47 protein-coding genes and 1 pseudogene are annotated in these 47472 nt (G+C 71.0%); 31 read left to right on the top strand and 17 right to left on the bottom strand.

All coding sequences use genetic code 11. From position 1 onward, the window contains the following. The 3 genes from FV233_RS11010 to FV233_RS11020 all read left to right on the top strand — a co-directional run. Positions 1-1112 (top strand): hypothetical protein (locus FV233_RS11010; protein ID WP_147897513.1); only part of this gene is annotated, 1112 nt, incomplete at its 5' end. Positions 1113-1241: 129 nt separating this feature from the next. Beyond that, positions 1242-1598 (top strand): hypothetical protein, encoded by a 357-nt coding sequence (locus FV233_RS11015; RefSeq protein WP_187278089.1) that lies wholly within the window; start codon positions 1242-1244, stop codon positions 1596-1598. A 107-nt stretch (positions 1599-1705) separates the two neighbouring features. Next, a complete protein-coding gene (locus FV233_RS11020) occupies positions 1706-1966 on the top strand; it encodes a hypothetical protein (protein WP_147854980.1) in 261 nt (86 codons plus the stop codon). A 21-nt stretch (positions 1967-1987) separates the two neighbouring features. On the opposite strand, the gene FV233_RS11025 is transcribed toward FV233_RS11020, so the two are convergent. From FV233_RS11025 to FV233_RS11040, 4 genes are all read right to left on the bottom strand, one after another. Continuing rightward, positions 1988-2662, bottom strand: coding sequence for an SOS response-associated peptidase (locus FV233_RS11025; protein WP_147854979.1), 675 nt, complete (start codon positions 2660-2662; stop codon positions 1988-1990). 57 nt (positions 2663-2719) lie between these two features. Continuing rightward, positions 2720-4198, bottom strand: coding sequence for a PAS domain-containing methyl-accepting chemotaxis protein (locus FV233_RS11030; protein ID WP_147854978.1), 1479 nt, complete (start codon positions 4196-4198; stop codon positions 2720-2722). Positions 4199-4617: 419 nt separating this feature from the next. Next, a complete protein-coding gene (locus FV233_RS11035; protein ID WP_147854977.1) occupies positions 4618-5799 on the bottom strand; it encodes an L-dopachrome tautomerase-related protein in 1182 nt (393 codons plus the stop codon). A 92-nt stretch (positions 5800-5891) separates the two neighbouring features. Beyond that, positions 5892-7067, bottom strand: a complete 1176-nt coding sequence (locus FV233_RS11040) for a zinc-dependent alcohol dehydrogenase (RefSeq protein ID WP_147897514.1) — start codon at positions 7065-7067, stop codon at positions 5892-5894. Positions 7068-7386: 319 nt separating this feature from the next. Between FV233_RS11040 and FV233_RS11045 the strand changes: the two genes are divergently transcribed. Further along, entirely contained in the window at positions 7387-8499 is a 1113-nt protein-coding gene (locus tag FV233_RS11045) for an alkene reductase (RefSeq protein WP_147897515.1), read from the top strand. 128 nt (positions 8500-8627) lie between these two features. Here FV233_RS11045 and FV233_RS11050 read toward each other — a convergent pair whose 3' ends face one another. Genes FV233_RS11050 through FV233_RS11065 form a run of 4 tightly spaced genes read right to left on the bottom strand, consistent with a single transcriptional unit; the run spans position 8628 to position 12736 of the window. Next, complete coding sequence (locus FV233_RS11050) at positions 8628-9869, bottom strand: cytochrome P450 (protein WP_147897536.1); 1242 nt, start codon at positions 9867-9869, stop codon at positions 8628-8630. A gap of 4 nt (positions 9870-9873) precedes the next feature. Continuing rightward, entirely contained in the window at positions 9874-11181 is a 1308-nt protein-coding gene (locus FV233_RS11055) for an FAD/NAD(P)-binding oxidoreductase (protein WP_147897516.1), read from the bottom strand. Further along, complete coding sequence (locus FV233_RS11060) at positions 11178-11390, bottom strand: ferredoxin (RefSeq protein WP_147857393.1); 213 nt, start codon at positions 11388-11390, stop codon at positions 11178-11180. The genes FV233_RS11055 and FV233_RS11060 overlap by 4 nt, the downstream gene beginning before the upstream one ends. A 23-nt stretch (positions 11391-11413) precedes the next feature. Further along, complete coding sequence (locus FV233_RS11065) at positions 11414-12736, bottom strand: nucleotide disphospho-sugar-binding domain-containing protein (RefSeq protein ID WP_147897517.1); 1323 nt, start codon at positions 12734-12736, stop codon at positions 11414-11416. Positions 12737-13252: 516 nt separating this feature from the next. On the opposite strand from FV233_RS11065, the gene FV233_RS11070 reads away from it, so the two are divergent. The 3 genes from FV233_RS11070 to FV233_RS11080 are packed head-to-tail and all read left to right on the top strand — an operon-like array spanning position 13253 to position 15193. After that, complete coding sequence (locus FV233_RS11070; protein ID WP_147897518.1) at positions 13253-13801, top strand: hypothetical protein; 549 nt, start codon at positions 13253-13255, stop codon at positions 13799-13801. Positions 13802-13811: 10 nt separating this feature from the next. Then, the gene (locus FV233_RS11075; RefSeq protein WP_147897519.1) at positions 13812-14702 is read left to right on the top strand and encodes a hypothetical protein; all 891 of its coding nucleotides are present in this window, start codon (positions 13812-13814) and stop codon (positions 14700-14702) included. Beyond that, entirely contained in the window at positions 14699-15193 is a 495-nt protein-coding gene (locus FV233_RS11080; protein WP_147897520.1) for a hypothetical protein, read from the top strand. The genes FV233_RS11075 and FV233_RS11080 overlap by 4 nt, the downstream gene beginning before the upstream one ends. A gap of 229 nt (positions 15194-15422) precedes the next feature. On the opposite strand, the gene FV233_RS11085 is transcribed toward FV233_RS11080, so the two are convergent. From FV233_RS11085 to FV233_RS11095, 3 genes are read right to left on the bottom strand one after another with little or no spacing between them, the layout of a single operon-like run. Further along, positions 15423-16055: a TPM domain-containing protein gene (locus FV233_RS11085; RefSeq protein WP_147853987.1), complete on the bottom strand. Its 633-nt coding sequence runs from the start codon at positions 16053-16055 to the stop codon at positions 15423-15425. Next, positions 16045-16848 carry a TPM domain-containing protein gene (locus FV233_RS11090; protein WP_147853988.1) on the bottom strand — a complete coding sequence of 268 codons (804 nt, stop codon included), beginning with the start codon at positions 16846-16848 and terminating at the stop codon, positions 16045-16047. Before FV233_RS11090 ends, FV233_RS11085 begins: the two co-directional genes overlap by 11 nt. 19 nt (positions 16849-16867) lie before the next feature. Further along, positions 16868-17503, bottom strand: a complete 636-nt coding sequence (locus tag FV233_RS11095; RefSeq protein WP_147853989.1) for a LemA family protein — start codon at positions 17501-17503, stop codon at positions 16868-16870. Positions 17504-17698: 195 nt separating this feature from the next. On the opposite strand from FV233_RS11095, the gene FV233_RS11100 reads away from it, so the two are divergent. The 5 genes from FV233_RS11100 to FV233_RS11120 all read left to right on the top strand — a co-directional run bounded on the left by FV233_RS11100 (position 17699) and on the right by FV233_RS11120 (position 22750). Beyond that, positions 17699-18109 (top strand): hypothetical protein, encoded by a 411-nt coding sequence (locus tag FV233_RS11100; RefSeq protein WP_147854001.1) that lies wholly within the window; start codon positions 17699-17701, stop codon positions 18107-18109. Positions 18110-18141: 32 nt separating this feature from the next. Beyond that, positions 18142-19032, top strand: a complete 891-nt coding sequence (locus tag FV233_RS11105; RefSeq protein WP_238261313.1) for a LysR family transcriptional regulator — start codon at positions 18142-18144, stop codon at positions 19030-19032. Positions 19033-19137: 105 nt separating this feature from the next. Then, positions 19138-20331 (top strand): CaiB/BaiF CoA-transferase family protein, encoded by a 1194-nt coding sequence (locus tag FV233_RS11110; RefSeq protein ID WP_147853991.1) that lies wholly within the window; start codon positions 19138-19140, stop codon positions 20329-20331. Next, positions 20328-21251 (top strand): hydroxymethylglutaryl-CoA lyase, encoded by a 924-nt coding sequence (locus tag FV233_RS11115; RefSeq protein WP_147853992.1) that lies wholly within the window; start codon positions 20328-20330, stop codon positions 21249-21251. Before FV233_RS11110 ends, FV233_RS11115 begins: the two co-directional genes overlap by 4 nt. 176 nt (positions 21252-21427) lie before the next feature. Next, positions 21428-22750, top strand: a complete 1323-nt coding sequence (locus FV233_RS11120) for an MFS transporter (RefSeq protein ID WP_147853993.1) — start codon at positions 21428-21430, stop codon at positions 22748-22750. Between the two features lie 16 nt (positions 22751-22766). Here the strand turns inward: FV233_RS11120 and FV233_RS11125 are convergent, their stop codons facing one another. The 3 genes from FV233_RS11125 to FV233_RS11135 all read right to left on the bottom strand — a co-directional run bounded on the left by FV233_RS11125 (position 22767) and on the right by FV233_RS11135 (position 26023). Further along, positions 22767-23726 (bottom strand): helix-turn-helix domain-containing protein, encoded by a 960-nt coding sequence (locus FV233_RS11125; protein ID WP_147853994.1) that lies wholly within the window; start codon positions 23724-23726, stop codon positions 22767-22769. 310 nt (positions 23727-24036) lie between these two features. Beyond that, positions 24037-25026 carry a helix-turn-helix domain-containing protein gene (locus FV233_RS11130; protein WP_147853995.1) on the bottom strand — a complete coding sequence of 330 codons (990 nt, stop codon included), beginning with the start codon at positions 25024-25026 and terminating at the stop codon, positions 24037-24039. A 37-nt stretch (positions 25027-25063) separates the two neighbouring features. Then, a complete protein-coding gene (locus tag FV233_RS11135) occupies positions 25064-26023 on the bottom strand; it encodes a helix-turn-helix domain-containing protein (protein WP_147897521.1) in 960 nt (319 codons plus the stop codon). 252 nt (positions 26024-26275) lie between these two features. Between FV233_RS11135 and FV233_RS11140 the strand changes: the two genes are divergently transcribed. Together FV233_RS11140 and FV233_RS11145 are read left to right on the top strand one after the other, a co-directional pair. Next, entirely contained in the window at positions 26276-26689 is a 414-nt protein-coding gene (locus FV233_RS11140; protein WP_147853997.1) for a MucR family transcriptional regulator, read from the top strand. Positions 26690-26704: 15 nt separating this feature from the next. Then, the gene (locus FV233_RS11145; protein WP_238261308.1) at positions 26705-26932 is read left to right on the top strand and encodes a hypothetical protein; all 228 of its coding nucleotides are present in this window, start codon (positions 26705-26707) and stop codon (positions 26930-26932) included. Between the two features lie 120 nt (positions 26933-27052). On the opposite strand, the gene FV233_RS11150 is transcribed toward FV233_RS11145, so the two are convergent. Next, a complete protein-coding gene (locus tag FV233_RS11150) occupies positions 27053-28681 on the bottom strand; it encodes an inorganic phosphate transporter (protein ID WP_147897522.1) in 1629 nt (542 codons plus the stop codon). A gap of 494 nt (positions 28682-29175) precedes the next feature. Between FV233_RS11150 and FV233_RS11155 the strand changes: the two genes are divergently transcribed. From FV233_RS11155 to phnE (FV233_RS11190), 8 genes are all read left to right on the top strand, one after another. Beyond that, positions 29176-32361 carry an autotransporter domain-containing protein gene (locus FV233_RS11155; RefSeq protein ID WP_147897523.1) on the top strand — a complete coding sequence of 1062 codons (3186 nt, stop codon included), beginning with the start codon at positions 29176-29178 and terminating at the stop codon, positions 32359-32361. Positions 32362-32503: 142 nt separating this feature from the next. Beyond that, entirely contained in the window at positions 32504-33652 is a 1149-nt protein-coding gene (locus tag FV233_RS11160; protein WP_147897524.1) for a ceramide glucosyltransferase, read from the top strand. 26 nt (positions 33653-33678) lie between these two features. Then, entirely contained in the window at positions 33679-34365 is a 687-nt protein-coding gene (locus FV233_RS11165) for a DUF1045 domain-containing protein (protein ID WP_147897525.1), read from the top strand. Beyond that, the gene (locus tag FV233_RS11170; RefSeq protein WP_147897526.1) at positions 34358-34990 is read left to right on the top strand and encodes a chloramphenicol acetyltransferase; all 633 of its coding nucleotides are present in this window, start codon (positions 34358-34360) and stop codon (positions 34988-34990) included. The genes FV233_RS11165 and FV233_RS11170 overlap by 8 nt, the downstream gene beginning before the upstream one ends. A 123-nt stretch (positions 34991-35113) precedes the next feature. Continuing rightward, positions 35114-35962, top strand: coding sequence for a phosphonate ABC transporter ATP-binding protein (gene phnC / locus FV233_RS11175; RefSeq protein WP_147897527.1), 849 nt, complete (start codon positions 35114-35116; stop codon positions 35960-35962). A gap of 126 nt (positions 35963-36088) precedes the next feature. Next, positions 36089-37018: a phosphonate ABC transporter substrate-binding protein gene (gene phnD / locus FV233_RS11180; protein ID WP_147857800.1), complete on the top strand. Its 930-nt coding sequence runs from the start codon at positions 36089-36091 to the stop codon at positions 37016-37018. A 25-nt stretch (positions 37019-37043) separates the two neighbouring features. Further along, positions 37044-37925, top strand: a complete 882-nt coding sequence (phnE, locus tag FV233_RS11185; RefSeq protein WP_147897528.1) for a phosphonate ABC transporter, permease protein PhnE — start codon at positions 37044-37046, stop codon at positions 37923-37925. Continuing rightward, complete coding sequence (gene phnE / locus FV233_RS11190) at positions 37922-38791, top strand: phosphonate ABC transporter, permease protein PhnE (RefSeq protein ID WP_147897529.1); 870 nt, start codon at positions 37922-37924, stop codon at positions 38789-38791. The genes phnE (FV233_RS11185) and phnE (FV233_RS11190) overlap by 4 nt, the downstream gene beginning before the upstream one ends. Before the next feature lie 26 nt (positions 38792-38817). Here the strand turns inward: phnE (FV233_RS11190) and phnF are convergent, their stop codons facing one another. Beyond that, complete coding sequence (gene phnF / locus FV233_RS11195; protein ID WP_147897530.1) at positions 38818-39561, bottom strand: phosphonate metabolism transcriptional regulator PhnF; 744 nt, start codon at positions 39559-39561, stop codon at positions 38818-38820. Positions 39562-39640: 79 nt separating this feature from the next. Between phnF and phnG the strand changes: the two genes are divergently transcribed. The 8 genes and pseudogenes from phnG to FV233_RS11235 all read left to right on the top strand — a co-directional run bounded on the left by phnG (position 39641) and on the right by FV233_RS11235 (position 45956). After that, the gene (gene phnG, locus FV233_RS11200) at positions 39641-40108 is read left to right on the top strand and encodes a phosphonate C-P lyase system protein PhnG (RefSeq protein ID WP_147897531.1); all 468 of its coding nucleotides are present in this window, start codon (positions 39641-39643) and stop codon (positions 40106-40108) included. Between the two features lie 2 nt (positions 40109-40110). Beyond that, positions 40111-40698 carry a phosphonate C-P lyase system protein PhnH gene (gene phnH, locus FV233_RS11205; protein ID WP_147897532.1) on the top strand — a complete coding sequence of 196 codons (588 nt, stop codon included), beginning with the start codon at positions 40111-40113 and terminating at the stop codon, positions 40696-40698. Between the two features lie 3 nt (positions 40699-40701). Beyond that, complete coding sequence (locus FV233_RS11210; protein WP_147857188.1) at positions 40702-41802, top strand: carbon-phosphorus lyase complex subunit PhnI; 1101 nt, start codon at positions 40702-40704, stop codon at positions 41800-41802. A 176-nt stretch (positions 41803-41978) separates the two neighbouring features. Then, positions 41979-42809, top strand: a pseudogene (locus FV233_RS11215) (alpha-D-ribose 1-methylphosphonate 5-phosphate C-P-lyase PhnJ); the annotation flags it as partial. Beyond that, complete coding sequence (gene phnK / locus FV233_RS11220; protein WP_147897533.1) at positions 42806-43579, top strand: phosphonate C-P lyase system protein PhnK; 774 nt, start codon at positions 42806-42808, stop codon at positions 43577-43579. The pseudogene FV233_RS11215 and the gene phnK, both read left to right, overlap by 4 nt. Next, a complete protein-coding gene (gene phnL, locus FV233_RS11225; protein WP_147856638.1) occupies positions 43576-44280 on the top strand; it encodes a phosphonate C-P lyase system protein PhnL in 705 nt (234 codons plus the stop codon). The genes phnK and phnL overlap by 4 nt, the downstream gene beginning before the upstream one ends. 9 nt (positions 44281-44289) lie before the next feature. Next, positions 44290-45426 carry an alpha-D-ribose 1-methylphosphonate 5-triphosphate diphosphatase gene (locus FV233_RS11230; protein WP_147856637.1) on the top strand — a complete coding sequence of 379 codons (1137 nt, stop codon included), beginning with the start codon at positions 44290-44292 and terminating at the stop codon, positions 45424-45426. Continuing rightward, positions 45426-45956 carry an AAA family ATPase gene (locus FV233_RS11235; RefSeq protein ID WP_147856636.1) on the top strand — a complete coding sequence of 177 codons (531 nt, stop codon included), beginning with the start codon at positions 45426-45428 and terminating at the stop codon, positions 45954-45956. The genes FV233_RS11230 and FV233_RS11235 overlap by 1 nt, the downstream gene beginning before the upstream one ends. Before the next feature lie 215 nt (positions 45957-46171). Here FV233_RS11235 and FV233_RS11240 read toward each other — a convergent pair whose 3' ends face one another. After that, positions 46172-47035 (bottom strand): porin family protein, encoded by an 864-nt coding sequence (locus FV233_RS11240; RefSeq protein WP_147897534.1) that lies wholly within the window; start codon positions 47033-47035, stop codon positions 46172-46174. Positions 47036-47345: 310 nt separating this feature from the next. On the opposite strand from FV233_RS11240, the gene FV233_RS11245 reads away from it, so the two are divergent. Next, positions 47346-47472: GTP-binding protein (locus tag FV233_RS11245; protein WP_246689960.1), on the top strand; the 127-nt coding region annotated here is incomplete at its 3' end.

Here is a 47472-nt window from a genome sequence, read left to right on the forward strand (position 1 = left end):
CCGCCGAGCCGCCCCTCTCGGCCCTGACCCTGGTCGGGCCGCCCGCCGTGGTGTTCAAGGCCGGCCGCGATGCCTGCGACGGCGCCGACGTCCCGGACGCGCCGGCCCGGGCGTTCCGCGACGCCGCCGGGGCTGTGGCGGTGTTCGGGATGCATTACCGCAACCGCGCCCTGCGCGGGCCGGACCTCGACCACCTCAAGCTCGACTGCGCCGTCGTGCTCGATTCGGGCGAGAAGGCCGACCCGGCGGCCTATGACGACCGGTCCTGGATCACCGCCACCTGGACCGAGGACGGCAGCCGCGTCGCCGCACTGCTGCACCACGAGTACCAGGCCAACGAGCATCCCGGCCGCTGCCCGGCGGGGTCCTACATGGCGTGCTGGTACAACACGATCACGGCGGCCGCCTCGACGGATGGCGGGCGCAGCGTCCTGCGGCGGAGCCCGCCCGTCGTGGTGGCCAGCGCGCCGTTCCGGCAGGAGGTCGACCAGGGCCGGCACCGGGGCTTCTTCAACCCGTCGAACATCGTGGCGGACGGGCGCTGGCGCTACTTTCTGGCCTCGACCACGGGCTGGGATCGCCCCGGCAGCGACCAGGCGGCCGGCGTCTGCCTGTTCCGCAGCGACGATCCGGCGGATCCGACCCGCTGGCGCGCCTGGACCGGCGCCGGCTTCACCGCCGCCTTCCCGGATCCGTACCGCGCCGCCGTCGCGCTGCCGGCCACCTGCCGGCCCGTGGGGCCGTTCCCGGGGCCGGTCGGCGCGGTCGTCCGCCACCGGGCCACGGGCGCCTGGATCGCTGTGTTCATGGCCAAGGTCGGCGGCACCTTCGCACGCTCCGGCTTCTACTGGACCACCTCGCGCGACCTGCTCGCCTGGGACACGCCGCGCCTGCTCCTCGAAGGCGCGACCCTGTACGACGATCCCTGCATGGCGACCGCGCCGCTGATCGCCTACCCGTCGCTCCTCGATCCGGGCGCGCGGGGCCGCAACTTCGACGATGTCGGCGACGGAGCGCTGCTGACCTACGCGACCCTGCGCGTCGAGGGCTGCACGATCACCTCCGACCGGGACCTGGTGCGCCGCCCGGTGGCGATCCGGGTCTGGCCTTGAGGGGCGCGTCCCGAAATACGCGGCTCTACTGACCGGTCCGCCCCACCTGGGGGCCGCCGCGCGCGCTCCGGCCTTGCCGTGCTCCGGAGGGAGGGCGATACCCGAGGATCCGCCGCCAGAGGATCCCGGATGCCCGAGGAGATGACGCGCCGCCCGGTCGGGGCCGGAGCCGCCCGGTCCCGCGACCCGGCCGCGCTCGGGGCAAGGGCCATCGGGGCAGGGGCCATCGGAGCCGGAGCCGTTGGAGCCGGGGCGGTCGGCGCCTCCGCGGTGGGGGCGTTGGCGATCGGGGCCTTGGCCTTCGGCGCGGTGGCGCTGGGCGCCTTCGCGATCGGCCGGTTGTCGGTCGGCCGCGCCCGGGTCGGGGCCTTGCAGGTGGACTCCCTGCAGGTGGACTCTCTGGAGGTGGGATCCCTGAAGGTCCGATCCCTGGAGATCGACACGCTGACGGTCCGGACGCGGCGCCTCCCGGACGGGGAGCGCTGACGCATCATCCTCCGAGGTAATCGCCCGCGCCCGAGGCTGGCCCGCGGGCTCCCGATCGCGTAGCGTTTCATCCGTCATACCGGACATGCCCGCGAGGTCAGGCCGCGATGAACGACAAGACCAAGCCCTTTCGACCTGGCGACGCCATCGACGTCCTCGGCGAGACGGAGGGCGACTTCGTCCTGCCGCTCTGCCTGCCGAAGCCAAGCCTGCTCGTCGGCGAGGACCTCGCCATGGTCGTCCTCGATACGATCCTCGGTCAGCGGGTCGGGCTTCCCCTCAGCCTGCAGGGCGCGGCCGACCTGCACGCGGTGCTGGGCGAGGCCCTGCGGCTTCTTCAGACGCCCGACGGCGGCTCGATCCAGTGACCGGAACGCCGCAGCCCGCGGTCACGCCTCGGGCTCGGCATCCGGCGCGGCGCCGTCCGAGCGCTCGCCCCGGGCCACCTCGCGCAGGGCCGAATCCGGCAACGGGCGCTGCAGCTTGAGCGCCTCGGCGGTCGGAGCCTCCAGCCAGGCCGCCCATTCCTCCGGCTCGGTGAGGACGACCGGCATCGCCTTGGGGTGGACCGGGCCGACGACCCCGTTCGCCTCCGTGGTCAGGAACGAGAACAGCCGGTGCTCCTCGGGGACGCGGTCCGGGTTCTCCCGCTTGGTCCCGCGCACGCCGGTCCAGGGCCGCCAGATCCCCGCGAAGGCGAAGAGCGGACGGTCCTCGTCGCAGGCGAACCAGACCGGGATCTTGCGCGGCTTCGCGTCGGCGTACTCGCTGAACGCGTTGGCCGGCACCAGGCAGCGGTGGGCCGGGCCCAGCCAGGGGCGCCAGTGCGGGCTCGCGGCGTTGCGGACGTTGGTGACGGGGTGCTCGCCGAAGGCCTTCGGGCCGGGAATGCCCCAGCGCATCAGGGCGAGTTCCCGGCCCTCCGGCCCGTTCCAGACCACCGGGGCCATCTGGTCGGGGAAGATCGCGGGCAGCGGCGGCAGGTTGCCGGTGCGGTCGCCGACGGTTCCGAAGGCGCGGCGCAGCCCGGCGGGGCCGGTGCGCAGGCTGTAGAGGTTGCACATGGGGGTCTCGGATCGTCCTCCGGGTCGTCGGGAACCGGGTCGCGGTCCCGCAGGCGGTCAAGTGGCGTCCTGTGCGGCGGCGCGCAATTGCTGCGTGGCGCCGTCCGCCTGCCGGGCGGATCGGGCGATCAGATCGAGGCTGCCGGTGATCGAGCCGACGCCCTGCGCGGCCGCCTGCATGCTCGCCGACATCTCGCGGGTGACGGCGGATTGCTCCTCGACCGCGGTCGAGATCGCGGTGGCGACCTCGTTGAGCCGCACGATCGTGCCCTGGATCGCGTCGATCGCCGCCACGGCGCCCCGGGTGGCCTCCTGGCTCCCGGAGATGTGCGCGCCGATCTGCTCGGTGGCCCGGGCGGTCTGGTTGGCCAGCTCCTTGACTTCGGCGGCGACCACCACGAAGCCCCGGCCCGCCTCGCCGGCCCGGGCCGCCTCGATGGTGGCGTTGAGCGCCAGCAGGTTGGTCTGCGCCGCGATGCTCTGGATCAGCGCGACGACCTCGCCGATCTGGGCGGCCGACGCGCTGAGGCCGGCGATGATCCGCTGCGTCTCCCGGGCCTGGCTCACGGCCTGCCCGGAGATCTCGGATGCTTGCACGACCTGCGCGCTGATCTCGGAGACCGAGGCGGCCAGTTCCTCGGCGCCCGAGGCCACCATCTGGATGTCGCCGGAGACGTGCGTCGATGATTGGGCGGCCTGTCCGGCCTGCTGCGAGACGCCGGAGGCGGCCTCCGCGATCGCGGTGAGGTCGCGCGCGAGGGCGCTCTGAAGGTCGGCCCGGCGCCGGCGCTCCAGCACCGCGGCGGTGACGTCGGTGGCGAACTTGACGATCGTGATGACGCGCCCGTCACGGTCGAAGATCGGGTTGTAGCTGCCCAGGATGAAGACCTCGCGCCCACCCTTCGCGAGGCGCTTGTACTCGGCCATCCGGCTCTCGCCGCGGCCCAGATCCTCCCAGAAGCGCCGGTATGCGGCGCTGTCGCGCTCGGTCTGGTCGATGAACAGGCCGTGGTGGCGGCCTTGGATCTCGTCCAGCCGATATCCCAGGGTGGTGAGGAAGTTCTCGTTCGCGGTCAGGATCGTGCCGTCCAGGGCGAACGCGATCACCGCCTGCGACCGGTTGATCGCCGCGATCTGCCCCTCGTACGCGATGGTGCGCATCACCTGCGCGGTGACGTCGGCGGCGAACTTGACGACTTTGATCGGCTTGCCGCGGCGGTCGAGGATCGGATTGTAGGTCGCCTGCAGCCAGATCTCGCGGCCGTCCTTGCCGATGCGCTTGAACTCGCCCGCCTGGAACTCGCCGCGCCGGAGCGCCGCCCAGAACGCGCGGTAGGCGTCCGTCTCCCGGATGGCCGGGGCGACCAGCATCGGGTGGGACTGGCCGCGGATCTCGTCGAGGCTGTAGCCGACCGCGTCGAGGAAGTTCTTGTTGGCCGTCAGGATCGTGCCGTCGAGGGCGAATTCGATGACGGCCTGAGACCGGTCCAGGGCCTCCACTTTCGAGCGGAGATCCTTATCGAACAGCAAGTTCATCGCTCATATAATCCCTGTTACGAAATCTCGAATCTTATAAAATTGATTTTGATGGTGTCGATCGGGAAGCTGCCGGACCATGTGCCTCCCCATCATGAATAGGTGGCCGATATCGTAATTTGTGTTGGAGATGGAATTGTTTCTGTTTGTATTTTTCGACTGACAGATCTGACTTCATGTCACGACCGGACCGGTATTCAATTTTAAATGGTCGAAGAGCGGTCTTTAAAATATCGGACGTTCTATGACCCAAGATTATGAATGATAAACAGGGGGATTTGTATTTATGGTGACGTAAAGTGAATTTATCTGTTGCGACGCCATTCGCGATGTACAAGCAATCTCGTTGCGTGGTCCTGCCCCATATTGGGTGATGAGCTTCCGGCCCGGCGCCGACAGACGTCGGGCGTGTGACGGGCTCAGCGCGGAGCCGCAACCGGCTTGAAGCTCCACAGCTCGGTCGGGAGCGCGACCGGGGCGCCCTCCTTGTAGAAGGCGGAATCCTGGATGTGCGAGGTCGTGACGTAGACGGTCCCGTCCGGCCCCTGGCTGAACGTGTCCGGCCAGCGCAGGCGCGGATCCTGAATCAGCGTGGTCACCCCAGAATCCTTGGACGCGAGATCGCGGACCTTGATCGAATCGTCCTGCGGCGACGTCACGTATAGGCGGCTGCCGTCGCGATCGATGAGCAGACCGTCGGCTGGCCCATTCTCGCCCACGGTGACGACCTTGCCGGTGAGGGTCTTGTCGGCCAGCATCTCCGGCACCAGCGATGCCGTGACCCAGCCGGTCAGCGCGTCGGTCGGCAGGCTGTACAGAACCTTACCCTTGATCGCCTGCCAGTACAGCGTCTTGCCGTCCGGTGAGAGGGCGATGCCGTCGGCCGAGAACGCGACGCCGCGCCCGTCCGGCCGCCGCAGGGGCTTGCCGTCATACGTCACCGTCACGGCCGGATCGGGCATGGTCGCAGGCACGCCCGCGAGCAGCCGCTTGGCCGTCCCGGACTCGATGTCGACCACCACCAGGGCGCCCTCCGCGCCGGAATCCGTGAGGTAGGCGGTCTTGCCGTCGGGCGAGATCCGCACGTCGTTCAGGTAGGAGCCCTGCGGGGCCACCGTCGGGTCGAACGCGATCGTCTTGGCGACCGTGTTGGTCTTCAGGTCGATCGCCACGAGCTTCGGGCCATCCTTGACCACGGCCGCCATCGCGGGGGCGGCGGCATCGACGACCCAGAGCCGGCCCTGCCGGTCGGCGACCACGCTCTGTACACAGACGAAGTGGGTTTTTGGGTCGACCTCGTCCTTGCGGGCGTTGCGCCAGGCATTCCACTCGGCATCGGGGTAGGGGACCGGCTTGCCGTCCTTCAGCTCCGCCACCGACACCGGCGAATCCTCGGTCCAGCGCGGGAAGTTCACGAAGATCCGGCCGTCCTGCGCCACTGTCACGCCGGTGACCTGATGTTGGAAGTGCGCAACCTGCGTCAGCGCGGTCGAGCCGGCCGGCGGCGGCGAGGTGGCGGCCACGGGCTCCTGCGCCAGGGCCGATCCGGCGAGGGTGCAGAGGAGGAGGGGCAGCAGGGTGCGGGCGGCCGGCATCGTCATACGGGATTGGTCCTGGGATAAAGCGACGGTCGAAGCCCCGGTCTCTGGCGACCGGGGCCGTCTCGGCGGCGGCGGGCGCGCCGCAATCGGGCTCAGTTCGGGTGGAACACCACCTTCACGCAGCCGTCCTTTTTGTCGCGGAAGGTCTTGTACAGGTCCGGGCCGTCGGCGAGGTTCGTGGACCGGTGGGTGATCATCGACGTCATGTCGAACTTGCCCTCCTGGATCAGCTTGGTCAGCGTCTCCAGGTAGCGCTTCACGTGGGTCTGGCCGCTCTTGAGGGTCAGGCCCTTCTGCACGATCGAGCCCATGTTGACCGGTACCGGGCCGCCATAGACGCCCGGCACCGAGACGATGCCGCAGGGGCGCACCGCCTTGATCGCCTCGGCCAGCGCGTAGGGCCGCTCGGTGGAGGTCAGCTTCTCCTGGAGGGTCGAGAGCACGCCGGTGAGGCCGCCATGGCCCGCGCTCGCCTCCATGCCGACGCAGTCGATGACGCCGTCGGCGCCCTGGCCCTTGCTGATCTCACGGATCCGCTCGAACACGTCCTCGTTCATGAAGTCGATGACGTCGGTGGCGCCGGATTTCTTCGCGAGGGCGAGGCGCTCGGGCACGGTGTCGATGGCGATGATTCGCCCGGCCCCCATGATCTTGGCCGACTGGATCGCGAACAGGCCGACCGGGCCCGCACCCCAGATCGCGATGATCTCGCCGCCCTGGATCTCGCAATGCTCGGCGCCCTGCCAGCCGGTGGGCAGGATGTCGGTGAGGAACAGGACCGACTCGTCGTCCATGCCGTCCGGCACCTTCATGGGCGCCACGTCCGCCATGGGCACGCGCACGTACTCGGCCTGCCCGCCGGCATAACCGCCGGTGAGGTGCGAGTATCCGAACAGGCCCGCGGTCGGGTAACCGAACTGCGCGGCCGCCATCTCGCCGTTGCGGTTCGAGCGCTCGCAGACCGACCAGTTGCCGAGCTTGCACTGCCGACAGGCGCCGCAATTGATGTTGAACGGCACGACGATGCGGTCGCCCTTCCTGAACTTGGTGAAGCCCTGGCCGACCTCGACGACCTCGCCCATGAACTCGTGGCCGAGCACGTCGCCGGATTTCATGGTCGGCATCTGGCCGTCCATCAGGTGGAGATCGGAGCCGCAGATCGCGCAGCTCGTCACCTTGATGATGACGTCGCGGGCATCCTCGATCACCGGGTCCGGCACCGTGTCGCAGCGGATATCGTTCTTGCCGTGCCAGCAGAGTGCCTTCATCGGGTCGGTTCTCCAGATCGGGGAAGCACAGCCGCGCGGTGCGGCCTCGCCAGGGCAAGCGCCCGGCCCTACGGTCAAGTTCCGCTGCGGCGACGCCCAAGGCCGCGCCGCTCGCAAGCGACCGACAGGGCAAGGCGGGCCCTGGAGGCCGGTTCCCGCGGCATTCCGCGCCGCCGGCCTGCGATGGCAGACGATTCGGCCGATCCAGGCGCGACCGTGGAACCCCGGATGGGCCTCGACGGGTTATCGGCCATCCCTTCCGAGCTTGGGCGAGGCGTTTTCGGCCATCGTCCTTCCGCGATGCCGTGTGCGAGGCCCCATGCCGAACAGCCCGATCCTTCAACCCGTCACCATCGGCGACCTGACGCTCAAGAACCGGGTGGTGATGGCACCCCTGACCCGCAGCCGCTCGAACGACGAAGGCGTGCCGCCGGACTTCGCCGCCGACTATTATGGGCAGCGCGCGAATGCCGGGCTGATCATCTCCGAGGCGACCAACATCTCACCGCAGGGCGTCGGCTACGCCTACACCCCGGGGATCTGGTCCGACGCGCAGGTGGAGAGCTGGTCGCGGATCGTGAGGACGATCCACGCCAATGACGGGCGGATCTTCCTGCAGCTCTGGCACACCGGCCGGATCTCCCATCCCGATCTTCAGCCGGGCGGCGCATTGCCGGTCTCGGCCTCCGCGATCAAGCCCGAGGGGACCGCGTTCACCCAGGACGGCATGAAGCCCCACGAGACGCCGCGGGCGCTGGAGACCGACGAGATCCCCGGGATCGTCGCCGACTACCGGCGGGCCGCGGAGAACGCCAAGCGGGCCGGCTTCGACGGCGTCGAGATCCACTCGGCCAACAACTACCTGCTGGAGCAGTTCGTCCGCGATTCCACCAACAAGCGAACCGACCGGTACGGCGGGTCGATCGAGAACCGCCTGCGCTTTCCCCTGGAGGTGGTCCGGGCGGTCACCGAGGTCTGGGGCGGCGGCGCCCGCGTCGGCATCCGGCTCTCGCCCGCCACCACGCAGCCCGGCGAGACGCCGCTCGATTCCGATCCGCACGCCACCTACGGCGCCTATGTCGATGCGCTGAACGGCTACGGCCTGCTCTACGTCCACACGATCGAAGGCGTGACCCAGCAGACCCGCGACGTTCCGGACGGGATCGACTTCCTCGACCTGCGCCGCCGATTCAAGGGCGCGTATATCGGCAACAACCAGCTGACCCTCGACCTCGCGGAGACCGAGCTGGCCGAAGGCCGGGCCGACCTGTTCAGCTTCGGCCGCCCCTACATCGCGAACCCCGACCTCGTCGATCGCCTCGCCAGCGGCGCACCCCTGGCCGAGGCGCCCAAGGCCTACTGGTACGGCGGTGGCGCCAACGGCTACTCCGACTGGCCCGGCATGAACGGTCCGGTCCCGGTGCGGCGCTGATCGCACGGGATCGACGGCTCCTGCGTCCCAGCAGGGACGGGGGCCGGAACCTGTGAATGTTTCACGGGAAACATTCCGGCGTTTCACGTTTCGTAACCCATCCGGAATCCGGCCGGGGCGACGGGCTCTCAGACGATCCCGTCGATCCCGATCCCGAGCTGCTCGGGCCCACGCAGCGACGCGCCAGGCCGGTAGGGCGGCGGGTCGCGCAGCAGGCGCGGCGCTACGAGGCGGCGGCTCAACGCCACCAGGGCGATCTCGGCCTCGATCCGGGCGAGCGGTGCGCCGATGCAGTAGTGCAGGCCGCCGCCGAAGCCGAAATGCTGAATGTCCGCTCGGTCCGGATCGAACCGGTCGGGATCGGAGAACCGTTCCGGGTCGCGGTTCCCCGCGGCGAACAGCAGGATCACCGGGGCGCCTTTCGGGATCGTCTCGCCGGCCATGGTGATCGAACCCAGCGCCTTGCGGGTCCGAAAATGCACCGGCGGTTCGTAGCGCAGCACCTCCTCGATCACCTGCGGCGCCCGCTCCGGGTCGGCGCGCAGGCGCTCGAGTTCGCCCGGGTGGCGCAGCAGGGTCAGCATCGCGTTGGTGATGAGGTTCACGGTGGTCTCGTGGCCCGCGACCAGGAGCAGGACCGCGGTGGCGATCAGGTCGAAGTCGCTCAGCTGCTTCCGGCCATCCGGACCGGGCGCGGCCAGCCCGCTGAGCATGTCGTCGGCCGGGCGCCGGCGCTTCTCGCGGATGAGGTCGCGCATATAGGCGGCGATCGCGTCGAAGGCCCCGACGATCTGACGGCGGGTTTCGGCGTCGTGGTGGGCATCCGGTTCCACCGCGGTGGCGAGCTGCGTCGCCCAGACCTGGAAGCGCGGCTCGTCCGCCTCGGGGACGCCGAGCAGTTCGCAGATCACCGTGACGGGCAACGGGTACGACAGGTCGCTCACCAGGCAGATCTCGGAGCGCCCCCGGCAGGCGTCGATGAGCTGATCGACCTCGCGGGCGATCCGGTCGCACAGGCCGAGCACCCGGGTGATGGAGAATTCGCGCATGACCAGGCTGCGCAGGCGGTCGTGGTCCGGCGGGTCGCGGAAGATCAGCGGCCGGTGGGTCGCGGTGATGCGGTTCTTGATCGGGTTGAGGATGAGGTCCTTGAGCGGGTTGCCGGTGCGCGGCCGGCGGGGCGGCGGCAGATCCTCCGAGCTGAGGCGCGGATCGAAGATCAGGCCGCGGATCGCCGCGTGGCCGCTCACCACGTAGCTGCCGTCCGGTTGGCGCCAGACCGGGCGTTGCCGCAGCCGGGCGTAGAGCGGGTAGGGGTCGGCCCGGTTGGCCGGGTCCGTCACGGCGGCGAACAGGGCCTCGTCGGACATCGGGTCAGCCATGGGCGGCCTCGGCGGAAGGGCGCGCCGGCGGGAAGCCCGGCGCTGCGGTCTCGATCCGGGGCTGGTCCGTGGCGTCGAGGATCGGCGGGAAGGCCGCGCCCGCCTCGATCGCCTCGGCATAGGCGGGCAGCCACCGGGCCTGGTCGAACGAGACCGCCGCGATGCTGCGTCCGGCCCGGCCGTAGACCGCGAGGAAGCGCCGGGACGCGCGCGTACCCTGCACCACCGCGACGGCGTCGGCACCCTCGGTGAGACCCACGGCCTTGATGTTGATCCCGAACTGGCTGGACCAGTAGGCCGGAAGATGCACGTAGGCGCGCTGGTCCTCGGGGGCCGCCAGCATGTTGCGGGCGGCGTGGGCCGCCTGCTCGACGGCGTTGCCCCAATGCTCCACCGAGACCAGCCGGTCGCCGTAGAGCCGGATCGGCCAGCGGGCCACGTCTCCGGCCGCGTAGATGTCGGGGCAGGGCGCTCCGTCCGCGTCCAGGACCCGGCAGGCCGCGTCGCAGGTGACGCCGCCGGGATCCGCCGTCAGGCCGGCGCCCCGGAGCCAGCCGGTGGCCCGGGTCGCGCCCAGAGCGGCGATCACGAGGTCGGCCTCCACGGTGCCGCCGTCCGCGAGGCGGGCCCGGGCGCCCCGGCCGGCCGCGTCGCCCTCGAACCGCAGCACCTGGGTGCCGGGGCGGAACACCGCGCCGGACGCGCGCAGGCGCGCGGCGCTCACGCCGCCGACCCAGGTCCCGAGAGCCCGCGCCAACGGGGTCGGGTTGGGATCGACCAGGGTCACCGGCAGGCCGAGGTCGCGCAGGCAGGACGCCGCCTCGCAGCCGATCAGCCCGCCCCCGACGATGAGGACCCGCCGGGGCCCGGCCAGGAGGTCCGCCCGGAGGGACGCGGCGTCGTCACGGCCGCGCAGGGTGTGAATGCCGGCGAGCCCGCCGCCGGTCTCGACCGGCCAGGGACGGGAATCGGCCCCGGTGGCGATCAGCAGTTTTTGATAAGCCAGCTCCGTACCGTCCGCGAGGCGGAGCGTGCGGGCTTTCCGGTCGAGGGACACGGCCGCGTTCCCCAGCCGCCAGCGGGCGCGCAGGCGCGTACGCTCCGGCAGCCGGGTCGCCTCCGGCCTCAGCTCTCCGGCGAGCACGTGCTTCGACAGGGGCGGGCGATCGTAGGGGCGATACGGCTCGGCTCCCACCAGGGTCAGCGGCCCGTCATACAAGCCGTGCCGCAGGGCCTCGGCGGCGCGCAGGCCCGCCAGCGAGGCGCCGATCACCACGATGCCGGCGGGCTCGGCGGTCACGGCAGATCTCCGTCGTCCGGGCCGGCCTGCAGGCTGATGGCGCGAACCGGGCAGGCCTGGACGGCGCGCTCGATCGCGCCGCGCCGCTCGGCCGGCGGGGCCGGATCGTAGAACAGGATCTCGTGGCCCCGGATCGCGAAGGCGTCCGGGGCCGCGTAGCAGCATTGGGCGTAGCCCTGGCAGCGGTTGAGGTCGACCACGACCCGCAGCGCCGGATGATCGGTAGCCGGCTTCACGCCGACCTCGCCATCGGAACCGCCGTGCCGCTGTTGTGGGCCGGGCCGGTGCGGACCAGCGCGTCGATCGCCCCCAGGATGCCGGCCATGGCGCCCCGCGCCGCGAAGGCCTCCTGCAGGGCCATGGCCCGCTGCCGGAAGCCCGGCTCGCCGAGCACCCGCGCCACCGCTTCCCGCAGGGCGTCGACCCCCGGCGCGTTGGTGGCGAGGTTGAGGCCGACCCCGGACCAGCCGATCCGGGCGTTCACCTCCGCCTTGTCCTCGGTCAGGCCCGCCGAGACGATCGGCACGCCGTTCGACAGCGCCTGCGAGACGCTGCCGTAGCCGCCATTCGTGACGAGCACGCTCACCCGCGGCAGCAACTCCCGGAACGGCAGGAACCGCGCGACCCGCGTGTTGGCCGGGATCGGCCCGCGCAGCGCCTCGACCGGGCGGCCGCCCGTGGTGGCGAGGACGAGAAGCTCGTCCCGGTCGGCGAGGGCGGCTAGGGTCGGCTCGACCAGCGCGCCGAAATCGGCGTTGGCGAGGGTGCCCTGGGTGACCAGCACCACGGGCTTGCCGTCGGCGTTGGCCCGTTCCAGCTCCGGCCACCAGTCCGGCAGGGGCGCCAGCGGGGCCGGGGGCTGGAGCAGGCCGATGAAGCGGACGCCCGGCGGCAGCGTGCCGTAATCGTACTCGAAGCCCGGCACGGTCGGCTGGAGGAACAGGTCGGGCAGGACCACCACCGCGTGCGGCAGCGACGCCGGCAGCGGGGCCGCGCCCAGCCGCGCGAGCTGCGCGTCCGCGTAGGCCCGGACCGGGTTGGCGAAGGCGGCATCCATGCCCGCCTTCAGGGCGGCGTAGCGGGCGAGTTCGGACGGGTCGCGGGCGGGCGGCAGGCCCAGGCCGATCGGAGCGTGGTCGGGCCGTTCGAGGAACAGGAAACTGATGTTGGCGGTGACGATCGGCGGGCGCGGCGCCCTGTCGAGGAGCAGCGGCAGAACGCCGAGGAACATGCTGCCGGCCACGATCACGTCCGGCGCATCCGCGGCGATCAGGGCCCGCAGGGCGGCGGCCTGGACCGGCATGGGATCGATGAAGCGCCGCTGGAATTCGCTCCGGAACCGCTCCGGGCCGGCGGGCAGCGCCGTCTCCAGGAAGCCGGCGGAATCGTTGTCCGCGTAGGGCGCGAAGCCCAAGCCCGCCGCCTCGACCTTGGCCTGGAAGGCCGGGTCGGTCAGCACCTGCACGGTGTCGCCCCGGGCGGCGGCGGCGCGGCCGATGGCGAGCAGCGGGTTCACGTGGCCGGTGAGCGGCGTGGCGGCAATCAGGATCTTCATCACGGCCTCCTCGGGCGATCCCGGCCTAACCGACCGCGCGCCCTCTCGATCTCGGCGTCCCGCGTGCGGATGCCGAAGGCGCGGCTCGGCCCGCGCCTGTCGTGAGGGAGAATCGCCGGCGGACTTGCGGAGTTACCGGTACAGATTCGGGTTCGTGCGGCAACGCACAAATCCTGCCACCGTGAACTTTCACGAAGACTGTCACTGCCTCCGGGTGTGGCTTGCGAAGGCCGTATTCACGCGATCGACTGCTTCGATTCAAGCCTCGCGCCGGCCGACACTGTTCGCAGGCACGCCATCGAAAGTAGTAGGCGCTATAGCGGGCTTAATAAGTAGATAGCCACGCTTGACCGCGCTCGTTGGTGCCAGTCATATCGTCAAATACTGATATAACAGAATATTGGTTAACGTCCTAAGGTTCGTTATTCATTTCGATGGCGGGGCGATGGGGCTGATGCGGTCGAAGGGGAGCGGCAGATGAGTAAGAGCCTATCGCGTGTCGTCGCGGTCATGGCCATGGCCATGGTGGCGCAGGCCTTGCCGGCGCGGGCGCAAACGATCGATCTCGCCCTCGGCGCGGGGTACCGATCTTTCGATTTCGGCGGTCCGGGCTCGGTGCTGCCGACGTTCTCCTTCAGCCTTGCCGGGCCGGGAACGCTCTCGATCGTGGATTCCTATCTCAGCGGTGATCAGTTCCGGATCAACGTGACATCATCGACGGGCGTGACGATCTTCTCAGGGCTCACATCCACGCCCGCGCTCGGGAGTTACGCGACCTCGGCTTTAGACGCGTTGCAGAATCCCGCCTTCAGCTCGGCGCAGATCCACCTGAGCGCCGGCACCTACACGGCGGGTGGGTTTGCCGAAGCGAGCCCCTACGGAACCGGCGGGGCGTTTGCCGGCCTGTTCGAATCCAGCGCCGCTGCCGGTGCCGGTGCCGGTGGCGGTTCCGGTGGCGCGCCCTCGCCCGAGATCAACGCGATCCTGGGTCTCGCGCTCGCCGGCGGCACCGTGACCTTCCTGCGCCGCAGGCGCCGCGAGCAGTCCGGGCCGGCTGCCGCCTGAGAGCGCCGGCGTGGCCGAGATCCTGGCCGGACGGGGGACGGCGATCGTGGGCGGCACGGCCCACGCGCGCCCGTCGAGCCCGCCGGTCCACGCCGCGCGCTGGAGCCTGCTGGTCTTCGGCTGCGGCACCTCCCTGTCGGCCGCCCTGCAGCGCCTGCTGCTCGAGCCCGATCCGGGCCTTCAGCGCCTCGTCGAACTTAAGTTCGGCGAGGTGTTCGCCGCGCTGGCGACGGCGGTCCTCCTGTTCACCGCCCGTGAGGTCCGCCCGGCGCTGACGCGGTCCGACCCCGGTATCCTGGTCGCCGGTGCGCTCACGTGGTTCCTGCCCGAGCCCCACGCGGTCTACGCCGGCATGACGCTCGTCGCGGCGTGGTTCCTCGTCCGGCGCTCGGAAGACCGTCTGCTCGCCGATATCGGTCAGATCTGGCTGGCCCTGTCGGTGTGCGAGCTGTGGAGCAAGCTCGTCTTCAAGCTGTTCTACCACGCCATCGAGCCGTTCGAGGTGGCCGTGATGGCCTGGGTCGGGCGCCTCGCGTTTCCCGGCCTGCACGCCACCGGCGTCTATCTCAGCACCCGCCCGGACTGGTCGATCGTGATGCTGGAGGGCTGCTCGGCGTTCCACAACCTGTCGCTGGCGGCCCTGATCTGGCTGTGCGTGCTCAAGATCGCCGGGCGACCGATCGGCCGCGGGGCGCTGGGAGCCCTGGCGGCGAGCGCGATCCTGGTCGTCGCGATCAACATCGCCCGGATCCTGGCGATGCTGCCGTCGGCAGAGGCCTATCATCACTGGCACGACGGGGCCGGCTCGGTGACCGTGGCGCTGGTCTCGGTGGCGGCCTCGCTGCTGCCCATCGTCATCCATGTCGAGAGGTCGCCGTGCCCGGTCGCGCGTCCCGTTTGACCAGAGCCGACCGCGCGGGCCTGGGCGCCCTGTGCCTGCTGCTCGCCCTGTCGGTCTCGATGCGGGTCCAGGCCTACGGGACCGGCCCGGCCGCCCCGGAGCCGGCCGCCGCCGTCGCGGCGGTCGATCTCGGCGCGGGCGTGGTCCTGACCCGGGCCGAGGCCGTGCGCCGGGTGGTCTGGACCGCCGCGTGCCCGCGCCCGGTGGTGGCCGACTTCGTCGAGCCCTCGCCCCACGGCACGGACACGTCCCTCGCGGCGCCGCGCGACCCGAACGACCGCGTCGTCTACGTCTACCGGGGCTGGACCCTCGACGGCCCCCGGGCCGCGATGGCGCTGGGCGTCCTGCATGTCGTGCGCCGGGCCGGCGCGGTTCTGGGAGCGAACGGGGCCGCGACGCGGCACGAGCTGGCCGTGAAGCTGGTCGTGCCGGCGGGATGCGACGCCTCGCCCGAGGCCGTGATGGCCGCGCTGCGGCGGACCCGAGATTAGGCTCAGGTCTCGATGGAAACGTGCGTCGCCGGGCGTTTCCTGTCTCGCGGTGCCGTTTCCCGGATGCATGCAGCGGCGGCGCTGTCCGCGCCGGGCCCCGGATCATCGTCCCCTGACGTGCCGGATGTCCGGGAAAGGGCCGCGCTTCATACGCCAGGCACGATGCGCCAGGTCTTTGCTTCGCATCGTCCCTTTCCGAAAGCCGGCGCCCGCCTTCCGGAATGACGCTTCAATCCGCGACGATCACCCGGTTCGGCAATTCGTCCGGATCGTGGGGCCCGGCCGGGAGGTGCTGCGCCAGGCAGGCGCCGATGCGCTCCACCGCCACGGTCAGGCCGCCCTCGATCTCGCCGCGCGCCAGCGCCCCGCCGAGTTCGGCCAGGATGCCGTCCCAGGCTTGCGCCGGGATTCGCCCGAGCACGCCGAGATCCGTGACGATCTCGGCGTGGCGCTCGGCCAGGGACAGGTAGAGCAGCACGCCGGTGCGGGACCGGGTCCGGCTCAGGCCCCTGGACCAGAACGCCCGCTGCCCGGCCTCCCGGGCCCGGGCGCTGCGCAGGCTGCGCGGCACCAGGGCGAGGCTCAGCCGCTCGATCTGGCTCAGGCCCAGGATCGCGGCGACCAGGGCCGCCTGCGCGAGCAGGATCGTGACCGCACTCCAGCCGGTCAGCGCGATCAGCGGCCAGGGCAGGATCAGCCCGGCGATCAGGGCGGCGTGCAGCACCACGGAGCGGTAGGCGCCCGCGCGGCGGCCGACCATCACGACGATCTCGCCGGACGTGCCGGATTCGGCCCGGGATACCGCCTGGGCGAGGCGTTCGCGCGCCTCCGGGGGGAGAACGTCCGCGATCCTACCAGTCACCCGAGGCTCCCCCGCCGCCGGAGGAGCCGCCCCCGCCGGAAAATCCGCCGCCGAAGCCGCCGGACGAACCGCCATCCGAGTAGCCGCCGCTCCATCCGCCCGAGCCTGGGCCGGGCAGGAACACGATGCCGCCGCCCCGCCCGGCCCGTCCGCCCCGGTTCATGCGCCAGGCCACGAACAGGACGATCAGGAACAGGGCGATGAAGATCGCGACCTGCCCGGGATCGACCTCGTCGCTGCGGACCTGCGGCTTGCGTTGCCACTCCTGCGCATCCCCCGACAGGATCCCCAGGATCCCGTCGACGCCGGCATCGATCCCGCCGTAATAGTCGCCGGTCTTGAAGCGCGGCGTGATCGCGCTGGCGATGATCACCCGGGACAGCGCGTCCGTCAGCGCGCCCTCGAGCCCGTACCCGACCTCGATCCGAACCTTGCGCTCGCTCGGCGCCACCAGCAGCAGGGCGCCGTTGTTGGTCTTGGCCTGCCCGAGCTTCCAGTCCCGGAACAGGCGGTTGGCGTAATCCTCGACGGTCGTGCCCTGCAGGTTGGGCACGGTCGCCACCACGACCTGGTCCGAGGTCTTGTCCTCGTGCGCCTTCAGCTTGGCCTCGAGCGTCCCGCGCTGGTCCGGCGTGAGGATGCCGGCCGCGTCGACCACGCGGCCGGTCAGCGGCGGGAAGGTCAGGTCGGCTGCCAGCGCGCCGACCGCGTAGACGGCCAGGCACCCGAACAGCACGACCAGCGCGAGGAGGAGCCGCACCACCGTGGTGAGGCTCAAGCCCATGAGCCGCATCGATCTATCCGCGCCGTCTCTAGAACTTCACGTTCGGCGGACGGTCGGAGTTGGGCGTCGCCGAGAACGTCTCCATCGGCTTGGACTCCGGATACATGATCGCTGCGATCCAGCGGCCCGGGATGGTGCGCAGCTCGGTGTTGTAGGCCTGGACCGCGCCGATATAGTCGCGCCGCGCCACGGCGATGCGGTTCTCTGTGCCTTCGAGCTGCGATTGCAGGGCCAGGAAGTTCTGGTTCGACTTCAGGTCGGGGTACTTTTCCACCGTGACCAGCAGGCGCCCGAGGGCCCCCGACAGCTGGTTCTGCGCGTCCTGGAATTCCTTGAACTTCTGCGGGTCGCTCACCGTCGAGGCGTCGACCTTCACGCTCGACGCCTTGGCGCGGGCCTCGGTCACGCCGATCAGCACGTCCTTCTCCTGCTGGGCGTAGCCCTTCACGGTCTCGACCAGGTTGGGGATCAGGTCGGCCCGGCGCTGGTACTGATTCTGCACCTCGCTCCAGGACGACTTCGCCTGCTCCTCCAGGGTCGGCACGCGGTTGATCGCGCCGCAGCCCGAGAGGCCGGTGGCGACCAGCAGGACCGTGAGCGCGCTCAGCAGGCGCGCCGCCGCGGAGGAGGGGCGCAGGGCGCCGGCATTCAGCATCGAAACCATTCCGGGGAACTCCCTTCCGGGCGAGGCCCGGTACACCGATCACAGTTCCGAGAGATAAGGCCGCGCCTTGTCAAGGTAAGGGCCCCGCCGGATTCACGCTTGAGGGCAGGCGGTGCGACCCGGTAAGGGCCTCGGCAACGGCCGGGACCGGCGCGCGTTCGAAACAGCATGGGCGAGACCGCACGGGGACCCGGGATGGATGCAGAACTCGCCGACCACGTCAGGGCCGCGGCGGCGGCGGCAAGGCGCCACGCGCTGGCCTTCCGGGCGCCTGTGGACAAGGACGCGCTGCCCTGGTCGGTGATCGAGGCGTTCGACGCCCGGGTCCGCGGCCATGTCGAGCGCGACCGGCGGATCGAGGAGGAGCGCGACCGGGTGCTGATCGCCGCCGTGAACCTCGCCGAGACCCCGGGCGAGGAAGGCGAGGGCGCGGTCGCGGCCGCCCGCGCCGACCTCGTGGACGCCATCGACTACCTGGAGCAGGCTGTCCTGCGCTTCGGCGTGGTCAACCGGCAGGGCGCGAAGCTCGGTCACGGCGCGTACGGCCAGCCGGTCGGCGCGCGGGACTGGCGCGGCCCCCCGGGGGCCGCCAAGACGAGGCCGTAGGCATTCGCGAGACGCGTCCGACCGCGGCGACCGTGAGCCGCCTCGACCTGAAGACGCTGCGCCTGTTCGCGGCGATCTGCGAGGCCGGGACGCTCAACGGCGCGGCAAGGCGGGCGGCGATCGCCCCCTCGGCGGTGAGCAAGCGCCTGGCCGAGCTGGAGCGCGCGCTGGGCTGCGCGCTCCTCACCCGCGAGCCCCGGGGGATGCGCCCGACGCCGGCCGGCGAGACGCTGCTGCACCATACCCGTCGGATGCTGGCGAGCGCCGAGCAGATGGCGCTCGAACTCGCCGAGCACGCGCACGGCGTGCGCGGCTTCGTCCGGATGCTCGCCAACCTGTCGGCGATCGTGCAGTTCCTGCCCGAGGACCTCCAGGCCTTCCTGGCCGCGCAGGAGCAGATCCGCGTCGACCTGGCGGAACGGCCGAGCGGCGGCGTGGTGCTGGGCGTCGAGGAGGGCGCGGCCGATCTCGGGATCTGCGCCGGCGGCACCGATACCCGCTCGCTCACCGCCTACCCGTATCGCGGCGACCGCCTGGTCCTGGTGATGCCGGCCGACCATCCGCTGAGCGGGCACGCCGCAATCGCCCTCGCCGACACCCTCGAATACGACCATGTCGGCCTGCACGTGGAGAGCTCGATCTACGCCGCCCTGCGGGACGAGGCCCGGCGCCTCGGGCGGCCCCTGCGCCTGCGGATCCACGTGCCGAGCTTCGACGGGATCTGCCGGATGGCGCAGGCCGGGATGGGCCTCGGCACGATCCCCGAGGGGGTCTTCGCCCTGCTCGGGCCGCAGCTGAACCTCGCCGCGGTGCCGTTGACCGACCCCTGGGCGACGCGGACGCTCACCCTGGTGGTCCGCCCCGGCGCGCTGCCCCCTGCCGCCGCCCTGTTGCTGGATCACCTGCGCACGGCCGGGGGATAGGAGGGGCTTCCGTTCGCGCGCGGAGAACGCAGCCTCGCGCATAGCGTTTGGACATCGCCCGGAAGCCGGTCGTATCCTCCGGGCAAAGACAGGGAGAGAACGACGGTGTCAGGTCCGCTCAGCGGGATCCGTGTGCTGGAACTCGGCCAGCTCATCGCCGCGCCCTTCGCCACCAAGCTCCTGGCCGAGTTCGGTGCCGAGGTGATCAAGGTGGAGGCGCCCGAGGGCGGCGACCCCTTGCGCACCTGGCGCAAGATGCACGGCGACACCTCGCTGTGGTGGTATCTCCAGTCGCGCAACAAGAAGTCGATCGCGGTCAACCTCAAGACGCCGGAGGGGCTCGACATCGTCAAGCGCCTCGCCGCGAGCGCCGACGTTGTGGTCGAGAACTTTAGGCCCGGCGGCCTGGAGAAGCTGGGTCTCGGCTGGGACGTGCTCTCGGCCCTCAACCCGTCGCTCACGATGGTGCGCATCTCCGGCTACGGCCAGACCGGGCCGTATCGCGACCGGCCGGGCTTCGGCGCCATCGGCGAGGCCATGGGCGGGCTGCGCTACACCACGGGCTCCCCCGACAGCCCCCCGGCCCGGGTCGGCGTCAGCATCGGCGACACCCTGGCCTCGCTCCACGGCGTGATCGGCGCGCTGATGTCGATCCTCAACGTCAAGGTCAACGGCGGCGCCGGGCAGGTGGTGGACGTCTCACTGGTCGAGAGCGTCTTCAACGTCATGGAGAGCCTGGTCCCCGAATACGATCTGCTCGGCGAGATCCGGACCCGCACCGGCGGCGCGCTGCCCGGCATCACCCCGTCCAACACCTACCCGACCCAGGATGGCGGCTACGTCGTGATCGCCGGCAACAGCGACCCGATCTTCCGCCGACTGATGACGGCCATCGGCCGCCCCGACCTCGCCGAGGACCCGCGAATGCGCTCGAACGAGGGCCGCTCGCAGCACGCCGCCATGCTCGACGGCGTGATCGGCGACTGGTCGAAGGCCAGGAGCGTCGCGGACGCGCTGGCTGCCCTCGACGCCGCGGACGTGCCGGCGGGCCGGATCTACTCGGTGGCCGACATCGTCGCCGACCCGCACTACCAGGCCCGCGACATGATCCTCCAGGCCGAGTTGCCCGGCGGCACGCAGGTCAAGATGCCCGGCATCGTGCCGAAATTGTCCGGCACCCCCGGGGCGGTGCGCTGGCAGGGGCCGGCGCTCGGCGCCCACACCGACGCGGTCCTGGCCGATCTCGGCCTCGACGCGACCGCGATCCAGACGCTGCGCGACGCGGGAGCCGTGAAATGAGCGACGCCACGATGCTGGTCCAGGAGGTCGCCCCCCGCGACGGCCTTCAGATCGAGTCCGCCTGGGTCGAGACCGCGGAAAAAATCGCCCTGGTGGACGCGCTCTCGGATGCGGGCTTCTCCCGCATCGAGGTCTCGTCCTTCGTCTCGCCCAAGGCGGTGCCGGCGCTCCGGGACGCCGCCGAGGTCTTTTCCGGGATCCGCCGCCGTCCCGGAACGGTCTACGTGGCCCTCGTCCCGAACCCCAAGGGCGCCGAGCGGGCGCTGGCGGCCGGGGTCGGCGAGATCAACCTCGTCGCCTCGGTGAGCGAGACCCACAACCGCGCCAACATGGGCATGAGCCCGGACGACTCAATCGCAGGGTTTTCCAAGATCATGGAGACCGTGAAGGGCTCGGCCGTCCTGACCAACGCCTCCGTCGCCACGGCCTTCGGCTGCCCGTTCGAGGGCGACCAGCCGGTCGACAAGGTCGTCGCGCAGGTGGAGCGCTATCGCGCGCTCGGCATCACCGGCGTGACGCTCGCCGACACCACCGGCATGGCCAACCCGCGCCAGGTCGAGCGCCTCGTCGCCCGCGTCCTGCAGATCGTCCCGGCCGAGCACCTGACGCTGCATTTCCACAACACCCGCGGGGTCGGCCTCGCCAACGTGCTGGCGGCCTGGCAGGCGGGGGCGCGCCGCTTCGATGCGGCGCTCGGCGGCCTGGGCGGCTGCCCGTTCGCCCCGGGCGCCACCGGCAACATCTGCACCGAGGATCTGGTCAGCATGGCCCACGAGATGGGGATCCCGACCGGCCTCGACCTGCCGGCCCTGATCGCCCTGTCCCGGGACCTGCCCCGGCTGGTCGGCCACCCGGTGCCCGGCCAGGTCGCCCAGGCGGGCCGGCCCTGCGACCTGCACCCGGTCCCCCGGGCCGCCTGAGCGAAGGGCGGCCTTAGCCCGATGCATCGGGGGCTCCGCCCCCGAACCCCGCCAAAGGGCTGAGCCCTTTGGAAACCCGTGACTTGAGACACCGTGCGAGGAAGCCGCCCATCTGAAGGCGGTCCCGCGCAGCTGCCCCCGTCTTCGACGGGCGGACCGATCGAGGGAGGAACACGATGGCCATCGCGGTGACCGGCGCCCCCGCGCGCCCAGAGGACGTGACCGAGGCCGGCATCGTCCGGAAGGTGGCGTGGCGGCTGATGCCGCTGATCATGGTCTGCTACCTGTTCGCGTTCTTCGACCGGATCAACATCAGCTTCGCCAAGTTCCAGCTGCAGAGCGACCTCGGCTTCAGCAACGTCGCCTACGGTCTCGGCGCCAGCATGTTCGTGGTCGGCTACGTCATCTTCGAGGTGCCGTCGAACCTGTTCCTCTACCGGGTCGGCGCGCGGCGCTGGATCGCCCGGATCATGATCTCCTGGGGGATCGCCACCGCGCTGATGATCTTCATCCGCACGGAATGGCACTTCTACACCCTGCGCTTCATCATCGGCGCCATGGAGGCCGGCTTCGCGCCCGGCATCCTGTACTACCTGACCCTGTGGTTCCCGGCCTCGCATCGCGGCCGGATCACCTCGTTCCTGTTCGTGGCCTCGGCGTTCTCGGGCATCCTCGGGGCGCCGGTGGCCGGCCTGATCCTCGGGGGCCTCAACGGCGTCGCCGGGCTCGCCGGCTGGCAATGGCTGTTCCTGGCCGGCGGCTTGCCCTGCCTGCTGCTCGGCGCCCTGGTGCTGATGCGCCTCGACGACCGGATCTCCGATGCGCGCTGGCTGTCGCAGCCGGAGAAGGACCTGCTGTCCGCCCGGATCGCCCACCACAACCGCGAGATCGGCGACCATTCGCTCCTCGGCGCGCTGCGCCAGCCGGGCTTCCTGATGATCGGGCTGGTCTACTTCCTCCTCCAGATCGGCTCCTACGGGCTGAACTTCTGGGGGCCGGACCTGATCAAGACCGCCAGCGGCAGCAGCGCCGCCTATGTCGGCCTCCTCACGGCGGTCCCGTACATCTGCGGCGCGATCAGCATGGTGGTGGTCGGGCGCCTGTCCGACGCCTCGGGCGAGCGGCCGAAGTTCGTCGCCGCGCTGGCGATCGCCGCCGCCATCGGGTTCTTCACCGCCGGCCTGTTCGACCGGCAGATCGTGCCGCTGATGATCGCGCTGGCGCTGCTGGGATCCGGCATCGTCGCCTCGATCCCGACCTTCTGGACCCTGCCGGCAAAGCTCGTCACCGGCGTCGGCGCGGCCGGGGGCATCGCGCTGATCAACACGCTCGGCCAGTTCGGCGGCATCGTCAGCCCGGTGATGGTCGGCTGGGTCAAGGACCTGACCGGATCGACCACGCCGGCCCTCTACGTCATCGGGTCGCTCTGCCTGGTGGCGGCCGGCCTCCTGCTGTTCGCCATGCCGGCGAGCCTGCGCCGGAGCGACCGCGGCCCTTGAACGGCTTGCCGAACCGCTACTGCGGACTGAGCCCGACGGCGTAGCGGAAATCGCTGGGCGTCAGGCCGAAGCGGTTCTTGAAGCGGCGCGTGAAGTAGACCCGGCTGGTGAAGCCGCAGCCGGCGGCCAGGGTCGCGATCGTCAGGTTGGTGAAGGCCGGGTCGATCAGGCGGTCGGCGGCGACCTCGAGCCGGCGTTGCCAGATCCAGTCGGAGACGTCCTGGCCCCGCTCGTGGAACAGCTGCTGCAGCCGGCGCGGCGACACGCCGACCGCGGCCGCCAGCTGAGACGGATCGAGGCTCGGATCGCCGAGGTTCGCCTCGACATGCGCCTTGGCCCGCTGGACCAGCACGTTGCCGCCGAGCGGCTGCGGCAGGTCCTGCGCCATCCGCTCGGCGATGCTGGCGACGATCAGGTCCACGCCGATCGACCCCATGCGGGCGGCCGCGACCGGGTCGAGCTGGTGATGCATGCGGCTCAACTCCGCGAAGTAGCCCATCGCCAGGGTCGCGGTGGCCAGGTCTGCGCCCACCGTCCGGGCCGCGTAGCGGTGGGCCGGCCCGAGCACGCCCTCCAGCCGTTCGCGCGGAATCTTCAGGTACAAGGATCGATTGCCCGGGCTCGTCGTCATCACCGTCGGCTGATGCTCGATCACCACCAGGTCGCCCGGCCGCTGCGTCGAGACCCGATCCCGCTGCGCGATCGTCGTGGTGCCGGCGAGGGTGAGGCCCACGCTGATCCAGCCGTCGTCACCCAGACGGCGGATCTTGGCAGGTGTCGCCTCGCTGCGCAGCGGGCCCTCCGAGACCCGGGTCATGGTGAGCGGACCGAGCGTGGCGATCTCCAGCCTGGCCTCGAAGGGCGCGGCGTCGAGCTGCTCCTGTTCGAGGGGCAGGCGCTGCTCTTCCAGCGTCTCCAGCCATCGTTTGAATCGAACATCGATAGGAATATTATCTGTCGAAAACAATAATTTCATAAGTATATTTCCGTTTTCGGCGATGGCAGACGCCGGACAACGGCGCGACAGACCTCTGAAATATTTGGGCTGAACCTCGATCTGTTGCTGAAAACTGTGCTATAAAATTCAGTACTTGCCGGATTATCAAAGTCGTGAAGACGGTGTTTTGTCCTTGTATACAAAAAATTTCATCGTGTATGCAAGCGGAGTACCACGAGGCGAATGCGATCTTGTGTCCCGCGGGCGGGGCGATCCCCGACTGCCCTCACTCTGCCCGGAACAGGGACCGGACCGCGTGCGGCGGCGGCGATGAGACCGCCGGGGAATCCTATCGCCGCCGCGTCGGATCGTCGGGCCGCTCCGCCGTGTCCAGGAGGGCCGCGACCCGGTACTCCCGCGGAGACAGGCCGTGGCGCTCCTTGAACCGGCGGGCGAAATGGGCCTGGCTGGCGAAGCCGCAGCCGAAGGCCACGGCGCCGATCTGCAGATGCGCGCAGCTCGGGTCGGCCAGGCGCTTGGCGGCCGCCACGAGGCGGCGCTGCCAGATCCAGTCGGAGATGTGCTGGCCGCGCTCGTGGAACAACTCCTGCAGCCGGCGCAGCGACACGCCCACCGCCGCCGCGAGTTGGGGCGGGTCGAGGGTCGGGTCGCCGAGGTTGGCTTCGACGAAGGCCTTGGCGCGCTGGACCACGACGGTCCCGTGCAGCGGCTGCGGCACCTCCTGGGCCATCCGCTCGGCGATGCAGGCCACGATCAGGTCGAGCCCGATCGTCGACATCCGCTCGGCCGAGTCCGGATCGAGCCGGTGGCGCACCTGGATCAGCTCGCGGAAGAAGGTCGATGCCAGGCTGGTCGAGGCCATCTCCGCCCCCATCGACAGCGCGGTGTAGAGGCGGGTCGATCCGAGCATGCTCTCGAGGCGTTCGCGCGGCAATTCGAGGAACACGGCTTGGCTGCCCGGGCTCGTCGTCACCACGGACGGCCGGTGATCGAGCACCACGATGTCGCCCGGCTTCTGGACCGAGTCCCGGCCGTCCTGAAGGCAGGTCGACCTGCCGGAGAGCTTGAACAGCACGACGGCCATGCCGGCCCGGTCGTGATGGCGCGCGGCATTGGGGGTCGTCTCGTTGCGCAGGGCGCCCTGCGTGACCCGGGTCATCCGCAGGGTGCCGACGTTGGCGAACTCCATCTTGCCGGCGAACGGGCTGTCGTCGAGGCGCTCGATCTCGATCGGCACCAGCCGCTCGAACAGCGTCTCCCGCCAGATCTTGAAGCTGCTCTTCGGGTGAAGGTTGTCGGTCGAGAATACGGGCTGCACGGGTGCTGTCCCTGGCGATGCCGGGCGATGTGGTGGTTTACGGGATGCTCAAGAGGGTCGCGTGGCGGTACTCCCGGGGGGCCATGCCGTAGCGTTCCTTGAAGCGGCGGGAGAAGTGGGCCTGGCTGGCGAAGCCGCAGCCGAAGGCCAGGGTTCCGATCGGCAGGTGGGCGCAGCCCGGGTCGGCCAGGCGCTTGGCCGCAGCCTCCAGCCGACGCTGCCAGATCCAGTCGGAGATGTGTTGGCCGCGCTCGTGGAACAGTTCCTGGAGCCGGCGCAGGGACACGCCCATCGCCGCCGCGAGCTGGGGCGGGTCGAGGGTCGGGTCGCCCAGATGGGCCTCGACATGGGCCTTGGCCCGCTGGACCACGACGGTCCCGTGTAGGGGCCGGGACACCTCCAGCGTCAGGCGCTCGGCGATGCTGGCGACGATCAGGTCCACGCCGACCGACGCCATGCGGGCGGCCGAGTCGGGGGCGAGCCGGTCGCGCAACCGGACAAGCTCGTGGAAGAACTTGACCGTCAGCCCCGTCGAGACGACGTCGGCACCCATCGTCAGGGATGTGTAGAGCCGGGTGGACCCGAGCACGCTCTCCAGGCGCTCCCGGGGCAGCTCCAGGAACATGGACTGGCTGTCCGTGCCCGACTCGTGCGCGGCCGGACGATGATCGATCACCACGAACTCGCCGGGGCGCTGCACCGAACTGCGGTCATCCTGGCTGCGCATCGACGTGCCGGCGAGCTTGAAGATCACCACGACGGTGCCGTCCTTGCCGTTGCGCCGGATCAGCCCGCGCGTCGCCTCGCTGCGCATGGCGCCGTGCGCGACGCGGGTCAGCACCAGCGGGCCGACGCTCGCGGCTTCCAGCTTGGCCCGGAAGGGGCGGTCGTCGAGGCGCGTCTGCTCGAGGGGGACACCCCGCCCGACGAGCGACTCCCGCCAGCGCCGAAAGCTGTGCAGGGGGTTAAGACCCTCTGTCGAAAACAATGCTTCCATAAGTAAATTTTTCGACCGAACGGCATTTCGCGCGGCCGGAACAAGGGATCCGCGTCACCAGACAAGCGCCGCCCGACACATATTGTATATTATTTTCAGCCTCAAGGGATGCATTTGAGCAACCTGAGGTGAACTTGGCAACTCACCGCCGGTGGGACGCCTCGCGGCTGTCGATCACTGGGGCGGACCTTCGGGCCGTCGGTCGGCGGACGTGGGGTATTGATGACGCGAGATTGAACAGCAGCGCCTCACATGATCAACGAACCCGAACCCCGCTCATCCTTCCTGCTCGAGAAAGTCGGCGCGATCGTTGCGGCCTACGTGTCGCGAAACCCTGTGGGGGCAGGGGATTTGCCGGTGCTGATCGATCAGGTCCATGCCGCGATCGCGGTGCTCCAGCGCAAGCCCGCCGGCTCCGCCACGTCCTGGACCGGCCCGGCCGCCGCCGAGGTCGAGGCCTCGATCGGCGAGGACGGCCTGATCAGCTTCATCGACGGCCGCTCGTACAAGACGCTGAAGCGCCACCTCACCGCCAACGGTCTCACCCCGGAGCGCTACCGCGCCAAGTTCGGCCTGCCGGCCGACTACCCGATGGTGGCCCCCGGCTACGCCAAGCGGCGCTCGGAGATCGCCCGGGCGATCCAGCTCGGTAACCAGGCGGCCTGAGCGATGGCCTGCGCCATGACCCATCCGGTTCACGGGCAGCCCGAGACGGATCGCTCCGGGGAGATCCTGGAGCGGATCGCCGGAACGCTCCGCATGCCGGTCGCCGCCTTCCTGCCGGACGAGCCCGAGCCGCGCGAGGCCGTGGCTCAGGCGGCGGATCTCGTGACGGCCTTCATGGCGATCGAGACCGTCGCCGCGCGCCGCACCTGCCTCGCCTTCGTGCGAGCCATGGCGCGCCCGTGAGGTCTCGGGAAACCGGGGCCGGAACAGATGGGGCCGTTTCCGCGGGGTGCGGAAACGGCCCTGTCCGTCGTCATGCTTGTCCGTCGATTGCGGGGCTCGACCCCGCCGATACCCGCGGCGTCAGAACACGTGGCGCAGCAGGAAGAACAAGGTCGCGGCCAGCGTGATGGCGGCCGGCAGGGTCAGGATCCAGGCGAGCGCCATGTTGCGCACCGTGGCCATCTGCAGGCCCGAGCCGTTGGCCGCCATCGTCCCGGCGACGCCCGAGGACAGGATGTGCGTGGTCGAGACCGGCAGGCCGTAGAGTTCGGCGAGCCCGATCGTCCCCGCGGCGACCATCTCGGCCGAGGCGCCCTGGGCGTAGGTGAGGTGGGTCTTGCCGATCTTCTCGCCCACCGTGACGACGATGCGCTTCCAGCCGACCATGGTGCCGAGGCCGAGCGCCAGGGCGACGCAGACCTTCACCCAGCCCGGGATGTAGCGGGTGCCGTTGTTGAGCAGCCCGGTGTAGCTCTTCAGGGTCGTCGTCTCGGCCTCGGAGAGACCCGCGCCGGCGTTGGGCAGCAGCCGCACCGCGTCGGCGGTGAGGTACATGGCGCTGCGCAGGTTCTCGGTCTGGGCGGCCGGGACGGTGCGGATCGCGCCGTAGTTCTTCACGCTGGTGGCGATGTCGGTGGCGAGCGCGGAGAGCGCGGCGTAGACCGGCGGCTGGTTCAGGTCCTTGGACTTGAGGGCGTCCGTCACCGTCCGGCGCGCCTGTGCCGCCTCCGGCTGGGGAGCGCCGGCGGCCCGGGCGGAGAACACCTGGCTCGCCGCCGCCGAACTCTGGATGAAGGCCGGGGTCGTGTCGTCCGACATGGTGCGGTTCAGCGCGTAGGCGGTGGGTGCCGCGCCGATCAGGATCAGCATGATCAGGCCCATGCCCTTCTGGCCGTCGTTGCCGCCGTGGAAGAACGACACCAGCGTGCAGGTCAGGATCAGGAGGCCGCGGATCCACACCGGCGGCGGCGTCTCGCCCTTGGGAGCCTCGTAGAGGTCCTTGCGGCGCACCGCGAATTTCAGGGCCAGCAGCAGCAGCGCCGCGAGGGCGAAGCCGCACAGGGGCGAGAACAGCAGCGCCTTGAACACGTTGAAGGCCTGGTTCCAGTCGACGCCGGCGGTGCCGTCGCCGCCGCCCATCAGCTGGTTGGCGAGGCCGACGCCCAGCACCGAGCCGATCAGCGCGTGCGACGAGGAGTTCGGCAGGCCGAAAGCCCAGGTCCCGAGGTTCCAGATGATGGCGGCGAGCAGCAGCGCGAAGATCATCGCGTAGCCGGCCCCCGAGCCGACATGCAGGATCAGCTCCACCGGCAGCAGGGTGACGATGGCGTAGGCCACCGCGCCGGAGGACAGCATCACCCCCAGGAAGTTGAAGAAGCCCGACCAGACCACCGCCACCAGCGGCGGCATCGAGTGGGTGTAGATCACGGTGGCCACCGCGTTGGCGGTGTCGTGGAACCCGTTCACGAACTCGAAGGCGAGGGCGATCAGCAGCGCGAGCCCGAGCAGCGCGAAGGCCCCGTAGGCCAGCGGCGCCTCGCCGACGGCGTTCATGTCGGCGATGAGGCTCACCACCGCGTAGCCGAGCCCAGCCACCAGGACCGCCAGGAAGGCGACGACGCCCCCCAGATGGATCCCGTGCTCGAGGCGCGGACCGCCCGCGGGCCTGCTCCCCACCCCGTGTTGCGGAATGACGGCGGAATCGGACATGGGCCCTCGCGTTGAATCGTCTTCGGAAGCGGGCCGGGATTAAGATTATGGGATGACGTTTCAGTGACGTTTTGTCGGATGTATTCAGCGAAGCATTATATTCGTGCGTCCACCGCCAACGATCCGAAAATATCAATCCGGACGAAGTCTATTCCGCCCTCTTCGAGGGCTGGGTCGCGGTGTTTACTGGTACGACCGCCCCGGGTCCCCGTACCGAGACCTGACATCCGTCCGGCGATGGTCCGCGTCGATCGAAAGGCCGGCGTCGGGCGCGGGGGACGCGTGAAGCTTTTGTGGCGGTGCGGTCGCGGCGCCGGAAGCATAGCGCAAGATGATCCGACCCTGGATTTGTGCCGGCTAATATATCGTGCTGTTGCCGCCGGGATACACGCGATGATTCAGGGCTTTGTGAATGGATTATGACGCATTCGCGTTCGTGGAAGTGGCTAAATCTCCCGCCGCAGGCCGAATGGCCGCGGGCTTGGGGGCCAGGAATGAACGTTCGCTATGGGGTCTCGATCGCGGCCTTGATGGTCGCCGCGTGCGGGTCGGAGGTGCAGGCGCAGACCGTCAACACGACGGCCTCCGACGTCAACGTGCTCAACCTGCTAGCGCCCTACCTGGCGCTCAACGGGACGGCGGCCGGGCAGGCGACGCTGACCCTGAACCTGGCGCAGACCATCGCGCTCAACACCGGCGCGGACCTCGCCCGGCAGCAGGTGGCGATCAGCGACAAGAACCTGCTCAGTGCGGCGAGCAACAGCCTGTCGTCCTCGGGGCTCGGCAGCTACGGCGTCGCGGCCAACATCGCCGGCGGCCTGCCCGGACAGATTCCGATCAACGGCATCGTCCCGCAGCAACCGGTCGGCGGCCTCGGTGCGCAGCTCGGTCCGATCTACCAGCGCGGGACCGCCCAGGGCGTGAACGGCGCCCTCGGCAGCGTGGTCAACCTGCTGGTCAACGCCAACACCTTCACGGGCAACAACCTCGGCGTCGCCAAGAACTACTTCGCCAACGGCGCGGCCAACAACCCGAGCGTGACGCCGGCCAACTACGTGGCGGTGCCGGCCGTGGCGCCGGCGGGTTACAGCCTGCCCACCGCCAACGGCCTGCCCAACACCACCAACAGCGTCTACGACCTCGCCTACGGCGTCACCAACACCCAGCCCGGCCAGGACGTGTACGGCTCGTCGCGCCCGGTCCAGGTCGCACCCGGCCGGATCAACCCGTTCGATCCGACGGCGCTCACCGGCCTCGCGACCAACGCCTCCTTCCCGAGCGGGCACACCACCTACGCGTTCACCAGCGGCTACCTGCTGGCGATGCTGGTGCCGCAGCAATATCAGAACGTGCTGCTGCGGGCCTCCGAGTACGGCGAGAGCCGGATCGTGCTCGGCGTCCACTATCCGCTCGACGTGATCGGCAGCCGGGCGCTGGCGGCCTACGACCTGGCCCAGGCGTTCACGAACCCAGCCTACGTCAACAACGCCGCGGTGACCGGCGTCGCGATCAACCTGCCGAACCAGTTCGTGCAGGCGCAGGGGCAGCTCCAAGCCTACCTCGCCGCCCAATGCGGCAACACCGTCGCGGCCTGCGCGGGTGGCGCCGCCAACACCGCCGGCAACCCCTACGTGCCATCCGGGGCCAACCAAGCCGCCTACCAGCAGCGCCTCACCTACGGCCTGCCGACCCTCACCTTCACCCAGGCCCCGCGCGAGGCGGCCCCGGCGGGCGGCCCCGACGCCGCGATCCTGCTGGCCCCGCTCTACGGCGGATCGACCGCGGCCGCCCGCACGCTCGCCCCGCAGGGCGGCCTCTATGGCCAGCTCTCGACCGCCACGATCAACCAGATCGTGGTCAACACGCAGACCAACGCGCTCGCCGCCTTCTACGGCAGCCCGCTCAGCTACTGGAGCCGCATCGACCTCTATTCCGCCGCCGGCTATTTCGGAGCCGTCACCGGCACCCTGCGGATGGACACGAGCGACCGCCTCGGCATCGATGTCGGAATCGGCAACGGCGGCGCGCTCTACGCCAACGGCACCATCGCGGGCACCGTCTCGGTCGGGGCCGGCGGACTGCTCGGCGGCTCGGGCACGCTCGGCGGCCTCAACGCCCTGTCGGGCGGTATCGTGGCGCCGGGCAACTCCATCGGCACCCTCAACGTCGCCGGCTCGGTCGCCTTCGCGCCGGGCTCGGTCTACCGGGTCGAGGCCAACGCAGCCGGACAGGCCGACAGGATCGCGGCCGGCGGTGCCGTGACCCTCAGTGGCGGCACCGTGCAGGTCGTGGCCGCCTCCGGCGCCTACAGCCCGCGAACCACCTACGCCATCCTGAGCGCGGCCGGCGGCGTCTCGGGACGGTTCGACGGGGTCACGGCGAACCTCGCCTTCCTCAGCCCCGGCCTGCGCTACCTGCCCAACGACGTCGCCCTGACCCTGACCCGCAACGACGTCCCGCTGGCCGCCGGCGCCACCGGCCGCAACGGCGTCGCGTCCGCCAACGCGCTCCAGGCGGCGGGGTCCGGCCGGGCCTACGACGCCGCCCTGGCGTTCACCACCGCCGAGGCCGCCGACGGCTTCCGGGCGCTCGCCGGCGACATCCACGCCGGCACGGTGTCGGCGGCCTACGAGACGGCGTTCTTCGTGCGCGAGGCGGTGCTCGACCGGCTGCGCTGGGGCGGCTCGGCCGCGAGCCTCGACGACGGCCGCGTGCCGGCGGCCTACAGCGCCGACCTGCCGGGCCGGTCGCCCGTGGTGGCGAGCGTGCCGGCGCGGATCCTCGACCCGCAGGTGTTCGGGCTCTGGGGCCAGGGTTTTGGTGCGTTCGGCACGGCCGGCGGGGGCGGCAACGCCTTCGACCTCGACCGGCAGATCGCCGGCTTCGCGCTCGGCGCCGACATCCGGCTGCCGAGCGGGTTCAAGTTCGGCGTGGTCGGCGGCTACACCGAGGCCAACCTCGACAGCGCCGGCCGGCAGGGCGGCAATGCCCGGGCGGAGAGCGCGACGCTCAAGAGCGGCTTCGGCGGCGTCTACGGCGGGTACGAATTCGGTCCGGTCGCGGTGCGGCTCGGCGCCCTCTACGCCGACACCGACACCCGCACTCGGCGCAGCGTGCTGTACGGCCTGTCGGACAGCCCGACCGGGCATGGTGGCGGCCACACAATCCAGGGCTTCGGCGAGATCGGCTACCGGTTCACCCTGAGCGCGCCGGCGGCCCTGATGGCGAAGGACGGCCCGGCGCTGCAGCAGGCCTCGACCTATCTCGAGCCGTTCGTCGGCGCGGCCTATATCGGCATCCGGCGGGACGGGTTTGCGGAGACGGGCGGCGCGGCGGCCCTGGTGAGCTACGCGCGCGACTATGACCTCGGCGCGGTGACGGCAGGCGTGCGGGCGCAGACCAGCCTGGATCTGGGCTTCGGGCTTCCGGTGAAGGCCTACGGCCTGCTTGGCTACCGGCGGGCGTTCGGGGACGTGGTCCCGACGGCGCTGCTGAGCTTCGGCACCGGCCCGGCCTTCCTGAGCGCGGGGGTGCCGATCGACCGGGACGCGCTGGTCGCGAGTGCGGGGCTCGACCTGCGGGTGGCGCCGAACGCGACCCTCGGCGTGTCCTACACCGGCCAAGTCGGCGCCCGGGCGCAGGACCAGGCCGTGAAGGGCAACCTCACGCTGCGGTTCTGAGGGAGGCGCTGTCACACGGTTGACGCGGTCCGGCCGCTAGAGCCGTCCCCGATCACGTTGTGATCGGGGACGGCTCTAAGTCCTTGATTCAACGCGCTCGCCGGCGATCCGGGCCGATCACGGGCGTGAACAAGGGATCCGCATGATTGACCCCACGGTGTCGGCGTTGTCCCTCGGCGCGCTGTTGGCCCTGATCCAGATCGCCAGCATCGCGATCGCGGGCCGGCGCATCGGGACGGTCCACGGCGCGTCCACCTTCCCGGCCGGGGCCCCGGTCTCCCTGGTCCGGCCGCTCCACGGGGTCGAGGCGTTCAGCGACGAGATGCTGGCTCGCAGCTTCCGCCTCGCCTATCCGGCCTACGAGCTGATCTTCTGCGTGGCCGACCCGGCCGATCCGATCGTCCCGCGGGTGCAGCGCCTGATCGCCGACCACCCGCAGGTGCCGGCCCGGCTGATCCTCGGCGACGAGCGCGTGAGCGACAATCCCAAGCTGAACAATTGCGTGCGCGGCTGGCGCGCCGCCGCGCATGACTGGGTCGTGCTCGCCGATTCCAACGTGGCGATGCCGCCGGATTACCTCCAGCGGCTGCAGGCGGCCTGGCGGGCCGACACCGGCCTGGTCTGCTCGACCCCGGCGGGCGCCCGGCCGGGCAATTTCATGGCCGAGGTGGAATGCGCCTTCCTCAACACCCTGCAGGCCCGCTGGCAATACGCGGCCGAGGCGTTCGGCCTGGGCTTCGCGCAGGGCAAGAGCATGCTCTGGCACAAGCCGTTCCTGGAGGCCCGGGGCGGCCTTCAGGCGCTGGCCTCCGAGATCGCCGAGGATGCAGCCGCCACCAAGCTGGTGCGCGCCGCCGGCAAGCGCGTCCACCTCGTGGCGAGCCCGTTCGAGCAGCCGCTGGGACAGCGCGGCTTCCGCGAGGTCTGGGCGCGGCAGCTGCGCTGGGCGCGCCTGCGCCGGGTGACCTTCGCGCTGTTCTTCATCCCGGAGATCGGCAGCGGCGTCCTGTTGCCGGCGCTGCTGGTGGCGCTGTGGGCCGGCAGCCCGGCCGGCCTCGCGGGCGCTGCCGGCCTCGTCGGGCTGTGCTATGGCGCCGAGTACCGGCTCGCTTTCCGCGCGGGCTGGCAACGCGGGCCGCGCATGCTGGCGGCGTTCGTGGTGCGCGACGCGCTGATCCCGGCTCTGTGGCTCGGCGCCTGGGTGCAGAGCGCCATCGTCTGGCGCGGCAACGCCATGGATGTGCGCCCGCGCCGCGCCGGCGTCGACCGCGCCTGCGCGCCGACGGCGTGACCGCGCGGAAGGCCGGAGGTCACGACATGACGCGCCGTTACGCCCTCTACTGGCTCCCCCCGCCCGGCTCGGCCCTGGCCGCCTTCGGCAATGCCGTCCTCGGCTACGACAACGCCGCCGGCGCGCCGGTGCCGCATCCGCAGGCGCTCGGCGACCTCGCCGCCGTCACGGCGGGCGCCCGGGTCTACGGCTTCCACGCGACCCTCAAGGCGCCGATGCGCCTCACCCCGGGGGCCGAGGAGGCCGACCTCGTCGCGGCGGCGCGGGACCTCGCGGCCGGGCACCCGCCGGTGGCGCTCGGCCCGCTGGCCGTCGCGGCGCTCGGACCGTTCCTGGCGCTGGTTCCCGCGGCCCCGCCGCCGGAACTCGGGCTGCTCGCCGCCGAATGCGTCGCCGCCCTGGACCCGTGGCGGGCGCCGCTGTCCGAGAGCGAGCGCGCCAAGCGCCGCCCGGAGCGCCTCGATCCGCGCGGCCGCACCCTGCTCGCCCGCTGGGGCTATCCGTATGTCTTCGAGGCCTTCCGGTTCCACATGACGCTGACCGATGCGCTGCCGGATCCCGACCGCGCCGCCTGGCAGCGCCGCCTGACCGACGCCTACGCGGCCACCGGCCCGGAGCCCGCGGTGATCGACGCCCTGAATGTGCTCGTGCAGGACGGGGCCGAGCCGTTCCGGCTGCTGGCGCGCCTGCCGTTCGGAGACGCGCATGGCTGAGCGGCATCTCGGCCTCCAGCCGGCCGTCGACCCGAGCGCCCGGATCGTCGAGTGCCATCTCGGCCGCTACACCGAGATCGGCGCCCGCACGCGCCTGACCGAGACCGTGCTCGACGATTATTCCTACATCGGCCAGGACGGCGAGGTCATCTACACCACCATCGGCAAGTTCTGCTCGATCGCCGCCGCGGTGCGGATCAACCCGGGCAACCACCCGATGGAGCGCGCGAGCCAGGCGCATTTCACCTACCGGGCCCAGGCCTACTGGCCCGAGGAGGCGGACGAGGACGCGTTCTTCGCGCGCCGCCGGGCCAGCCCGGTGACCATCGGGCACGACGTCTGGATCGGCCACGGGGTGGTGGTGCTGCCCGGCCGCAGCATCGGCACCGGCGCGGTGGTCGGGGCGGGCGCGATCGTCACGCGGGACGTCCCGGCCTACACGATCGTCGTCGGCAACCCGGCCCGGCCGGTGCGCCGCCGCTTCCCCGAGCCGGTCGCCGAGCGGCTGGAGCGCCTCGCTTGGTGGGATTGGGACCACGAGCGCCTGCGCAGGGCGCTGCCGGATGTCCGCGCGCTGCCGATCGAAGAGTTTGTGGAGCGGTATACGAGTTGGTCGGGGACCTAGGGAGAAACCGGGTCGGGCGTCGCGGATTTTGGTGCGCCGACTAAAGAAATCATTTCGTATTCGTCATTCAACCGTCGTGGAAGAGGCGTTTAGCTGCCTCCACCCCGCAGCGGATGGAAGTTTATGCTCGTCGTCGAGGATCTCACGCGTCAGTACGGCGGCCGCCTGGCCGTGGACGGAGTCTCGCTGCGGATCGAGCGCGGCAGTTTCGTCGGCGTCATCGGCCGGTCTGGAGCTGGCAAATCAACGCTCCTGCGCCTGATCAACCGCCTCGCGGACCCGAGTTCCGGGCGCATCCTCCATGACGGTCGCGACATCACCGGCCTGAGCGGTCGGCCGCTCCGGGAATGGCGCACCCGCTGCGCCATGATCTTCCAGCAGTTCAACCTCGTCGGCCGTCTCGACGTGATGACCAACGTGCTGATGGGCCGGCTCAGCCATGTGCCGACCCACCGCTCCCTGCTCCGGCTGTGGTCGGACGAGGACAAGGCCATGGCGCTCGCCGCCCTGGAGAGCTTCGACATGGGCGAGTTCGCCGGCCAGCGGGCCGACGGCCTGTCGGGCGGCCAGCAGCAGCGCGTCGCCATCGCCCGGGCGCTGGTGCAGGAGCCCGAGATCCTGCTCGCCGACGAGCCCGTGGCGTCCCTGGACCCGCGCAACACCCGGCTGGTGATGGACGCGCTGGCGGCCGTGAACCGGCGCTACGGCATCACGGTCCTGTGCAACCTGCACTCCCTCGACCTCGCCCGGGCCTATTGCGACCGCCTCGTCGGGCTCGCCGCCGGCCGGGTGGTGTTCGAGGGCGGCCCGTTCGACCTCACCGAGGACGTGGCGCGCCGGCTCTACGGCCTGGAGGCGGGCGAGGTGCTGGACGATTCCCCGGAGCGCGAGGCCGAGCAGCGGGCGGCCCTGCCGGGGCTGCCCGGCCTCGTCCCGGCCCAGCCCATCCGCGAGGCCGCCATCGGCGCCTGAACCGGGCGCCGGTCGCCGGCGCACCGGGCTCGAGGCACCCAACAACGACGGATGGAAACGCCCGACCGGGCGCGCCGAGCGCGCGGCCGGACGATCCCGCGCTTGAACAGACCCGAGGACCACCCGATGATCACCCGACGCACCCTCGCCGCCGCCGCGGCGTCGCTCGCCCTCTTCAGCCTGCCGGCCGCCGCCCAGGAGTGGAAGGCCAAGTATCCCGAGCTGACCCTCGCGGTCATCCCGATGGAGAATGCCAGCGGCACCAACGACCGCTACGCGCCCCTGGCCGACTACCTGACGAAGACGATCGGTGTGCCGGTCAAGCTGCGGGTCGCCAGCGACTACGCCGCGGTGATCGAGGGCCAGCGCGCCGGCAACATCCAGATCGCGTTCTACGGGGCCGCTTCGTTCGGCCGGGCCGTGATGACCGGGGTGAAGATCGAGCCGCTGGTCAACCCGCAGCACGAGACCGGCGCCTCGGGCTATTACTCGGTGCTCTACGTGCTGGCTTCCAGCCCGTACAAGACGGTGGCGGATTTGAAGGGCAAGAACCTCGCCCTGGTCGACCCGAACTCCACCTCCGGCAACCAGGCGCCGCGCTTCTTCCTGAAGCGGGCCGGCTTCGACGTGGACAGGCATTTCGGCAAGGCGGTCTTTGCCGGCAGCCACGAGAACGCCGTCCTGGCCCTGACCCAGGGCACCGTCGAGGCCGCCGCCAACCTGTGGAATTCCGAGACCGACACGATGGTGACCCGCATGGTCGCCAAGGGCGTCCTGAAGAACCCGGACGGTACGCCGATGAAGCAGTCCGACTTCCGGGTGGTGTTCAAGTCCGACTTCCTGCCGGAGGGCCCCTACGCCGTGCTGGCGAGCCTGCCGGACGACCTGAAGGCCAAGATCCGCCAGGCCTTCCTCGACCTGCCGAAGGCCGACAAGGCGGCGTTCGACAAGCTGTCCGACGGCAAGGATCTCAGCCTCACCCCGGTGACGCTCAAGGATTACCAGCCGGTCATCGACATGCTGAAGTTCAACGACGAGCAGCGCAAGAAGTCCTGATCGCGGTCCTGAGGAGGCGCCGGCCTTGCGCGGCCTGACACCCCTGCCGCCGGAGCGGGCAGCCGCCCTCTCCGGCCTGTACGCGGCGGCGAGCGGCTCCGCCCGCCGCCGCACCCTCGCGAGCTTCGCCGTCCTGGCGGTGCTGGCGCTCCTGGCGGGCCTCGCCGCCGAAGTCCGGCCGCTGGTCTTCGTCGAGAACATCGGCAAGTTCACCGCCTATATCGAGCAGATCTGGCCGCCGATCGGCCTCGATCACCCGCTGGAGGACGTGCGCGCCTGGTACTGGGGCCTGCCCGGCTGGCTCGCCCTGCTCGGCGAGACGCTGCTGATGGCGTATCTCGGAACCCTGCTCGGGGCGGTCGCGGGCTTCGCCCTCAGCTTCGTCGCGGCCGCCAACCTGGTGCGGTCGGCCACGGTTCGCTTCCTCGCCAAGCGCGTCCTGGAGGTGTGCCGCACGATTCCCGACGTGGTGTTCGCGCTTTTGTTCGTGATCGCCTTCGGCCTCGGCCCGATGGTCGGCGTGCTGGCCCTGGCGATCCACACCACGGGGGCGCTGGGCAAGCTGTTCTCAGAGGTGGTCGAGAATATCGATATGCGGCCGGTCGAGGGCCTGTCGGCCTCGGGCGCCAGCTGGCTCGAGACCGTGCGCTTCGCGGTGCTGCCGCAGGTGCTGTCGAACTTCGTCTCCTACGCGCTGCTGCGCTTCGAGATCAACGTGCGCGGGGCGGCGGTGCTGGGCTTCGTCGGCGCCGGCGGCATCGGGCAGGAGTTCCTGGCCGCGATCCGCAACTTCTACTACGCGGATGTCAGCGCGATCCTGGGGCTGATCATCCTGACCGTCGTCGGCATCGACCTCGCCACCGAGCGGGTCCGGCACCGGCTGACCGGCCCGGAGGAGGCCCGATGAGCCGCGCCGGAACCGAAATCCTGCGGGCGGCGGCCCGGGCCGATCTCGCGCGCCTGCGCGCCCGCTATCCCGCCCAGTTCCGGACCGATCGGGCCGCGCGCCTGCGCCGGCTGGCGGTCCTCGCGGGCCTGGCCGGGCTTGCCGGCTTCGGCGCCTGGCAGTTCGAGATGTCGCCCGCCCGGATCCTGTATGGGCTCGGCCGTCTCGGCACCTTCGCGGTGCTGATGCTGCCCCCCTCGCCGGAGGGGCATTTCGGCACCTTCGTGCACGCGCTGGGCGAGACCCTGGGCATCGCCTTCCTGGGCACCCTGACGGCGGCGATCCTGGCCTTCCCGGTGGCATTGCTGGCCGCCCGCAACGTCGTGCCCAACCCGTTCGCGCATTTCGCCGTGCGCCGGGGCCTCGACGTGATGCGCTCGGTCGACGTGCTGATCTGGGCGCTGATCTGGATCAACGTCGTCGGCCTCGGCCCCTTCGCGGGCATGCTCGCCATCGCGTGCTCGGATTTCGGGGCGTTCGGCAAGCTGTTCTCCGAGGCGATCGAGACCTGCGACCGGCGGCCCGGCGAGGGTGTCGTCGCCTCGGGGGGCTCGACCCTCCACCGCATCCGCTTCGGGTTGATCCCGGGGGTGCTGCCGGTCCTGGCGAGCCAGGTGCTGTACTTCTTCGAATCGAACACCCGCTCGGCGACGATCATCGGCATCGTCGGGGCGGGCGGCATCGGCCAGTACCTCACCGAGCTGATCCGCGTACTGGAGCTGAAGCAGGTCGCCTTCCTCGTGCTGATGATCCTCGCCACCGTGGCGGCGATCGACTGGGTCTCGACCCGCCTGCGCCGGGCGATCATCGGGCCGGCGGCCCGCTGACCGGCTCCAACCCGGCGGCGTGCGCTCTAGCCGCCGATCACCAGCTCGACCCGGTCGGCGGCGAACAGGGTGCGGTTCGCCTGGATCGGCGCGCCAGCGGTGTCGATGTTGACGCTCGACACCACCATGACGACCCGCCCGGGGGCGATATCGAGGCGCTCGGCCTCCTGGGCGTCGGCCGGGCGGGCGCGGATCCGCGTCGAGAGCCGGGTGTAGTCGTGGACCCCGCAGGCCGCGAACGCCCGGGTGATCGAGCCGCGCTCGGCATAGGCTGCGGCGAAATCGGAGAAGCGCGGCAGGGGCAGCCAGGTCTGGGCGGTTGAGATCGGGGCATCGTCCGCCCGGTGGATCGTCAGCAGTTCCAGGATCGGCGCCCCCGGCGCGATCGCCAGGGCCGCCGCCTGCTTCGGGCCGGCCGGGACGGTGGCGGCGGCGAGCAGGTCGCCCCAGGCCTCGCGCCCCGCCCCGGTGACGATCTCCGAGAAGCGGGTGCGCGAGCCGATCGGATAGGCGAGCGGCGCCTCCTCCACGAAGGTGCCGCGCCCCTGGCTGGCGCGCACGAGGCCCCCCTCCGCCAGGGCGGCGAGCGCCCGCCGCACCGTGTGGCGGTTGACGGCGAAGCGCGCGGCCAGCGCCGTCTCGGTCGGCATCTGCTGGCCCGGCGCGTAACGCCCGGCCGCGATGTCGGCGGTCAGCGCGTCGGCGATCTGCCGCCACGCCGTCAGCCCCTCGCCCCGGATGAGGCCGGGCGCCTGCTCCTGTGCATCCATACCGTCATCCAAACTTCATTTGCGCCCGGCACGCTAGTTGTCTACACGACTAGACAACAGCTCGACAGAGGGATTCGCGATGGCGACGCGCCCGCATCAATCGGGACCGGACGATATCGCGGCCCGGCAGGCCGTCATGGCGCTCTGCACCGAGGCCAGCCGGGAGGACCTCGACGCCGCCTTGCGGTCCCTCGAAGCCCCGGCCTCCGAGGACCTGCGCCCCCCGGAGACCGGCCTCGTCATGGCGACGGGCCGGATCGGCGGCGACGGGCGCCCGTTCAACCTCGGTGAGGTGAGCGTGACCCGGGCGGCGATCCGGCTCCCGGATGGCGCCACCGGCTTCGCCTATCATCTCGGCCGCGACCGGACGAAGGCGCGGCTGGCCGCCACGCTCGACGCGCTCTGGCAGGATCCGGCCCGGCGCGCCGGGGTCGAGGCCGCCCTGCGACCCGCCGCGCAGCGGGCCGAGGCCGCGGGCCGACAGGCGGCCCGGCGCAGCGCCGCCACCCGGGTCGATTTCTTGACGCTGGTCCGCGGGGAGGATTGAGCATGCTCGCACCCGGCTTCGCCGACCCCGTCCACGACGCGCAGGGCACCTTCCGCGCGGTGATGGATGCGCTCGCCCGCCCCAGCCTGCCCCGGCGGCTCGACACACGGCTCGCGCCGCCCGCCCCGCTGACCCCGGAACTCGCCGCGGTCGCGCTGGCGCTGACCGATGCGGACACGCCGGTCTGGCTCGATGCCGGCCTCGCGGCCGCGCCCGAGGTCGCCGCCTACCTGCGCTTCCACACCGGCGCGCCGCTGACGGACGACCCGGCCCGGGCGGCCTTCGCGCTGATCCGCGATCCGGCCCGCTGCCCGCCGCTCGCCCGGTTCGCCCAAGGCACCCCGGCCTATCCCGACACCTCGACCACCCTTGTGCTCGCCCTCGACCGGATCGCGGCCGGGGTGGGGCTCCACCTCACCGGGCCCGGCATCAGGGGCGCGACCCGCATCGCCCTCGCGCCCGTGCCGGACGGGTTCGTGGACCAGTGCGCCGCGAACCACGCGGGCTTCCCGCTCGGAATCGACCTGATCCTCACCGCGCCCGGCCTCGTCGCGGGCCTGCCGCGCTCCACCGCCGTCACGGAGAGCTGACCGATGTACGTGGCCGTGAAGGGCGGCGAAGCCGCCATCGACAACGCCCACCGGCTGCTCGCCGAGGCCCGCCGCGGCGACCCGGCCGTGCCGGAACTCTCCGTGTCGCAGATCCGCGAGCAGATGGCGCTCCTGGTCGATCGGGTGATGGCCGAGGGCTCGCTCTACGATCCCGACCTCGCGGCGCTGGCCCTCAAGCAGGCCCGCGGCGACGTGGTCGAGGCGGTCTTTTTGGTCCGCGCCTACCGGACGACCTTGCCGCGCTTCGGCGCCTCCAAACCCGTCGATACCGGCGCCATGGCGGTGGCCCGCCGGGTCTCGGCGACTTTCAAGGACTTGCCCGGCGGCCAGGTTCTGGGGCCGACCTTCGACTACACGCACCGGCTGATCGACTTCGCGCTGGCCGCCGAGGGTGCGGTCGCGCCCGCCGCCGAGGCCGAGCCGCGCGACGATGCCGGGATCTGCCCGCGGGTCACCGATATGCTGGCCCAGGACGGCCTGATCGAGCCTTCGCCCCCGGATGACGGCGCCCCCGTGGGCGACCTCACCCGGGAGCCGGTGGATTACCCCGCCGACCGGGCCCTGCGCCTCCAGGCCCTGGCCCGGGCGGACGAGGGCTTCGTGCTCGGCCTCGGCTACTCGACCCAGCGGGGCTACGGCCGCACCCACCCGTTCGTGGGCGAGATCCGGGTCGGCGACGTCGCCGTGGAGTACGTGCCGGAGGAACTGGGCTTCCCGGTGCCGCTCGGCCGGATCCGGCTCACCGAGTGCCAGATGGTCACCCAGTTCAAGGGCTCGGGTACGACGCCCCCGCAATTCACCCGCGGCTACGGGCTCAGCTTCGGCCAGAGCGAGCGCAAGGCGATGGCGATGTCCCTGGTCGACCGGGCGCTGCGGGCGGAGGAACTCGGGGAGCCGGTGGCGAGCCCCGCCCAGGACCAGGAATTCGTGCTCGCCCATTGCGACAGCCTGCAGGCGACCGGCTTCGTCGAGCACCTGAAGCTGCCCCACTACGTCGATTTCCAGGCGGAGCTGGAGCTGGTCCGGCGCCTGCGCGCCGAGTTTTTTCGAGGCTCAGACAGCATGCAGGAGGCGGCCGAATGAGCGCGACAGATATGCTTCCACGTGAAGGCGGCGCTCTGGATGGAGCGCAGGTCCCCTCTCCCGTGCGGGAGAGGGACAGGGTGAGGGATGCGCCGTATCCGGAAAGACCTGATCCCTCACCCCAACCCTCTCCCGAACGGGAGAGGGGGCCCGGTGCGTCGGAGGCTTCCGAAGCCGGCTACAATTTCGCCTACCTGGACGAGGGCACGAAGCGGATGATCCGCCGGGCCATCCTCAAGGCCATCGCGGTGCCGGGCTACCAGGTGCCGTTCGCCTCGCGCGAGATGCCGATGCCCTACGGCTGGGGCACCGGCGGCGTGCAGGTCACGGCCGCGATCCTGGGGCGAGCCGACGTGCTCAAGGTGATCGATCAGGGCGCCGACGACACCACCAACGCCGTCTCGATCCGCCGCTTCTTCGCCCGGACCTCGGGGGTCGCCACCACCACGCGCACCACCGAGGCGACGATCATCCAGACCCGCCACCGCATCCCGGAGACGCCGCTCTCCGAGGGGCAGACCTTGGTCTACCAAGTCCCGATCCCCGAGCCGCTCCGCTTCCTCGAACCGCGCGAGACCGAGACGCGCCAGCTCCACGCGCTCGCCGAGTACGGGGCCATGCACGTCAAGCTCTACGAGGACATCAGCCGCCACGGCCACATCGCCACCACCTACGCCTACCCGGTGGAGGTGGCCGGCCGCTACGTGATGGACCCGTCGCCGACGCCGAAATTCGACAACCCCAAGATGGACGATTGCCCGGCGCTCCAGCTGTTCGGGGCCGGGCGCGAGCGGCGCATCTACGCGGTGCCGCCCTATACCGCGGTGCGCAGCCTCGACTTCGAGGACCATCCGTTCCGGATCCAGGAATTCACCGAGCCCTGCGCGCTGTGCGGCGCCCGCGGCCACTACCTCGACGAGGTGGTCACCGACGATTCCGGAGGCCGGATGTACGTCTGCTCGGACACCGACGTCTGCGAGACCCGCGTCGCGGAGGCCGCCCGATGAGCACGCCGCTCCTGTCCGCCCACGGCCTGACCAAGGCCTACGGGGCGCGGCTCGCCTGCGCGGGGGTCGATCTCGACGTCACCGAGGGCGAGGTGCTCGCCATCGTGGGCGAATCCGGCTCCGGCAAGTCGACGCTCCTGTCCCTGCTGGCGGGCGAGCTGGCGCCGGATTCCGGCTGCGTCCGCTACCGGATGCGCGACGGTCAGAGCCGCACCCTCGCCGACCTCGGACCCGCCGAGCTGCGCCGGCTGATGCGCACCGACTGGGGCTTCGTCCGGCAGGACGCCCGCCAGGGCCTGCGCATGGCGGTCTCGGCCGGCGGCAACGTCGGCGAGCGGCTGATGGGCATGGGCGAGCGCCATTACGGCCGGATCCGCGGCCAGGCGCTCGACTGGCTCGGCCGCGTCGAGATCGAGGCGGCCCGCGTGGACGACCCGCCGAGCCAGTTCTCCGGGGGCATGCGCCAGCGCCTGCAGATCGCCCGCAACCTCGTCACCGGCCCCCGGCTGGTGCTGATGGACGAGCCGACCTCGGGGCTCGACGTCTCGGTCCAGGCCCGGCTCCTCGACCTGATCCGGCGGCTTTCGGCCGAACTCGGTCTCGCGGTGATCATCGTCACCCACGACCTCGCGGTGGCGCGCCTGCTCTCGCACCGGATCGCCGTGATGCGGGCCGGCCGGGTGATCGAGACCGGGCTGACCGACCGGGTGCTCGACGACCCCGAGCACGCCTACACCCAGCTCCTCGTCTCCTCGGTGCTCGCCGCATGACCGCGCTTCTGACCTTCCAGGACGTCGCCAAGAGCTTCACCCTGCACCTGCGCGGCGGCGTGGTGCTCCCGGTTGTGGGCGGCGTGAGCCTCGCGGTGGCGCCAGGGGAGTGCGTGGTGCTCGGCGGCCCCTCGGGCGCCGGCAAGTCCTCGCTCCTGAAGATGGCCTACGGCAACTACCGCTGCGATGCCGGCACGATCCTGGTCCGCGACGGCGGCGCCGCGATCGACGTGGTCCGGGCCGACCCGCGCACCATCCTGTCGCTGCGCGCCCGGGTCATCGCGTACGTGTCGCAGTTCCTGCGGGTGATCCCGCGGGTCTCGGCCCTCGACGTGGTCGAGGCCGCCGGCCGCGAGGGCGGATTGTCCGAGGACGAGGCCCGCGCCCGGGCCAAGACCCTGCTCGCCCGGCTGAACCTGCCCGACCGGCTCTGGAGCCTGCCGCCCGCGACCTTCTCGGGGGGCGAGCAGCAGCGCGTGAACATCGCCCGGGGGCTGATCGCCGACCGGCCGCTGTTGCTGCTCGACGAGCCCACCGCATCGCTGGACGCCAGCAACCGCGCCGTGGTCGCCGAGCTCGTCCGCGAGAAGCTGGCGGCGGGGGCCGGCGTGCTCGGCATCTTCCACGACGGCGAGATGCGCGATGCCGTGGCGACGCGAATCGTCGACGTGACCCGCTTCGCGCAAGCCCGGGCGGCCTGAGGAGACCCGATGAGCGACATGATCCTCGAGAACGCGCGCCTGGTCCTGCCGGACCGCGTCGAGCACGGCTGGCTCGCCGTGGCCGACGGCCTGATCGCGGAGATCGGCACCGGGCGGCCGCCCGAGCGCGGCCTCGATCTCGGCGGCGACCACCTGATCCCCGGGCTGATCGAGCTGCACACCGACCATCTCGAGAGCCACTTCGCGCCCCGGCCCAAGGTGCGCTGGCATCCCCTCGGCGCGGTGCTGGCCTACGACGCGCAGATCACCGCCTCGGGCATCACCACGGTGTTCGATTCCCTGCGCGCCGGCAGCGACCCCGACGGCAGCGGCCTCGGCTCCGAGCTGAAGCAGCTGGCCGCCGCGATCGAGACCGCGCGGGCCGGCAACCTGTTCCGGGCCGAGCACTTCACGCATCTGCGCTGCGAGCTGCCCTCGGCGGACGTCCTCGACACGGTGGCCGAGTTCAAGGCGCAGTACACGATCGGCCTGATCTCGCTGATGGACCACACCCCGGGCCAGCGCCAGTTCCGCGACATGGAGAAGTACTACACCTACGCCACGCGGGGCGGCCGGACCCTGGAGGAGATCCGGCTCAACACCGAGCGCAAGATCCGGGAGGGCAAGGCCCTCAACGGCCGCAACCGCCCAGCCCTGGTCCAGTTCGCGAAAGACATGGGCATACCCCTGGCGAGCCACGACGACACGACCCTGGCCGATGTGGAACTCGCGGTCGGGGAGGGGGTGGCGCTCGCCGAGTTCCCGACCACTCTGGAGGCGGCCGAGGCCGCGCACGGGCGGGGGATCACCGTGATGATGGGCGCGCCGAACCTGATCCGCGGCGGGTCGCATTCCGGCAACGTCGCCGCCCTGGCGTTGGCCGAGGCCGGCCACCTCGACATCCTGTCGTCGGATTACGTGCCCGCGAGCCTGCTGATGGCCGCGTTCCTGCTGCCCGAGCAGGCATCCGGGATCTCGCTGCCGCAGGCGCTGGCCACCGTCACGGCCAACCCCGCCCGCGCCACCGGCTTGACCGACCGCGGCGCCCTGACGCCCGGCCTGCGGGCCGACCTCGTGCGGGTCCAGCGCGCCGAAGGGGTTCCAGTGGTCCGCGAGGTCTGGCGCACCGGCCGGCGGGTCGCCTGATGGCGGGCTGCCTGGTCCTGGTGGTCGGCCCGAGCGGGGCCGGCAAGGATACGCTGATCCGGCTCGCCCGGGCGGAGTTGGCGGGCGACCCGCGCTACGTCTTCCCCAGCCGCCTGGTGACCCGGCCGCCGTCGGGCGACGAGGACAACGACGAGATCGACGAGGCCGCCTTCGCACGGGGCTGTGCGGCTGGCGTGTTCACGCTGCACTGGCGGGCGCACGGCCTGGGCTACGCGATCCCGGCGCAGGCCGCCGAATGCGCGCGCGGCGATCGCGTGGTGGTCTGCAACGTCTCCCGCCGGATCGTCGAGGAGGCCCGGGGCAGCGGCCTGCCGGTCAGCGTGGTCGAGGTCACGGCGCCTGCCGAGGTCCTGGCACGCCGGATCGCGGCCCGGGACCGGCCGGAGGACGGGGACGTCGCCGCGCGCCTGGCCCGCGAGGTCCGGGTCTCGGCCGACCTCACCATCCTCAACACGGGCGCGCCGCAAGAGGCGGCGGCCCGGCTGATCGCGCATCTGCGCGCCCGCTAGAGCGCTCTTCGACGAAGTGGCTCCGGTTCGTCGGAGAGCGCGTCAAACCAAGAGCCGAGAGCCGTGCCCGAACCAACGCGGTCGGGCACGGCTCTCGCGTACTCAGCAAGCAACCGACCACAACACAACGAAAAAGGGCGCGCACCGGTCCCGGCACGCGCCCTCGAAGGATGGCCCGGGAGGATCGCTCCCGGGCCGGTGTCTGTGGCGAAGTCCTAGAAGCCGCCGAACTTGTAGTTGAAGCCGGCGCGGACGATGCTGCCCTCGGTCCGGAAGCGCGAGATGTACGAGCCGGTGCCGACGCCCGGGATGGCGCCGACCAGAACGCTCTGGCTGCCGAGGTCGTAGTGCAGGTACTCGGCCTTGATGGTCACGGCGTCGTACTTGATGCCGAGATACTTGCCGACCGCGAAGGTGTTCAGGAAGCTGTCGGTCGGGATGGCGAACTCGATGCCACCGCCGTAGGCGAAGCCGGTCTTGAAGTCGTCGTAGCGGCCGGCGAACTGCAGGGCGCCGCCCGGTGTGTAGAAGTTCGCATCGTGGAACACGTTGCCGTAGGCGAGACCGCCCATGCCGTAGACCATGACCCGGTCGAACGCGTAGCCGACGCGGCCGGTGAGGGTGCCGAGCCAGTCGAGGCTCTGGCGGAACTGGCTGATGTTGGGAGCCGTGCCGCCGGCATTCGGCGTACCCAGAATGACCCGGTTCTTGGTGATGTCAGTCCAGTCGATGCTGTTGGCGATACCGACGACGATGCCGGAGCCCGGCGTGAACTGATAGTTGTAGCCGGCGGTGCCGCCGATGTTGGCGAAGCCGTCCTGCGAGGTCGAGGTCAGGAACGGGCGGCGTCCAGCCTGCACGTTGGCGACGTTGCCCGGCAGGACGCCGACGGTGGTGATGCGCTGGTTGTCGGTGAAGGTGTAGGCCGACTCGAGACCCGCGTAGAAGCCCGTCCAGGTGAAGACCGGCACCGGGGTGAAGATCGGCGGCGGCGCGGCGCGGCGCGGCAGGTCGGCGGCGACGGCGGCCGTCGAGACCAGGGCGGTGGCAGCGCTGGCGAGGAGGAGCTTCTTCATCATGTTCGCGGAACCCGGGTGACCAGTGGTTGTCCCCACTTAAGCTCGGCCGCGTCGGGTCCGCTATGCCCTCTAAGCCACACTGTGTCTCGAAAGTGTCCACCGGAAGTGGTGGCCATCAATATTCACGCCGCCCAATCCGGCGGTTCGGCGCTTGACAGACGCCGTCGCCCCGGGGGCCTCGTGCGCGCCGGACCTTGATCGCAAGCGGCCGACCCTCTAAGCGGACCGCGTTTTTCGCCCCGCTTCCGCGTTCGGGGCGGCCGTCCAGGATCCGGGGAACAGCGTGGTCCCCGCCGCAGGAATGGGAATCATGGGCAAGGAAAAGTTCGCTCGCACCAAGCCGCACTGCAACATCGGCACGATCGGTCACGTCGACCACGGCAAGACGTCGCTGACGGCGGCGATCACGAAGGTGCTGGCTGAGACGGGCGGTGCGA

The organism is Methylobacterium sp. WL7, from assembly GCF_008040085.1.
GTDB lineage: Bacteria > Pseudomonadota > Alphaproteobacteria > Rhizobiales > Beijerinckiaceae > Methylobacterium > Methylobacterium mesophilicum.

What these genes read in the sequence shown, in the direction of transcription:
- FV233_RS11015 (WP_187278089.1), top strand. Translation starts at nt 1,242, where the DNA reads ATGCCCGAGGAGATGACGCGCCGCCCGGTCGGGGCCGGAGCCGCCCGG.
- FV233_RS11020 (WP_147854980.1), top strand. Translation starts at nt 1,706, where the DNA reads ATGAACGACAAGACCAAGCCCTTTCGACCTGGCGACGCCATCGACGTC.
- FV233_RS11025 (WP_147854979.1), bottom strand. Translation starts at nt 2,662, where the DNA reads ATGTGCAACCTCTACAGCCTGCGCACCGGCCCCGCCGGGCTGCGCCGC.
- FV233_RS11030 (WP_147854978.1), bottom strand. Translation starts at nt 4,198, where the DNA reads ATGAACTTGCTGTTCGATAAGGATCTCCGCTCGAAAGTGGAGGCCCTG.
- FV233_RS11035 (WP_147854977.1), bottom strand. Translation starts at nt 5,799, where the DNA reads ATGACGATGCCGGCCGCCCGCACCCTGCTGCCCCTCCTCCTCTGCACC.
- FV233_RS11040 (WP_147897514.1), bottom strand. Translation starts at nt 7,067, where the DNA reads ATGAAGGCACTCTGCTGGCACGGCAAGAACGATATCCGCTGCGACACG.
- FV233_RS11045 (WP_147897515.1), top strand. Translation starts at nt 7,387, where the DNA reads ATGCCGAACAGCCCGATCCTTCAACCCGTCACCATCGGCGACCTGACG.
- FV233_RS11050 (WP_147897536.1), bottom strand. Translation starts at nt 9,869, where the DNA reads ATGTCCGACGAGGCCCTGTTCGCCGCCGTGACGGACCCGGCCAACCGG.
- FV233_RS11065 (WP_147897517.1), bottom strand. Translation starts at nt 12,736, where the DNA reads ATGAAGATCCTGATTGCCGCCACGCCGCTCACCGGCCACGTGAACCCG.
- FV233_RS11070 (WP_147897518.1), top strand. Translation starts at nt 13,253, where the DNA reads ATGGCCATGGTGGCGCAGGCCTTGCCGGCGCGGGCGCAAACGATCGAT.
- FV233_RS11090 (WP_147853988.1), bottom strand. Translation starts at nt 16,848, where the DNA reads ATGCGGCTCATGGGCTTGAGCCTCACCACGGTGGTGCGGCTCCTCCTC.
- FV233_RS11095 (WP_147853989.1), bottom strand. Translation starts at nt 17,503, where the DNA reads ATGGTTTCGATGCTGAATGCCGGCGCCCTGCGCCCCTCCTCCGCGGCG.
- FV233_RS11100 (WP_147854001.1), top strand. Translation starts at nt 17,699, where the DNA reads ATGGATGCAGAACTCGCCGACCACGTCAGGGCCGCGGCGGCGGCGGCA.
- FV233_RS11115 (WP_147853992.1), top strand. Translation starts at nt 20,328, where the DNA reads ATGAGCGACGCCACGATGCTGGTCCAGGAGGTCGCCCCCCGCGACGGC.
- FV233_RS11120 (WP_147853993.1), top strand. Translation starts at nt 21,428, where the DNA reads ATGGCCATCGCGGTGACCGGCGCCCCCGCGCGCCCAGAGGACGTGACC.
- FV233_RS11125 (WP_147853994.1), bottom strand. Translation starts at nt 23,726, where the DNA reads ATGAAATTATTGTTTTCGACAGATAATATTCCTATCGATGTTCGATTC.
- FV233_RS11135 (WP_147897521.1), bottom strand. Translation starts at nt 26,023, where the DNA reads ATGGAAGCATTGTTTTCGACAGAGGGTCTTAACCCCCTGCACAGCTTT.
- FV233_RS11140 (WP_147853997.1), top strand. Translation starts at nt 26,276, where the DNA reads ATGATCAACGAACCCGAACCCCGCTCATCCTTCCTGCTCGAGAAAGTC.
- FV233_RS11145 (WP_238261308.1), top strand. Translation starts at nt 26,705, where the DNA reads ATGACCCATCCGGTTCACGGGCAGCCCGAGACGGATCGCTCCGGGGAG.
- FV233_RS11150 (WP_147897522.1), bottom strand. Translation starts at nt 28,681, where the DNA reads ATGTCCGATTCCGCCGTCATTCCGCAACACGGGGTGGGGAGCAGGCCC.
- FV233_RS11155 (WP_147897523.1), top strand. Translation starts at nt 29,176, where the DNA reads ATGAACGTTCGCTATGGGGTCTCGATCGCGGCCTTGATGGTCGCCGCG.
- FV233_RS11160 (WP_147897524.1), top strand. Translation starts at nt 32,504, where the DNA reads ATGATTGACCCCACGGTGTCGGCGTTGTCCCTCGGCGCGCTGTTGGCC.
- FV233_RS11165 (WP_147897525.1), top strand. Translation starts at nt 33,679, where the DNA reads ATGACGCGCCGTTACGCCCTCTACTGGCTCCCCCCGCCCGGCTCGGCC.
- FV233_RS11170 (WP_147897526.1), top strand. Translation starts at nt 34,358, where the DNA reads ATGGCTGAGCGGCATCTCGGCCTCCAGCCGGCCGTCGACCCGAGCGCC.
- phnC (WP_147897527.1), top strand. Translation starts at nt 35,114, where the DNA reads ATGCTCGTCGTCGAGGATCTCACGCGTCAGTACGGCGGCCGCCTGGCC.
- phnD (WP_147857800.1), top strand. Translation starts at nt 36,089, where the DNA reads ATGATCACCCGACGCACCCTCGCCGCCGCCGCGGCGTCGCTCGCCCTC.
- phnE (WP_147897529.1), top strand. Translation starts at nt 37,922, where the DNA reads ATGAGCCGCGCCGGAACCGAAATCCTGCGGGCGGCGGCCCGGGCCGAT.
- phnF (WP_147897530.1), bottom strand. Translation starts at nt 39,561, where the DNA reads ATGGATGCACAGGAGCAGGCGCCCGGCCTCATCCGGGGCGAGGGGCTG.
- phnG (WP_147897531.1), top strand. Translation starts at nt 39,641, where the DNA reads ATGGCGACGCGCCCGCATCAATCGGGACCGGACGATATCGCGGCCCGG.
- phnH (WP_147897532.1), top strand. Translation starts at nt 40,111, where the DNA reads ATGCTCGCACCCGGCTTCGCCGACCCCGTCCACGACGCGCAGGGCACC.
- FV233_RS11210 (WP_147857188.1), top strand. Translation starts at nt 40,702, where the DNA reads ATGTACGTGGCCGTGAAGGGCGGCGAAGCCGCCATCGACAACGCCCAC.
- phnK (WP_147897533.1), top strand. Translation starts at nt 42,806, where the DNA reads ATGAGCACGCCGCTCCTGTCCGCCCACGGCCTGACCAAGGCCTACGGG.
- phnL (WP_147856638.1), top strand. Translation starts at nt 43,576, where the DNA reads ATGACCGCGCTTCTGACCTTCCAGGACGTCGCCAAGAGCTTCACCCTG.
- FV233_RS11230 (WP_147856637.1), top strand. Translation starts at nt 44,290, where the DNA reads ATGAGCGACATGATCCTCGAGAACGCGCGCCTGGTCCTGCCGGACCGC.
- FV233_RS11235 (WP_147856636.1), top strand. Translation starts at nt 45,426, where the DNA reads ATGGCGGGCTGCCTGGTCCTGGTGGTCGGCCCGAGCGGGGCCGGCAAG.
- FV233_RS11240 (WP_147897534.1), bottom strand. Translation starts at nt 47,035, where the DNA reads ATGATGAAGAAGCTCCTCCTCGCCAGCGCTGCCACCGCCCTGGTCTCG.